The organism is Bacillus paranthracis (assembly GCF_024296885.1).
Lineage (GTDB): Bacteria > Bacillota > Bacilli > Bacillales > Bacillaceae_G > Bacillus_A > Bacillus_A paranthracis.
Window position 1 is genome coordinate 3257674 of record NZ_CP101135.1, and the last position, 57671, is coordinate 3315344.

Consider the following 57671-nt stretch of genomic DNA (forward strand, 5'->3'; position numbering starts at 1 on the left):
ACCGCTCCAGTTGCAACGTCAACTGTTTTTGTTGCTGTTACTTCACCAGGAGGAGGTAATGGTATTGTAACTACCGTTGTATTACTTGAGTTCGTTGTTGTTACAGGTGGCTGTAAAGGATTTAATAAGAAAGTGGCTGTAGCAGATGCTGTATTTAATACTGCTCCACGTGTAGACGGTGCAACTACCGTAACTTGGAACGTTACTGTCACTGATGTTCCAGCTGCAATATTAGGAAGCGGAAAACCAACATTTGGGTCAAATCCTGGTTGTTGCGTTCCATTTATCGTTACACTATTTGCTACAAATGTTGTTTCTGGAGCAATTGGATCAAGGAAAGAGACATTCGTTGCTGTTACTGTACCGTTATTTCGAATGACAACAGAATACGTGTAAATTTCTCCAAGTGCTGCTTGTTGTACAGAAGAAGATTTTTGTATATTTAACTGTGCTGTGTTTACTTGCGTCACTACAAAATTACTATTTGTAACAGTCGTTATTGGAGGGGTTGCTGGATTTATAAGAAAACTGGCAGTAACGTTCGATTGGTTTCTAACATTTCCACCGCTCGGAACACTCGTCACTGTAACTTGAAACGTAATCGTAGCCGTTTGCCCGACCGGAATATTTGGTACTGGGAAACCTGCCATAGGATTCGCGCCTTGCTGAACGACTCCATTTATCGTCACACTATTTGCTACAAACGCAGTACCGGACGGAATTGGATCTTGAAAAATAATATTCGTTGCAGGAACAGTTCCTGTATTTTGAATAAGAATCGTATACGTTAACGTATCCCCTACTCCTGCTTGTGGTGTATTTACACTCTTCATTATATTAAGTGATCCTACATTCACTCGCGTCACAACAATATTACTAATCGTTACAATTGTAATTGGTGGCTGGAGAGGACTTACTTGGAAATCAGCAGTTACATTCGCATTATTCGGAAGAACTCTATTTGGTGGTACACTCGTGATTGTTACTTGGAAAGTAACTGTTACCATCCCTCCTACTGGAATATTAGCAAGTGGAAATCCAGTTGTCGGGTTCAAACCTGGTTGAGGTGTCCCATTTATTGTTACACTATTCGCTACAAAAGTAGTTCCAACTGGAATCGGATCAAGGAATGATACATTTGTCGCTACTACTGTTCCACTATTTTGTATACGAACTGTATACGTTAACGTATCTCCTACACCGGCTTCAGTAGCACTTACACTTTTCATTACATTTAACCCTGAAGAATTCACGACTGTCATAACAGTATTACTTGGTTCTGTTACAGTAATCGGTGGCTCTGTTGGATTTACAAGGAAATCTCCAGTTACATTCGCATTATTTACAACATTGTTTCCTTGAGGAATTTCATCAATTAACACTTCAAATGAAACAATTACATTCGCGCCAGTAGGCAAATCATTTAACGGGAATCCAAGTTCTGGATCTGCACCTTCTTGTAAAATACCATTAACCAATACACTGTTTTCAATAAATAATGTCCCTTGTGGAATTGAATCTTGGAAAAATACATTCGTAGCTGGCACACTACCTGCATTTATGATTTCAATTGTATATACTAAAACATCCCCTACAGTTGCAACATCTGTATTCACTGATTTCACAACTTCAAAGTTACCTGATTGTACAGTTGTATTCACAATGTTACTCGGAACATTGATTGTTACGGGTGGTTCACTCGGATTCACTTGAAAACTTGCTGTTACATTTGCTTGATTTAAAATATCTTCATTTTCTGGATCCTGTACAATTACTACATCAAATGTAACTACGACTGTTTGAGCCGCAGGGATATTAGGAAGAGAAAATCCTGTATTCGGATTCAATCCACTTTGTGGTACTCCATTAATTGTTACAGAATTTGCAACAAATGAAACAGCAGAAGAAATAGCGTCTTGGAAAAATACATTTGTTAACGAAACGTTTCCTGTATTTTGGACGGCAATTGTGTATGTTAAAGTATCACCTACCGCCGCTTGCGTTGTATTTACTTCTTTTATTACATTTAAACCGCCTGTATTAACTTGTGTCACAACTGTATTCGTTTGTCTATTAATTGTTATCGGTGGCTGATTCGGAATAACGACGAAATTAGCAGATACATTTCCGCGATTCGCAATCGTACCTCCCGATGGTGTAGATGTAACTCGTACTTGAAATGTAACAGTCCTACTTCCGCCAGGAGATATATTAGCTACTGTAAACCCAGTCGCTGGATTTGCCCCAGGTTGTGAAATCCCATCCACAGTCACACTATTTGCGATAAATGTCGTTCCAATTGGGATTGGATCTTGAAAAATAACGTTCGTTGCAAGTACATTTCCTGTATTTTGAATTGTTACCGTGTACGTAAGAACGTCGTTAACCGTTGCAAAAGCTTTATCCACTGTTTTTCTCGTTGTTATATCAGCTATATTAATTGTCGTAACTACAGTATTACTTGTCGCTTGCCCTGAAACTGGTTGTTGACCAGGCACTGGAGTAAAGGTAAATGTTGCACTCGCACGGTTCGGAATTGGGTTGACAAGAGGATTAGATGTTACTCGAACTTGAAATCGCACTACAGTCGTTTGCGAGGCATTAATACTTCCTAGATTAATACTACTTGCTGGATTTGCTCCTGGACGTGCTACTCCATTTACCGTAACGCTGTTTGCGACAAATGTTGTTCCTGCAGGAATACTATCAACAAAAATTACATTGTTTGCAGCAACATTCCCATTATTTGTGACATTAACTGTGTATGTTAATACATCATTAAGTGTCGCAGTCTGTAAATCTACAGATTTTTGCATACTTATAGTTGCTTGGTTCACTGTCGTTTGTACTGTATTTGAAGAAGATGTACTTGTAATAGGAGAACTACCGACAAAAGGACGGAATTGATATGACACCATTGCCCGATTTGGAATAGGGTTTGGGTTCGGAAACGATGTTATTCGTACTTGAAATGTAACAACTCTTTGCGTGTTATTTGGGATTGTTCCTAAATTAATTCCATTAGCAGGGTTTGCATTCGGCTGCGTTACCCCCCCTATCGTTACACTACCTGCAACAAACGTCGTTCCGCTCGGAATACTATCACGTAATACAACGTTTTCTGCACTTCCTGTTCCTGTATTTGGGACCGTAATCGTATAAGTGAGAGTATCCCCTACCCCTGCGACTGTTCTATTGACCGATTTAACAGGATTAATAATTGGACCTGTTGCATCAATTTGAACACCAAAACCAGCTGCAGCGTATCCGTCTCCATTTGTAACAAATCGAACAGTTGCTGACGTTTGATTGTTTACTAAAGATGCGGAGGCATCTACATTCGTAATATCCCACCCCTGTCTTCGGACAGCCAAAGCTACCCCTAACGGCTGATTTAAATCTCCAAATGTACCGCTCGTATCTAAATTTCCGCTGTCATTACAAATTTGAGACTGGAAGAAATTATTTGCAGGGTTTCTCGGCCCGAATAATGCAACTGTAGCACTCGCATTCGGTCCAAAGCGAAGTTGATCTCCAGAAATGTTAGAATCACCTTCTTGAGCAGTTACAAGTACCCTTCCTGTTACAGCTCCTGTAGCTGGCGTAGCAAATCCGGAAATAGTAGCATCAACTGGTGGTGATGAAGCATCAATAATTTCTTGACCTGCATATACTGACAAATTTCGAAGTGGTAAACTTGCATTTTGATACACAACCTCAAGCGTCCAGCCAACTGAACGACTAATTGTTGAATCAGCTGATGTTCTTGCAGCTGGCACGGCACCTGTAGTATATGTGCCGGCCCCAGCCGCACTAACAAGGTTCGTTACATTAGCAGAGCGACTATAATAAAACTGCTTCCCTACTGAACCTTGCTGCGCAGTTGTTGGGTCTGGTGCAACAGAAAATGTTCCCACTGGTGTTGTAAAGGTGATATCATCATTTAAAAACGCAGTAACATCCTCAGTATCAGTCCGGTATGTGCCAGCCCACACAAGTTCTGCGTATAAGACGGTACTCCCTGCTGGAAGGTTTAAAATTGCACTCGAAGAATTTAATGGCCAATCATTCGTCGTTCCTGCTGGGAATCCAGGTACTTGAAGTGATGTATTCACCGTTGTGAATACATCAATCGTACCAAAATTATTACCTGGTGCAGGTGATGTCGGACTTAGTCCTAACGTGTTCCCAGTGAACGTGACGGCACCAGTTACTGTTGTAGTAAAGCGATTCATAAAAGGCACACAATCATCTCATTTCAATTATAGTAAAAAGTGCTCTATACTATAAAATGTAGACAAACTATACAATGTACGTTGTCCAACAAAATTCCGCACATATGAGAGGGGTTTATAAAACTATGCGCTACGTTATTATAACAGGAACTTCACAAGGTTTAGGTGAGGCTATTGCCACACAATTGTTAGAAAAAAATACAACTGTCATCTCTATTTCTAGAAGAGAAAATAAAGAGCTTACGAAACTCGCAGAACAATATAATAGCAATTGTGTTCTCCACTCCTTAGATCTTCAAGATGTACATAATTTAGAAACGAACTTTAACAAAATCATTTCATCTATTCAAGAAGACAGTGTATCTTCTATTCATTTAATTAATAATGCGGGTACGGTTGCTCCTATGAAGCCAATTGAAAAAGCAGAAAGTGAACAATTCATTACGAACGTTCACATTAATTTACTTGCACCTATGATTCTCACCTCCACTTTCATGAAACATACGAAAGAATGGAAAGTAGATAAACGTGTTATAAACATTTCATCTGGTGCAGGAAAAAATCCATACTTCGGATGGGGCGCTTATTGTACAACGAAAGCTGGCGTAAATATGTTTACACAGTGCGTAGCAACCGAAGAAGCAGCAAAAGAATTTCCAGTAAAAATCGTCGCTTTTGCACCTGGTGTTGTTGATACAAATATGCAAGCACAAATTCGGGAAACAAATAGAGAAGACTTCACAAATTTAGATCGATTCATCGCATTAAAAGAAGAAGGAAAGCTATTATCACCCGAATACGTTGCGAAAGCTATTCGTAACTTACTAGAAACTGAAGACTTCCCTCAAGGCGAGGTTATTAGAATTGATGAATAACAAAAAGGCGTGCTATTTTAGCACGCCTTTTTGTTCTACTTCTCTAAAAATATAAGCACAGACTCCGCAATTTGTTCATAACCAATTTCTTGATAAATTTTATTCGATGTTGGATTTGCCAGGTCCGTATATAATGTCGTTGTTTTGTAACCTTCATCTAACATACGTTGACTAAGTGCCGCTACACAATTAGATGCGTATCCCTTTTTCCTTTCTTCTTTCGGCGTATATACGAAATTAACTGTTATATTATTTTTAGTTGGACGTGTTTTTGCTGCTACAGAAACAAGTTTTCCATCTACTTCTAGACCAAATAAACGATGATTAGTAATTAATGTATGTGCCGTTTGTTTTGCTTCCTCTTTCGTAGTAGGAAGATTCACATCTTCGCAAAATTGGTATATCCACTGTTCTATTAATGTTAGCTCATCACTATTTACTTCTCGAAAGACTTCATCTCCGTTCCACTTTTTCTTCACTTGTTTTAATTCATATATACCTTGCTCCATCGCAACAGTAGTTTTCTTATTTGCTAACACTGCAATCTCTTCGGCTAATCTCTGTACAATTTTCTTATTACCGATTAATCCAGGAACATTTGGATATACTTCCGCTAATTTTTTTGCAAGTTCCACGATGTCCTCTTCCGCAATTTCAGACGTAGCAACAATAATTTGTTTCTTCTCTTCTGTTTGAAGAAATACAACCGCAATTTCTTCTCCTTGTTTCGCTATCCCCATAAATATCGGTTGGTGGACCATTTGTAATACGCCTAATATGAGATTATTTTCCTGCTCATTCTTTTCTAGAAATGGTGTAACCTCTTCTTTAAAATTAACAATCTCTTCATATACATGCAATTGAATCATCGACAATCTCTTCTCTCTATTTATAGTTTTATTAAGGTATTGGCGATTAATTCACTAAATCCCTCTTTTACGATTCAATAATATTCAAAGCTAACGTATTCAAATTATTTTCAGCTTGTAAAATTCTCTGTTTTTCCTTTTCAAATACCTCTTCTTCTTGCTGAAATAACTCTTTTCGATTGTTAATCATGCGCTCCATTTCTTTTTTACTCGGCCCACCGTATACATTTCTTTTTTGTATAAAAGCTTTTGGCGATATAATTTCTTTCCACTCTTTTTCTAATAAAGTTATATTAAATTTTTCTTGTAAGTACATATTCACATCTTTCAAATGTAATTCATGAAGCTCCTTTTTCTGCTCCAATAACATATTTGCAATAGCACTCGCTGCATGATGCGCATGCCGAAATGGAATGTCATAGTTTTTTGTTAAAGCATCTGCGAAATCAGTTATCGTAATTGCATGTTTATAGGAACGATTTTTCAACGTTTCTTCCTCAACCTTCATCGTTCGAATAACTGCATTCATAATAGAAAAAACACGAATAGTCTTTTCAATCCCTTTATATAAGTATGGCTGCAAGTCATCCTCTGTATCAACAATATCACCAAATGGTGTATTATGAATCATTTGAAATACTGTAAATGCTTCTCCTAAAGCACTACTCGTAATTGCACGGGCGTGTTCAATGGAAACTGGATTTCGCTTTTGCGGCATAATACTACTAATTTGCACATATGGCTTCGCCACAGTAATACCATCATATTCTTTCGTCGCTAATAGTAAGAAGTCATGGATCCATCTGCTCGTATTCGTCATCATTACCATAAGTAAAGAGCTAACTTCTAATAAATAATCCGCTCCAGCAACAGCATCATATGAGTTCTCAATTACATTTGTAAACCCAAGTAACTCGGCAACTCGCTCTCGTTTAATTGGGAAACTTGTTGTAGCTAGCGCAGCGGCTCCCATTGGAGACTGATTTAAAAGTTTGTACGTTTTTTTCATGCGTTCTAAATCTCTCTGCATCGTATCATAAATCGCTAACGTATAATGACCAAATGTCGTTGGCTGCGCTGGTTGTGTATGGGTATAAGCTGGCATAATCGTTTCCTTATGATCAGCAGCAAGTTGCAATATACTCTCTTGCAATAACAAATGATGTTCCATTAATCGTAATACATACCGTCTTAAACTCATGCGATACATCGTGACACCCATATCATTTCTACTTCTACCAATATGCATATTACTTACAAAATTGCTTTTTGCTTCTTGAGAAATTAAATGTTCCACTAAAAAAAAGAGATCTTCATGCTGCTCTGTATAGAGCAATTGCTCTTCTGGCATTCCCTCTACCTTTTTTAACGCGTGTAATATAACTTTAGCTTCTTCCTTTTTCATTAAATTTTCTTCCATCAGCATCGTAATATGCGCTTTATGCACTTGAAACATATCTTTCAATAAGTAATTTCGTTGAAAATTAAATACATGTTGTAATACACAATCCACATATGTTTTCCCAGGGAAATCAGCGCCTTCACTCTTTATAAACTCTTCTTTACTTTGTTTCATCACCTTTTCCCCTTTCACCTAAGTATTACTACCCATCATACCCAGAGATAGCAAAAAAGTGCTTGTACACAAAAATAAACTCGGTGCTCTCTGCACCGAGTTTATTTAATAAAAGTCGCATCATACTTATCACTTTGCAACACTTGGAAATGCAAGTTTGCTAAATGTTTCCGTATTTCTGCACTGTCGTCCTCATTTAAATTATTTGCTAAAAACACTATTTCTGTACAGTTCCCCCGTTTATCCATCGCATAAACTGCTTTTGTAACTGTCCATGGCGTATAGCCGTTTTTTTGCCCTGCATGTCTAAATGTTTTACGGTATTTCTTAGCGCTCATATCTGTTTCAACGATGTTAGCCCATACTTTTTCTTCTGCTTCTGTCAGTCCACCCTTATGATTTGCCTTTTGAAGCAGTACCATATAATCGTTTGCAGAAGCAGCTGGCAATCGATCTGACCAAATTTTATCGTAACGTTCCTCTAAATAAAGAGGAATTTCCTTCTGTAATAATGGTCCCTTCTTTTTTAAGCGCTCATGAATAATCATCGCATATTGACGATATTGCTCTTGAGACATTTCTTTTAACTTTTTCTCTATTTTATATTTCGGAACGTGTAGTTCTTTATGCAAATATCCTGGAATGTATAAAGATGAAACGATTGGAAATAGCGGCTGATGTGCTGGAAGCGATAAACTTTGTAAATTCCGATTAATATTATCTAACCCTAACACTTCCATTAAATATTCAGCATTCGCATTCGAACTAAACTTAACCATTCCTTTTGCCACTTCTTCTAAAGAAATCGCTCCTTCAGTTATCTTACCTGTCTTCTCCAAATACCTTTGCCATCTATCTTGCGCACCACCATCTGTATTCGGTACATAATAACGATTCACATCATTTATGGAAACAAAACTAGACGAATCAATTTTCCCTTCCGTAACTTGTTTCGTAAATTCAAGCGCCACAATTAATTTCATTGTACTAGCAACTGGCAATACAACATTCGGATTTACAGAATAAACGACTTTATCATTTCTTTTTACTAGAAGCGCGCTATTTTTTTCATCTTTATGTTCTTCAATAAAGGATGCGATATACTGCGCATCATCATTATTCGAACTCCAAACTTTTTTCACTAAAAAATTACCCGATATTAGCAAAACGAAAATACCCACAATCACTGCGCATACTATAGTTTTTTTCAAGTAAAATTCCTCTCCTATTGTGTAGCTCTTCTCTATCTATCTCTTACAAACAAAATAATGGAGATGATTATTTTAGTAATCATCTCCATTATTTTAACTTGTATTCTCCCATCATGTCTACGTCATAATTTTAACGAAATCTTCGAGGAATTTTTTATAGTGTAACGACCAACCAATTCGAACCCAATTCTTTAAAGCTTTTGCATCAGGTTGAGGACGAAAATCAGCAATACTCTCTCCTTTTGCAATCCCTACTGTATCTACATCGACACGGCGGTATACATAGTCCAAAATAGAGGGATTTGCCGCAACCATCATTGTAACGACGTCATGTACTGGACTCCCTGTTATTTTCGGATTTAATTTTCTATAAGCTTTATAATAATACGTAAAAATCGGTTCAATTAATTTATTAAAACTCGTTTTAGAATGTTTCGTAATGTACTTTACCATCTCTGGCGTAATTATAGCTTCAGATGTAACATTAAGCGGCACCAATGTCACATTCTTGGCATTTTGCATTACTAATTGTGATGCAATAGGATCACCATGAAAATTCGCTTCTGCGACTGGTGTCACATTGCCAGGCATTAAAAAAGCACCGCCCATTATATAATATTCCTTCACATACTTCATCAATGGTTTTTCTAAAATAAATGCTGTCGCAAGTGTCGTTGACCTACCAGCATCAACTATAATTAATTCTCCTTTATATTTTTCAAGTATGTCAAAAAACTCACAAAAAGGCTTTATATTTGGAGAAAGATTTTTTGGCGGTCGAATTGGTCCTAAACCTTCCGCCCCATGAATTTCTGGATAATACGTTGTAATATCTCCAGATAAAGGGATTTTCGCACCATTAATAACAGGTATGTCTTCCCGCCCTGCCAGTTGCAATAAATATGCCGCATTACTTGTCGCCTTTTCTTGCGTTACATTTCCATATCCAGTTACTACACCAACAATATCAATATCAGGATGTAACAATCCATACATAATTGCCAAAGAGTCATCAATTCCCGGGTCTCCTAAAAACAATACTTTTTTCATCACCCTCAACTCCATCCCCTCAATTGTTATTAATTTATGAATATTCACAGGATTACAGAATAAAAAGAACAAATTTATACGAAAAAACGCAGTCCTCTAAGGACTACGTTCTCCCACTAACCTATACTGTTTTCTTTACAGCACTCATACTTCCAACGATATAAGCGATAAACGCAAAACAAATTGGGAAGACAACTGTATGTATACCGAACGGATTTGGATAGAAAAGATGGATACACATATATGAGCTTACCCCAACTAAAATAGATGCAAGCGCTCCTGTTGCATTTCCTTTCCTCCAATATAACCCTAATACGATCGGCCAAATGAATGCTGCTTCTAATCCACCGAAAGAAAATAAATTCAACCATATTAAAAAATCAGGTGGTTTAATTGCTGCTGCATAAACGAGCAGTCCTACGATAGCAGTAATCCATAAACTCCCTTTTCTAATCGTACTATCTGCCGCATCTTTATTTATGTAATTTACGTATATATCTTTAATGATTGATGAACTTACAAGTAACAATAGCGAGTTTACTGTAGACATAATCGCTGCCATCGGTGCAGCTAAGAAAACTCCAGCTAACCAGGGAGGTAACACCTCCATCGCGAGTAGCGGCATTACTTTATCTGGTACCGTTATACCTGGAAGTACGACTCGTGCGAACACACCCGTTAAATGCATACCAATCATAATTGTACCCACAACAATCGTCCCAATTATTAACGCTTGATGCATCGCTTTTGAATTTTTATAAGACATGGCACGCACACTAATTTGCGGTAAACCGACAACGCCAATTCCAATTAAAATCCAAAATGATGTCACATATGTTTTCGTTAAACTACCATCCGCTCCGAATGGTGTAATTAAATTTGGATTGATTTGAACAAGTTCCTGCATAATCTTTTCAATTCCACCACCGGCAATGACAGTAGCAATTAAAATGATTGTCGTTCCAACTAACATAATGATACCTAATAATGTATCTGATAGAGCAACTGCACGAAATCCACCAATTAATACGTACACAAGTACAGAAAAAGTAAATAAAAATAGTGCTGTTGTATAAGAGAGACCCGTTAGCGACTCAATTAATCGGCCACCGCCGACCCACTGAGCTACTGTTGCTGAAAATAAAAAGATAATAATACATAACGCAGAAAGTATGACAACTGCTTTATTATTATATCTTCCCTTTAAATAATCAATAAGAGTAATGGCTTCCATCTTCCTAGCGATAATTGCAAACTTTTTACCGATAACCGTTAAAACGATATACCCTGTTACAACTTGAATCGCAGATAACAATACCCATCCAAGCCCCATATTGTATGCTATACCAGGGCCACCAATGAAGCTACTAGCACTACCGTACGTAGCAATCATTGTCATTGCTAATAATAAACCACCGAGCTCACGCCCACCTAAAAAATATTCTTGCAAAAATTTATTATGGGCAGTCGCTTGTACACGTCTTGAAGCATATACACCAATTAAAAATACAACGATAAACGAAATTATCATTGGAATGATTACATACCAATTCATCTATTATTCCTCACTTTTTTCTTCCTCATCGAGTGAAATATCTTGAAATACAAAACGAACAACTAAACTAAGTAAAATAACCATAACGATAAATCCAACGATACAGCTATAAAAAAACCATGCTGGAAAACCAAATACATATGTATATTCACTTGGATTTTTACTACCAAGCCCATAAGCAAATCCGTACCATATTATAAAATTGATAATAGCAAGTCCAAGACCAATTAACGCTTCTCTATGGGCGATTCGAAAGCGTGGATCATCATGATAATTCTTCATTTTTCTCCCTCCTCTCACGATGTATTATTGTACCATTGTTCTTCTAGTTTTTCCTACTAGAAAGCAAAAACAAGCAGGATTTTTTATAATCATATAGAAGATTCTCTTACATTACATATTTTTTACAATTGTAACACAAATGAAATTTGAATTTTCAGTATTTGTTAATTATGATTTTAATTAGAGGCTTTCCATCTAGTTCCTACATCCTTGATTTCGGAATAAACGCCGTCTCGTACTGCGTTTAATTATATTTTCAAGGGGGTTATACAATGAGTCAACTAGCTGTAAATCTTCATGAAAAGGTAGAGAAATTTCTTCAAGGTACAAAAAAGTTATATGTGAATGGATCATTCGTTGAAAGCGCTTCCGGAAAAACATTTAACACACCTAACCCAGCAACTGGCGAAACACTTGCCGTCGTTTCTGAAGCTGGTCGCGAAGATATTCATAAAGCTGTCGTTGCAGCTCGCATGGCTTTTGACGAAGGTCCTTGGTCTCGCATGAGCACTGCTGAGCGAAGCCGGCTTATGTACAAGTTAGCTGATTTAATGGAAGAACATAAAGAAGAGCTTGCACAGCTTGAAACGTTAGATAACGGAAAGCCAATCCGTGAAACAATGGCAGCAGACATACCACTCGCAATTGAACATATGCGCTATTATGCCGGCTGGGCGACGAAAATCGTTGGTCAAACAATTCCTGTTTCCGGTGATTACTTTAACTATACACGCCATGAAGCTGTTGGTGTCGTTGGTCAAATTATCCCTTGGAACTTCCCGCTTCTTATGGCAATGTGGAAAATGGGAGCAGCGCTTGCTACAGGATGTACAATCGTTTTAAAACCTGCAGAACAAACTCCACTATCCGCACTATACTTAGCTGAATTAATTGAAGAAGCTGGATTCCCGAAAGGTGTTATTAATATCGTTCCTGGATTCGGTGAATCAGCTGGACAAGCTCTTGTTAATCATCCACTCGTTGATAAAATTGCATTTACTGGTTCTACTCCAGTCGGTAAGCAAATTATGCGCCAAGCATCTGAAACATTAAAGCGCGTTACACTTGAGCTAGGCGGTAAATCACCAAATATCATCCTGCCAGATGCTGATTTATCTCGCGCGATTCCTGGTGCACTTTCTGGTGTTATGTTTAACCAAGGACAAGTATGCTCTGCTGGATCACGTTTATTTGTTCCGAAGAAAATGTATGATAATGTCATGGCTGACCTTGTCCTTTACTCTAAAAAATTAAATCAAGGTGCTGGCTTAAGTCCAGAAACTACAATCGGTCCTCTCGTTTCTGAAGAACAACAAAAACGTGTAATGGGCTACATTGAAAAAGGAATTGAAGAAGGTGCTGAAGTACTATGCGGAGGAAGTAATCCATTCGATCAAGGATACTTCGTTTCCCCTACTGTATTCGCTGACGTTAATGATGAAATGACGATTGCAAAAGAAGAAATTTTCGGTCCAGTTATTTCTGCAATACCATTTAACGATATTGATGAAGTAATTGAACGTGCAAATAAATCACAATTCGGCTTAGCAGCTGGTGTGTGGACAGAAAATGTTAAAACAGCACACTACGTTGCAAGTAAAGTACGTGCTGGTACAGTATGGGTAAACTGTTATAACGTCTTTGATGCAGCATCTCCATTTGGAGGATTTAAACAATCCGGTCTTGGTCGTGAAATGGGATCTTATGCATTAAATAACTATACAGAAGTGAAGAGCGTTTGGCTTAACTTAAATTAATGAGAAAGAACCTGACCTATCCGGTCAGGTTCTTTTCATTATGTATGTCTTTAAACTTGCAGTCCTCCGCTCACATTTAATACTTCTCCTGTAATATAGGATGCGTATTCTGATGCTAAAAAGGCTGCTGCGTTCGCAATATCTTCTGGGGTTCCAATTCTACCAACTGGAATCGCACCAACCATCTTTTCTTTCACTTTATCTGGTATCGTTTTTGTCATATCTGTATCCATAAACCCTGGACAAATCGCATTACACGTAATACCGAAACTTCCAACTTCTTTCGCTGCCGTTTTCGTTAAACCTACAACGCCTGCCTTCGTAGCCGCATAATTTGCTTGACCTATGTTTCCTTCCCTACTAATTGAAGATATATTAATAATGCGCCCATACCCTTGTTGTCTCATGTAAAGAAGCGCTGGTTGCATACAATAAAAAACACCGGTTAAGTTCACTTGTAATACTTGTTCCCAAGCAGACTTCTCCATTTTATGTAACATTGCATCTCTTGTAATCCCAGCGTTATTCACCAAAATATGTAATGTACCGAATTTTTGAACCGCATATTCAATTAACGATTTCGCTTCATTTTGATTACTCACATCACATCGATATGAGCACACTTCATATCCTTCGTCCGATAACTCACGTGTCGTTTTTTGTAGCTTCTCTTCATTTACATCGCTAATTAATACTTTCGCCCCTAGCTTTGCATACACCCTTGCAATCTCTTTTCCAATTCCCTGTGCAGCTCCTGTTACAACAGCTGTTTTCCCGTTTAAAAACTCCATTGCTATCCCCCATTTCTATTACTTATACTGTATATTTCGGCTTTTTACTTTCCAATTCCTCTTTGTATAAAAAAGTCTATTTGTGTCAAACTAACTTTGCAACGTCGCATAAAGTGAAACTTTAATCAGTGGGGGTTTTCTTCCCCCCACTGATTATCAGCCCTCACCAATCGGACTTTTATGGGTAGCCCGATCCCCACCTAACTTCTTTGCTTTCGCTGAATTTTGAGGTCGGGTCTTACTGCCCATTAAAGCGGGATAAAGTGCAAGGAGATTGTGTCGAATGAACAAAAAAAATTTCAAACAAAACAAAGCTACTGATGGCATTGATGTAGAGTTCTCTCGTGAACTTGCTGACCACAATGACTTAGAAGCAAATGCACGTGCAAATGCCGCTGATGCACGTCAAAAACGCCAGTCAACTGAAAAATAAGGAAAACACAACCTTATTCTTTTCAACAGGGACCTACTACCCAACAAAATAAACCGAGAGGTATCTCTCGGTTTATTTTCTATATTTTTTTATATAATGTGCCAAAGTAAGTAGTGGATATATATGGGCATAGCTATGGTAACGAATATAAAACCCACCTGGTAAACCTGTTCCAGTAGGATATTTTTCATTCACATAAGGATTCGCAAGCAAATATGAAATACCTTTTCGAATAATTGGCGTTTCTGTATCATAGTAAGAAATGAGAGCATCTAGCGCCCATGCCGTTTGGGATGGTGTACTAAATGGTAAAGTAACGAACCTTTTCTCCACACTACTGTGGCATGATTCTCCCCATCCACCGTCTTTATGCTGTATATGTTCAAGCCATAAAGCTGCACGTTTTAATGATGGATTGCTAGATGGAATTCCGAATGACCGTAAGCCTGTCATAACAGCCCACGTACCATATATATAACAAATCCCCCATTTCCCATACCATGATCCATTTTCCTCTTGTACATTCATTAACCAATTTATCGCACTTTGTTTTTGTTTCTCAGGTAATTCATTTTGCGCGTATGTCCCGAAAAACTCTAACACCCTCCCTGTAATATCTGGTGTAGAAGGATCTGTAATCATATCACTTGCATTTTCGATTGGTAATTTTGCTAATATATTGCTCGTCACACCTTTTTCAAAAGCTCCCCAGCCCCCATCATTATTTTGTAATCCTTTAACCCAATTAATCCCTTTCTGCCAAGCATGATCTACCTTTTCGTTTCCTCTACTCCTTGCCAACACTCTTAGTACAGCTGTTGTATCATCAACATCTGGAACTGTCGTATTTACATCCGAAAAACCCCAACCACCTGGAGTAAGCGCTGAAGCATGTACGCTCCAATCAGCTTTTTTTGTATGCTGTTTTTTTAATAAATATGCTGTTGCATTTTGAAGCATTTTATTATCTTTCGGAACGTGGGCCTCTTGTAACGCATAGCTGAGTAAAGCTGTATCCCATACAGTTGAAGGAGAGTTTTGCAAATGATTACCGCTTTCCATCTTCCATATATAAGATGTTATCCCGGTTATAGCATTTTGAATTATTGATGATTGAAGAGAATGCCCTAACGCAAGTAAAGCATAAATCATATAAAACGAGGCAGTTGCGTAACTATATAACGTTCCATTTTCATCAATACGCTCTTTCATAAATCGTTCGACTTCCTCATACCCTTTATGATGTAACGAGAGTGGATACGAGATAATTTGTTTTACATCACTTACTAACGTTTGAAACAACGGAGACCGCTCCTCCCGAAACCATTCTCCGCCCCCGCCTGCAATGTGATTTAAATTTGGCAATAACTTTTTCCCTACTCGAAACCTTTTATTTAAACAGAGCATCATCGGAATTAAATGGATACGTGCTGAGCTACTCAATTCAAATATACTGAGGGGAGAATCATTCTGTAGAAACATGATTGGTGTTGGCAAATGAAAGAGTGAAGGATATTCATATTCTCCATGAACCGCTAATAAAAACTTCGTCATAAAATGAGCACGCGCCACGCCTCCGCGTTCCTTAATGAAATTTTCCGCTCGCTTCATATTCGCATCTTCTTTTGTATATTTTCCTGATGCAAGTAAGGCGGCATAAGATTGAATGGTAGCAGATAAATTACCACCCACTTCATCTTCATACAATTTCCATGTTCCTTCATTTGTTTGAAGTGATGCTAATCTTTTTACAAACGGTTCTATCTCTTTATCTCTACCTAATAATTTTAATAAAAAAATCATATGGCAATCTGTTAACGGAGCTCCTTCAAAACAAAATCGCCACGTACCATCTTGCCATTGCATCGATTGAAGTGCAGTTGCTCTTCTCGCTATTTCTTCATGCGCTTTTTCATATAATAACAAGTTACTCACCCACCCTTTTGAAATCCGTATAACGATATTCAAGAAAGTAGCTGAATATGTATGAATACAAAGAAAAGCAGAACATATAAAATGTTCTGCTCATAAACAATATCCTACTCCGACAATAATCCCTAATAAAGCACCAACTACTACTTCATACGGCGTATGCCCGACAAGTTCATTTAACTTCTTATATTCTGTTTGTCTACCGTGAAAAAACTCATTCAATATTTTCGCTTGTTTACTTACCGCAAGCCTTACTCCTGAAGCATCATACATAACTATAATGGCAAAAATAGCAGCAATTGCAAATAAAGTACTTTCCACACCTTCCACAACGCCAACACCTGTCGCCAGTGCTGTAACAGTTGAAGCATGAGAACTTGGCATCCCACCTGAAGCGAAAAACTTTGCAAAATCAAATTCGCCCGTTTTAAATAATTTAAAGACTACTTTCGTTAATTGTGCTAAAAACCATGAAATTACAGCGGCCATAAGCGGATCGTTATGTAAAATCGTTTCCACGTTCTCAGCTCCCTACTAGCTATAATGGAAATCCTATAGTATCAGTATAAAGAAAAATGCGTAGAAAATACTACGCATTACGATACTTTTGCTGATTTATTTTTTATAAATTTCGGTTGTTTCTGCACCAAGAACTTTGTTTTCGCTACCGAGAATACAAATAATGCAACCCATATACAAAAGAATGCAATCATATGAGTAGATGTGAAATGTTCACCAAATACGAATACACCTAAAATCAAACTAATTGTTGGTGCAATATATTGTAAAAACCCTACCATATAAAGCGGAATAAGTTGGGCTCCTTTTGCAAAATAAAAAAGTGGCAATGCTGTAACAATGCCCGCCCCTATTAATAGTAATGTCGATAACATTGAAATCGAGCCAAATGAGCCGAAACCATGTACTCCTGTCATTACTAAATAAATAATCGCAAACGGCGTCACTAACATCGTTTCCATCGTAAGTCCAATTGTCGCATCATAGTTTAACAATTTTTTCGTTAATCCATATAATCCAAATGAAAGGGCAAGTGATAAAGAAACCCATGGAATAGCCCCGAAACGTACTGTTAAAATGATAACCCCTACTCCAGCTAAACCAACTGCAACGTATTGCCAAAAGTTTAACTTTTCCTTTAAAACGACTGTACCAAGTAAAATACTAATAAGCGGATTAATATAATAGCCAAGACTTGCTTCTATGACATGATTATGATTAACGGCCCATATGTAGACAAACCAGTTTCCGCTAATCAAGACTGAAGCTATTGTTAACGACATTAATAATTTAGGTCGTTTAAAAAGATTCACGAACTCTCCAATAAACTGACGAAATCTCTTCGTAACACCTAATACGATTAACATAAACACGAATGCCCAAACGATGCGGTGTGCTAATATTTCATCTGCTGGGACTTCCTCAACCCATTTCCAATAGATTGGTAGTATTCCCCACATCGTATACGCACCAGCCGCATATATAATCCCTTTTTTTTGCTCTGCTGATTGACTCCCCATCTTCCTTTTTCTCCTCTTCTCATTTTTTCTCCATTATACGTTCCCACGTGCTCACTTTACCAATAATCAATCTGCATTTCTTTCGACATTTCTCATACAACGAATAATAAACATACCGTTATTACAACAAGTAACGGTATGCCGAAAACAAATTTCTTTTTATGAGTTTTATGATGAAACATATACATACCAATCCAAGCTCCAACTGCTCCCCCAGCTGCTGCTGATAAAAACAACGTACTTTCTGGCGTTCTCCACTGTTTCTTCTTCGCTTTTCGTTTATCAAGCCCCATAAGGCTAAAAGCTATAACGTTAATCATAATAAAATAAATCCATTTCATCGCTTTCTCTCCCTATGAAAAATTCGCTTAATGGTAACATGAAAAAACGATGGAAACAACTGAAGAACACTTTTTATTAATTCGTTACCTTCATATTTACATAGCCAATCAAAAGACTAATTATAGCTATTAAATAGAAAGATGTTATGGGCAAGATCCTTATATTTCATTCCCTTCACCCACTACCATAGCATCGAAAAAACTTCTCTCAATCACTTTTTCATCAAAGTGAAGAACTACAATTAGCCCTACATATAAAGAAACGAAATTTAAAAACCATTCCCCATTATCATCCTTATTAGCTAAACATTTAAATATCTCTTGAAATTGCATACGCTCGTCTATAGCAACAACCGGTCGCACACCAAAATATTTCAATACGAAATGTAAATCAAGCTGCACGGATAAGGATAAAATATATTTTAATAACTCCGTATAATGAGCAACATTTTTTTTACTATATAACTTCACGAGCTTTTGATGTAAATGAGTAATCGATAATTCTTCATCAGTCATTTTTGTTGCTTCTATCGTTTCAATCATCTTCTTCATATTCATTACATTTACCCCTCCTGTTACAAAACAAAAGCCAAAGCGTATTTATTTTATAATCAGCAATAATTGAGTATTTCTCGTCTCTCTTTCTTCTTCACTAACTAAGTCATACTTTTTTAGAAGATGAAAGACATCATTTAATATTTCCTGTGAATGATTACCTTGCAAAAATCCCTTTACCTCTTTAAAAATCACTTCCGGTAAAAAACTCTTTTGGCTCTCGAGCTTATTCATTACATCTTCAATAGAATGATCGATATTACATGCCATAAAAAATTCCTCCTCTATCCTTTATAAATAATATCTTCTGCTAACGATGTAAACACTTCTCCAACAAGAGAATCTTCATCATATACAGATGAACCGCTATTTTCTTCACGTTTTGCAAAAGGTACTTGTGCGATTACTTCTGTTTGCAATTGTTCTGCTAACATTTCCCCGCCGCCTTTTCCGAACAGATAATTTTTCGATCCATCTTGTTCTTCATAATAAGCCATGTTTTCCACAATACCTAAAATCTCGTGTTTCGTATGTTTTGCCATTACGCCTACTCTAGATGCTACGAATGAAGCTACATTATGTGGTGTTGTAACAATAATTTCTTTCGCCTGCGGAATCATTGCTGCAACATCAATAGCAACATCTCCTGTACCAGGTGGTAAATCAAGAAGTAAATAATCTAATTCTCCCCAGTGCGTATTCGCAAGGAAATTTTGAATCCATTTATTTAACATCGGTCCGCGCCACATAACCGGATTATTTCCTTCTGTAAAAAATCCCATAGACATAATTTTAACACCGTGACTAATAACTGGAATTGCTGTTTGATCAATCATCGTTGGTTTTTGATTCGTTTCCATCATAGCTGGAATGCTAAAACCATATATATCTGCATCTAATATCCCCACTTTTTTGCCCATACGAGCTAAAGCTGTTGCAAGATTAATTGTTACAGTTGATTTTCCGACTCCACCTTTTCCGCTCGTTACAGTAAGAAATTGTACTCCTGAATCAGGACGAAGCATGCTTGGCATACCAGTTTCTGTTCTAGTATTTTTCTTTAACTTCTCTGTTAAGACTGCACGTTCTTCTTTTGTCATAGAACTAAATGTTACAGCCACTTTAGAGGCACCAATTGCGTGAAGCGATTCTTCAATATCTTGTTGAATTTTTGATTTTAACGGACACCCTTGAATCGTTAGCACTACTTCAAGTTTAACCTCTGTTCCATTCATTTGTATATTTCTAACCATGTTTAACTCCACAATACTTTTGTGTAATTCTGGATCCTCTACATGTTTTAACGCATTCATTATTTGTTCTTGAGTAAGCATAGAACTCATCCCTTCTCGTATTCGAATTTATATATAGCATCTTCTTATCGTTTCAAGAAACGCTTATTATCCACCACTAACAGGCGGGATGAATGCGACAATATCTCCAGCTCGTATCATCTCCTCATTCGTTACAAACTCTTCATTAACAGCCACCATCACTCTATCAAGCGATTGTAAACTATAGTTTGCTTTGAGCCATTCTTTTAATTGCTGCACTGTCATTTCTTGTTTTTCTGAAATTACGAATCGATCTAATCCGACTTCCTCACGCAAATTTGCAAACAGTAAAATTGTAATCATTTTCTCATTCTTCCTTCTTCGGTTTTCCTGCTGGATATGGTGTATTTTCAAGTTGATCGCCAATCCACATCGTCCCATCTTCCCAAAATTCTTTTTTCCATATTGGGACGATTCGCTTTATACGTTCAATTGCGTATTCATTCGCTTCATAAGCTACTTTACGATGCGGTGATGAAACTGCAATGACTACCGCAATATCCATTATTTCTAGCCGGCCTACTCGGTGAGTAATTGCTACTTTTGCATCCGGCCATCTTTCACTAATTTCTTCACCAATTCTCATAAGTTGTTTTACTGCCATCGTTTCATATGCTTCATACTCTAAATATAGCGTTCGTCTTCCTTTTGTTAATTCTCTCACTGTACCAATAAAAGTTGTAATCGCACCTGCCTCTCTTCTTGCAACTTTATTCGTTACTTCTTCAACTACAATCGGTATATCAACAATCTCAAATAGCACTTGTCCCATTAGAATCACCTCTCACTTTATAAAATGTCCAAGGCCATTCACTACCTTCGTTATCTTCCAACAAGAGAACATCTACGAACATATCTTTTTTATACCCTCTCGTACCACCTGGAAGTACAATAAATATATTTGTCTCTGCTAGAGAAGAAACTGAACTAGATTTATCAAACCCTGACGGATAAGCGATTAACTGCCCTTCGTTATATGTTAGTTTTCCTCGTACAAATCTTGTAAATGGATTTGGCTTTAAAAAGTCTTCTCCTAATAACGCTTTTTCTCTTTTTACATGTGCTTTTTCACTAAACATATACGTCCGAATACAAGGTCTTACAAATAATTCAAACCCTACGTAACAAGCAGATGGATTTCCTGATAAACCGAATAATAACTTGCCATTTAATTGCGCTACAGTCGTAACACTTCCTGGCCTCATTGCAACTTTATTGAAAAGAACTGATGCACCTAATTTTTCATATATAGCTGGCAAATAATCGTAATCCCCTACTGATACACCACCTGTTGTAATGAGCATATCTACTTGGCTTAATGCTTCTTTTACAGCCGTAAAACACGTATAAAAATCATCGCTAAACTTCCCAAAATATTTTACTCTTCCGCCTGCTCTTCGGATTTGAGACAATATCATATACGTATTACTATTTCGGATTTTCCCTGGCTGTAATGAATCGTTTACATCCAGTAATTCACTGCCAGTCGCTAATAGTCCAACTACAGGCTTTCTCGCAACTGGCACCTCGCTATACCCGAACGTAGCAAGAAGAGCTGAAATACCTGGATGAATGTATGTTCCTTTCTTTGCAAGAACCGTTCCTTTACGAGCATCTTCACCTTGAAAAGAAATATTATCGCCCGTTTTGAATGACCGTTTCAATTCCATATACTTACTGCCAGCCTCCTCATATTGACGAGTCAGCTCTAGCATAACAACTGCATCACATCCACTCGGAATCTGTGCTCCCGTCATAATTCGAACTGCTTGAAACGGACCTACTTTCTCATCGAATAGCGATCCTGCACCAATTTCACCCACTACTTCAAATACAATTGGCGTTTCATAACTTGCTAAATTCGTATCTTCTGCTCTAATAGCAAACCCGTCATACGGTGAACGATTAAATGACGGCACATCATGGTCAGCTACTAAATCCTCTGCTAATATACGTCCGTAAGCTAATTCAATAGGTAGTAGCTCCTTTAAGCCGTTATGAGCAAATCCCATCACTTTACGAACAGCCTCTTCAACTGTGATTGGTACTCTTCTTTCCATTGTTGACAACCCTTTCTATTAGCCGAATACGCAATAATATAGTTGTTTCGCTTTCGAAATATCATTTGTGCCATGAATAAAAACACGACCATCCCGAAAAACAACGATGCGGTACTCATCTAATTGGCAAGATAGTAAATACGGATTCCGATTTACTTCCCCCACTTTTTTTAATACTTTTTCTATATCATCAAAATTGTATTTTCTATTGTCTACTGGTCTAATTTGAACTGTATTTCTTCCGCATAAAGCAGCTACCTTCGTTTGATTTTCGTATAATAAATAAGGATAAATGCGATTCAAACCGCATGAAGAGCAATTGTCTGTCTTGATTTTCCCTAGTTTTATAAAATGGTTTTGATTACTCCATATATCAAATATGAAAAATGTTTTTCTAATTGCTGCAAAATCTTCTACTAAAATTTTGAGTGCTTCCGCCACTTGATATGCTGCGACGATTTGTACAGTCGGGCTAATAATTCCAGCTGTATCACACGTCACACCTGTAACTGGAACGTTCTTCAGCACACAATGTAAACAAGGTGTCTCTTGCGGAATAATTGTACAACTCATACCGTACGAGCCAACGCAAGAACCATATACCCACGGGATATTATGTTTTTGTGATAAGTCATTTATTATAAATCGGATATCGAAATTATCTGTTGCATCAATGATTACATCGACATTTTCTAATAGCCCTTCCAAGTTTTCTACACACGCATCCATTACGAAAGCATGTATTTGTACTTCCGAATTAAGTTTTTCTAGCCGATTTTTAGCAGCGATTGCTTTTGGCAATTTCTCTCTTGCATCTTGTTCAGAGTACAATTGTTGCCTTTGTAAATTACTCCATTCAACGTAATCACGATCTATGATCGTCAACTTGCCAATACCTGCACGTACGAAACTTTCGGCACTTGCACTTCCTAATGCGCCTACTCCTACAATTAACACATGTTTATTTCGAATTTTTTCTTGCCCTCTACTCCCAATTGATTTAAACAAATGTTGTCGTGAATACCGCTCAGCCATTACATACCCTTCCTCTCACGAACTCTATTTCATATTAGAATGTTGTTTTTGATAACAAGCAAAGTACGCAAATCCAACAAAACCAGCCCCGCCAATTACATTTCCGATAAAGACAGGAACAAAATTTTTAGCAAGATCCATCCATGTGAGATGACCTGCAAAAATAACTGCTGAGATGACAAACATATTTGCTACCACTTGCTGAAATCCAATCACTACAAATGCCATAATGGGAATCCAAATTCCGATTATTTTTCCGACAAAATCACTCGTCCCATAAGCAAGCCAAAGCGCCAAACAAACGAGCCAATTACACCCAATTGCTAAAATTAAAGTTCTTCCAAAAGATTCATGTAACTTGCCTTCTGCTATCGCTACCGTTTTATTTAAATAATCCCCCTCTGTTAATCCGCCAAGATGACCGAAACAATACGCTACGAAAATAGCTCCTACAAAATTCATGAAAGTAATCCAAATCCAGTTATTTAGCACACTAACCAATGTAATTTTCTTTGCATATAGCGCCATAGACAGTGACATCATATTTCCGGTAATTAATTCTCCTCCCGCTAATACAACGAGCATGAGTCCAACAGGAAAAACCGCTCCTCCTAAAACATTTACTAAACTCCCCCAGCGCTCAGGCAAATTACCTAAAACGCGAATGTTAAGTAAAAAACCTAGCGAAATAAACGCTCCTCCTAAAAAACCGAGAATAAGCATTGCTGGCAAGGTCTGACTTACTTTTTGAACACCGGCCTCAATGACAAGCTCAGCAATTTGTTCCGGTTTATGAAATGCCATTACTAATTCCTCCATTTTCTCCAAATAAAAAAGCAGCTTCAAAAAACCTCCTCAAAATAAAGGTTTTTGAATGCTGCTTAATTTCTCTGCACATCTTTTACAGAGAGATCAACCATCACTTTTACTATAAAATAGAAAATCTACAACCGTTGCACATCTTCCATTTTGTATATACTTCATCATATTGTCACTTATATATATCAACCACCAATATGTGACATTTCAATTTTAGGTGCTCTTTTTTTACTTGTATGACTTAAGCGTTCATCTGAATAACGATCTTCTCGTTTGTTCCATATATCGCGTACGACATCTGTTATTTCCTCGTCAGTGTATTCTGATCGAAGCAGTTCTCTCAAATCATTTCCTTTAGAAGCGAACAAACAAGTATATAATTTTCCTTCTGCAGAAATACGAGCTCTCGTACATGAGGAGCAGAAGGAGTCTGTTACTGATGAAATAATACCTATTTCTTCATCACTTCCAATATAACGATAGCGAGTCGCAACCTCTCCTGCATAATTCGCTTCTATTCGTTCTAATGGCATAACTTGATGAATCGTATCTACTATTTCTTGTTTAGAGACAACCTCTTTTAAATCCCAACCGTTATAATTTCCAACGTCCATATACTCAATAAAACGAAGAATATGTTTATTTTCCTTAAAGTATTGCGCCATCTGCAAGATATCCTGTTCGTTTTCCCCCTTTTGAACGACCATGTTTATTTTAATTTTCATACCGACTTCAGCTGCAGCTTGTATTCCTTCCAGAACCCTTTGTACTTTGCTTCTATTACCATTCAAATAGAAAAACCGCTCTTCTTCTAAGGAATCTAAACTAACTGTCACACGTGATAAACCCGCCTTATATAAATCAGGAGCAAACTTTTTAAGTAACGATCCATTAGTTGTTAAACCGATATCCTCCACACCATCTATTTTATTCAGGCGCTCGATAAGCTGCGGAAGACCTCTTCGAAGTAACGGTTCTCCGCCTGTAATCCGTAATTTTCTAACACCTAAAGAAACGAAAATACGCGTTATCCTTTCAATTTCATCAAAAGATAAAATTTTATCATTAGACAAAAACGAGTAATCAGGACCAAATATTTCTTCTGGCATACAATATCGACAGCGAAAATTACAGCGATCAGTAACTGAAATACGTAAATCCTTTAACGGACGTTGTAGTTTGTCTAATGTGACAGATTTCATATTTATTGCCTCGCTTTTACTTATTTTATATTTAAAACACGCTCCGGATGCGTATATACATTTAAGGATTCATTCCGAATAAATCCTATCGTAGTAATACCTAATTCTTCAGCTAGCTGTAAAGCCAACTCAGTTGGAGCTGATTTTGACAGTATAATTTCACAACCAATTTTTGCAACTTTCAATAATATTTCCGAAGAAATACGACCGCTAAAAACAATGATTTTATCTCTTATAGAAATATTATTTTTTAAACAATAACCGTAAATTTTATCTAACGCATTATGCCTTCCGATATCCATTCGACTTAAAATAATACCATTCACATTGCACAAAGATGCATTATGAACGCCCCCTGTATGACGAAATGTCTCCGCAGATTGCTGCATTTCTTTCATTAATCGAAAACAGTCTTCTGCAGTAACCTGTACATGGACGCCATTCATTTTCTTTGCGCTTAGTGCATCATTTGCAAAAACAAATCCTTGTCTACTCATACCACAGCATGAAGTAATATAACGTTTATTTTGCATTTGTTCGTAATACGGATTTACTTTTGCCGTCGTGACATGTACAAATCCTTCTTTCTCTTGTACCCATATGTCATCAATATCTTCATACTTCCGAATGATTCCTTCAGATGCTAAGAAGCCTATTACCATATCTTCTATATATTCTGGAGTACTAACCATTGTAACAAACTCCTGTCCGTTCATTTTAATCGTGACTGGAAACTCTGTTACAATGCTGTCCTCTATATGTTTAAACGCCTCTTGTTCATAACGAAAGATTTCTCTTTCTACCTGTATCGGTTTCACGATCAGTATCCTTCTCTCACGTTATATTTTTATCAAAAACAAATACCGAAACTGCAATATCTTCTTCTACTTTCATATCTGAAAACAAATTCACTAATTTCGCTCCAACAAGTTCCTCCAAATGTTCACGGGAATTTGCAGCATACACTTCTTGAATCATTTTCGTTCTAGCCATATGGACCATTTCCGCACCATCCATCGTACTTGAAATGAATTTTTCAGTAGGTGTTAAGTTCCCATAAAGAGTCGCAATCGCCATATTTTCTGCAAAAACAGTATGAATTCGTTCTGGTCCTTTTCCGAAAAGTTCCTTTCGAAGTTTTCGTATCATATCATTAAATTCATGTACTTTTTTTGACATACCATTATACCTCCCGCAAACCTCATTTTACTTTATTATATATTTTACCAAAATGAGCCTTCCGCCCAAACTATTTCGTACAAACATTTGGGCGAAAAGGTTCACTTCATGAAGTTTATTCTTCTTTTAATCCTTTTCCCATACCTTTTAAGAAATGAAGCCCAAACCCGATAGCACGGTTAATATCTGGGTCTTTCAAGACTTTCATAAGATCGAATACCCCTACTTTTTTATTACTCTCCAAATGTTCATTACCTTTTTCTAGCCCTACTAATAAGCTACCTATAAGCTTTTTCGTAAGCTCCGGATCAAGTTCTGTTAAAGCACCCGCAGCCCCCATCATATTATTAATTAAATTTGTAACAGGCTCACGAGTCACTTGACCAAGAACAATCTTTGCGATTGGTTCTTTCGCCTTTAGCATAGAATTTGCTGCTTCTAGCATGCCAATATCATTCAATTCCCCTACTATATTAAACATTTGATTTAGAGCATCTTCATTATTAGCTAGAAGCTCTTTTAAATCATCTAATTTTTGCTGTTTTACTTCTTCCTCAGTTAATTCTTGTTTTTGAATCATTTTTATAGGTGCAGCCATATTTTTTTCCTCCTACTTATCCGTTAAATGCACATACCCTGGACGTGCCCACTTACGATGTACCTCAATACCAGATTGAGGATGACGTTTTTTATTACGCGGGTTCGCTTTTGGCATCGGATTTTCGCCATCAACTTCTAGTACTTCCATACGTACTTTCGTCTGTTTATAAGCAGGTGTGTTCGTGCGCGTATCAACCGCAGGACCTGTTAAGAAATTAATTGCTGTTTCATTATCTGTAGAGTTCATCGGTAAATATAACTCATTCGCTTTTACACGGTCTGTTACAAGTGCCCGTAATTTTAACGCTCCAAAAGGAGAGACAAGACGAACTAATGAACCTGTTTTCACTCCACGTTCTTTTGCAAGTGCTGGAGAAATTTCAACGAAAACGCCAGGCACTTTCGTTTGAATACCTGTTGATTTATTTGTCATATTCCCCTCATGGAAATGCTCAAGCATACGACCGTTGTTAATATGAAGGTCGAACTCCGCTGGGAATTCAGCTGGGCGCACCCAGTCAGCAATCGCAAAACGAGCTTTTTTATCCGGGAAGTTAAATCCATCTTGGAAAAGAAGCGGTGTATTCGTTCCATCAAAACTTCCCCAATGGAAACTATTCCATCCTTCCAATACTTCATAGTTTGCTTGTGAAAATAGTGGTGATAAACTTGCCATTTCAGCAAAAATTTCACTTGGATGACTATAACTCCAGTTTGCACCTAATTTATTCGCAACTTCCTGCACAATCCACCAGTCTGGCTTCGCATCTCCAAGCGTAGGAAGAACTTGATATAGTCTTTGAACACGACGCTCTGTATTTGTAAAAGTACCTTCTTTTTCAAGAGATGGCGCTGCTGGTAATACAACATCTGCATATTGAGCCGTTTTAGATAAGAAAACATCTTGCACAACGAAGAAATCAAGGCTTGATAATACTTCATGTACATGATTCGCATTAGAGTCTACAAGAGCCATGTCTTCTCCGACAAGATACATAGCTTTCATTTTCCCTTCGTCAATCGCGTGAAGCATTTCAATATTATTCAGACCTGGTTCGCTATTAATTTTCACTCCATAAGCCATTTCAAATTTCGCACGTTCCATATCGTTCGTAACGTGTTGATATCCAGGAAGCCATCCTGGTAAAGTACCCATATCACAAGCACCTTGTACGTTATTATGACCTCGAAGCGGATATGCACCAGCGCCTGGACGACGATAATTACCTGTTGCAAGTAGTAAGTTTGAAATCGCAGCGGAAGTATCAGATCCACCTGTATTTTGCGTTACCCCCATTCCCCAAAGGATACATGTACCATCTGCATCACGAATCATTTCAGCCATTTGAATCAGTGTTTCTTTTGAAATACCAGTCATTTCTTCTGCATATTCAAGTGTATATGCTGTAAGGCTCTCTTTGAAATCTTCAAAGAAATTTACATTCTCATCAATAAATCGTTGATCGTGCCAGCCTTGATCAATCATATATTTCGTAACAGCCATTAGCCATACTTGATCTGTTCCTTGTTTTGGACTAATAAAGACATCTGAACGCTCTGCCATTTCTGTTTTACGAAGATCAGCCACAATTAATTTTTGTCCGTGTAATTTATGTGCACGTTTAATACGTGTAGCTAAAACAGGATGACCTTCTGTCGGATTACAACCTACAATAATAACAAGACCAGATTGTGCAATATCTTTAATCGTTCCAGCATCTCCGCCCATACCAATTGTACGGAATAATCCGTCTGTCGCTGGTGATTGACAATAACGTGAGCAGTTATCAATATTATTCGTTTCAAATACTTGTCGAGCTAATTTTTGAATCACATAATTATCTTCATTCGTAATTTTAGATGAAGAAATAAAACCGATAGCATCTTTACCGTACTCTTCTTTAATCGATCCTAATTTACTTGCAACTACATTCAATGCTTCTTCCCATGTAGATTCAACAAACGTTCCATTTTTACGAATTAAAGGTTTCGTAATTCGTTCTTTAGAATTTACGAAGTCCCAACCAAATTTTCCTTTTACACAAGTAGAAATTGCGTTAACTGGCGCATCAGAAGAAGGCTGTACTTTAAGAATTTTACGCCCTTTCGTCCACACTTCAAATGAACACCCTACACCACAAAATGTACATACTGTTTTCGTTTTCTTCGTCCGGGTATCACGCATGGCCGCTTCCACTTCTGATACCGCAAAAATACCGCTATATCCAGGCTCAACTTCTTTAATTAAATCTACCATCGGTTCAAGAATATCTGGTTTTAATCCCGTCATAAATCCAGCTTCACCGAGCATCGTTTTCTCCATTAAAGCGTTACAAGGGCAAATCGTTACACATTGACCACAACTAACGCATGAAGAATCATTAATATTTACTCCTTCATCCCAAATCACTCGTGGTCGCTCAGCTTCCCAGTCTATCGATAACGTTTCATTTACTTGTAAGTTTTGACACACCTCAACACATTGACCACATGCAATACATTGATTAGGATCATAGCGATAAAACGGATGCGTCATATCAACTTCACTTACATCTACTTTCGGTTCATAAGGATATTTTTGATGTTCAATTTCCATTAATTCTGCCGTATTATGCAGTTTACAGTTCCCATTGTTGTTGTCACATACTGTACAGTATAATAAATGATTTTCTAGTAACCGATCCATCGCTTCTGTTTGTGCTTCTTTCGCACGAGTAGAATTACGTTCAATATTCATACCTTCCGCCACTACTGTCGAACAAGAGCGCGTTAACTTTCCGTCAACTTCTACAATACAAGTGTCACATGTTTGAATAGGATCTACTTCTGGCACGTAACAAATTTGCGGATGTTCAATCCCGTTCTCATTTATAACACCCAATATCGTTGAACCGGGCTCCGCTGTATACTTTTTTCCGTCAATTGTAATATGAACCATGTTGTTATTCATGGTCTTTCCCCCTTTTTGAGAATAAAAAAACTCCACCACGAAAATATACGCACCACATTTCGGCACGTTATTATCATGGTGGAGTAGTTTATTAGCACATCTTGCTAAAATACCAATCCATTTATTCATAAATAAAACGATAGAGTCATAACAGGTCATATCACGATTCCATCTTTAACACTATAATTATAGCGTTAAAGTTAAAAATATACAATATAAAATTTAAACTACGCATATGTCCGTATGGAACTATCCATAATAACCCATATAAAGTGAAACTTTAATCAGCCCTCACCAATCGGGATAAAACATAACAAGGAGTAAGCAAACAAATGGGGTCTTTTAATAAATGGATTCGTGGTGAAAAATCTTTTTCTACCCAAGAGCAAGCTGATCACACATTAAATAAATCTATTTCTTCTTCCCTTTCCCTTAATTTAAAGCACTTGTCCAAACTGTTTAGCGGTATTCCAGAATTAATAACACGCAATTTTCCATTAAAAAACGGACAGGAAGCTGCACTTATATATATGGAAGGACTTGTAGACAAAACTGTTATTAACGTAAACATCCTTCGTCCTCTCTTATTTAAAGAGTGGAATGAAGACGATTTTTGGGAAGCCTCTGTTTCTATCGGAAATATTAAAAAGATTGATCAGTGGACAGACATTGAACAATCTCTTTTACACGGCAAAAGTATTTTATTTATAAACGGGCAATTATCCGCTTTAGAGCTTGATACGCAAGCGGCACCAAAAAGGAGCATTGAAGAGCCTACAACAGAGAGCTCCATAAAAAGCTCACACGAAGGATTTAATGAAGTAGCGAGCGACAGCCTTGCACTTATTCGTCGATATATTCCAAATCGCGAATTGAAAGTGAAGGAATTCACTGTTGGTGAACGAGCTACTTCAAAGGTTTTTTTGCTTTATCTAGCAGATGTTGCGGACGAAGATGTCGTAAAAGAAATGGCATCCCGTATCGAATCAGTAAAAGTGGATGCGATTCTTACTACTGGTGAATTAGAGGGGTTTGTTGAAGATAATTCCTTTACTCTCTTTCCGCAATTATCAATAACTGAACGCCCTGACACAACAGCACATCATATTCTAGATGGGCGAATTGCTGTTGTTGTAGATCGTTCACCAGGCGTATTAATTGGACCCATGACCTTTTCAGCTTTTTTTCAGACGATAGATGATTACAGCTTCCGGCCAATGATTCCATCTTTTATACGATTACTTCGTTTCACTGGATTATTTATTGCAATTTTTGCTCCTGCTCTTTATATTGCTATGATTTCCTTTCATTATGAAGTGATTCCACTTAAATTATTGTTAACAATTGGAGAATCTCGAGCTAAAATTCCTTTTCCTCCTATATTAGAAGCACTTTTGATGGAATTAGTACTTGAAATGCTCCGCGAAGCTGCAGTTCGGCTTCCTGGTCCCGTTGGACAAACCATTGGCGTCGTAGGAGGGATTGTCATTGGACAAGCTGCAGTTCAAGCAGGAATAGTAAGTAATGTTATGGTTATCGTCGTATCTATTACTGCAGTCGCTTCTTTCATCATCCCTAACCTAGAAATGTCTGCAGGAATTCGACTTCTTCGATTCCCAATGATGATCATTGCCTCTTTATTTGGTGTCATTGGAATTATAGTTGGAATGGCAATCATTATTATTCATATACTTTCTATGGAATCTCTCGGTGTTCCTTATGGTAGTCCTTTTTCTCCGTTATTTGCTTCGGATTTAAAAGATATTCTTGTACGTTTACCATGGAAAATAATGAAGAAACGCCCACTATCCCTTAACTTAAAACAAGAGAATCGACAACCTGATATAGAAGAAACGGAGGAAGATAAGTGACAAAACGTACAAAGAGGGAGATTAGTTTATTTCAATACATTTTAACGATTAGTGGTGTTCAAGTAGGATTCGGTGTACTTACACTTCCTCGTGAAGTTGCACAAGGGGCGAATACAGATGGATGGATTTCTATTATTATTGGATGCGCTATCACTACTTTAGTCAGTCTATGTATTGTGAAAATCATGGAAAAGCACCCTGGGTATACTTTACTCGATGTGCTAACTCGTTATCTTGGGAAGTGGCTAGGAAGAGCAGGAATGATTTTTTGGATTTTATATGCTGTCCTTGCAGCTATTTCCTTAATTTTTTCCCTCTTATACGTTATTCACATTTGGATTTTACCTAGAACTCCAATGTTTTTAATTATGATTTTACTATCTATTCCCATGCTTATGCTCGCATGTAAAGGCGTTCTTATTATAAGTCGTTACGCTGTTTTCACTGTGTTTTTCACACTGTGGATGCCTTTGCTATTGTTTATCCCTCTTAAAGATGGGCATTGGATATACCTTCTCCCTCTTCTTAAAGAGGGCTGGATACCAGTTTTAAACACCGTAAAATCAACTATTATTGCATTTCTTGGATTTGAGTTTGCATTTATCCTTTATCCTTATTTGAATAACAAATCCTCTGCCAAAAAAGGGATTGTTATCGCAAATTTAATTACACTATTTCTCTATCTTCAAGTCACGTTCGTTTCTTTCGTTTATTTTAGTCCAGATGGTATAATAAAGTTTTTATGGCCCACCCTTTCTCTTGTTACACCATTTCACTTTTCATTTCTGGAACGGTTTGAAATTATTTTTTTATCTTTTTATCTCTTCATTATTTTTGATTCTTGCATTCCTTACATATTTACCGCTTCAGATGGAATCAATCAATTACTTAACAAAAAAGGGAGTTCCTTACCTATTTGGTTTTTATTATTCGGGTGTATTGTTGTCTTATTCTTTTATATCCCTTCCTCTTACCAAATAAGTGCTTTGCGAGACTTTTGGGGAACTGCCAGTTATTTTATCGTTTTTCTGTTTCCAGTCGTATTTCTCTTATACATGACACTTTATCAGCATTGGAAAAGGAGAAAAATTTAAATGAGACGCTTTATTCATTTCACTATACTTTACTTTCTCATAACCTTTTTAACAGGCTGTGGAGATCGGCTAGACTTAGAAAAACAATCAATTTCATTAATTTACGGCTTTGACGCAAAAGCAAAAGGAAAATTAATTGTGTACCACGTAAACCCTATTTTTAATGAAGACGTAGAAAAAAAGTACGAAACACATGAAGCGAAAGTAAGTACACCTCGAGAAGCAAAAGCAACGTTTAATAGTTCAAGTGGCGGTTTAGTATCTACAGAAAAGTTACAGCTCATTTTATTTAGCACAAATTTTTTAAAACAAGAAGGGGCTATGCCTTACCTTGATGTTTGGTATCGTGATCCTAAAAATACCGGAAACATGCGTATGGTTGCAGTAGACGGTCCAATTTCTTCAGTTATATATAATAACTTTAAAGATAAGCCTGCCCTTCCCGAGTATTTAACAGATTTAATTAATACGAACAAACTGTACAATCGGACCGTTTTTACGACATTCCATGAATTTCATAGGCAAACTTTTAATAAGGGTATAACACCTGCTATTTCAGAAATAAAAAAAGGTAAAAAAGATGTTATCGTTACCGGTTCTGCGCTATTAACTTCTCGCGGAATTTATAAAATGTCATTAAATCGTTATGAAAGCGCCCTTCTTCTTTTGTTACAAAAGAAAGCGAATACACCGGTTTCGCTTACATTGAAAATCCCTTCTACTTCAGTCGAAAGTAATAGTGATTTAAAAGATACCGATGGCGGCGATTTCGTAACAATAAATGTTCTTAGCATGAATCGTGATATCCATACAGACTATAGCGATAACCACTTCAAATTTAATGTTAAAATGGATTTAAAAATTGCTGTATCTGAACTTACATTCAATATGGATATAGACAAAGATAGAAAGAAATTAACTTCTCTTATTACAAAACAACTAAACAAAGATTTGAACGATTTAATCCACAACATTCAAAAACAGCAGCTTGATCCATTCGGATTTGGTGATTATGCGAGAGCGTTTCAATATGAAGAATGGGAAAAAGTTGAAGACGATTGGCCGAGTGTCTTTTCAAAAGCTAACGTGAAAGTAGCACCTACGATTAAAATTTTAGAAAATGGGATTATTAAATAGCAAAAAACACGCTACTTGCTCTTATACGTTTAAAGAGTAAGTAGCGTGTTATCATTTTTATTTTGAAGCTTCTTATACAGTTACACTTCTGTTTCTTGTTCTTCACTTTCCGCTTGTTCCAATCTTTGCTGCTCCGCAATTTCAGCTGAAATCATCCCATAATAAATTTCTGGATACAATCCAAATATTTGATATATACTTCCTAAAAACGGCATCGGAATCCCTCTTTTCTAAAGTTGTATTGCCACTTTTAAGGATTCCCTATTCATTCATTATACATTCGTTTTTGGCGTTTCCTCTTCATCATGAACGCTTAATAAATTTTGCCACTTTTTATAAGGAGCACTATTTGGATCTACGTATCCTTTCGCGTATGAACGATCCCACAATTGTTTAATAAACATTTCTTTCTCTTTCTTGGCAACCATATCGGCACCTGTACCGTAATAGTTTTGGAAATATAACTCAATTTCATCAAGAAATAACCTTAATAATTCATCAGAAGTTTCTTCTAACGTTGGATCATATTTCGCTTCACGGTCATACATTAAAATCATATCTAAAATATTATGGACATGCTCTTTACGTAGCCATCTAATATCTTGAGCACCTAATACAAATGGATGTGTATATAAATGTCCACCTTGTATCATCGCCTTTTCTTGTTCTTCTTCAAATCTGGATAAGATGTTTTCATAAATGAACGGATTATGAAGTAACGCTCTATGCAATTTGTAACTTTCGCTTGAAATATTTTTCCCCATCGACTGAATTAAGAAACTACGTCCAACGCCGTTATATTGATACACGAATTGACCATCAACAGCAACTAAACTAATCCAGCGATATATATACGCGTATAGAAGAGCGCGATTACATTTATCGTAATCTAATTTCGTTTGCGTTGCATTTAAGTCTGGCATGAAGGCTGGTAAGTGCCAATACTTATCTAAATGCGGCGTTAAACTAGATTTTTTACTATTCAACTTGTTTACACGGCGATAGTAAGACTGAAAATAATCACCTTTATCATTCATAAATCCATTTGCAATATGTCCAGACGAAAGCTTAGGAAAGTCTTGCAATGATAAACCGTAATGCGCACGATAACAAATGACCTCAAATGGTGAAAAAGCTTCATTTACTGTATCTTTTTCTTTAAACATTTCTTGCATTAATTCTTCTTGCAGTTCTTTCTTTAAAGATGGATGTATACCCCAATATTGTAATTCCCTATGATGTGAAACTTTCGGTACGAATGGACTTGCTAAATGGAACAAGTCTTCAATTTTTTCACGAACATATTCATCACGATCACGCTTCTTATAATCCGCTTCTTTTCTTAATGCTTCAACGATGTTCAGCTCTAATTTATCTCGATAACGTATTTGTAATTCATCGTAACAATAACTTAGTATGTGTTCACGATAAAAGTCTTCTACCTTTTTCGATTGAATCTCTTCTGTTTTCGCATCCCGGCAATATTCCCCGTATAAGCTCATATAAATTTCTGCACATATATCTTTCGGTAATACACCTAAATTTAAATGTTGTTGCATATCTTGCCATATCTTTTCTTGTAACTTCTCTTCAGCTAATACGTATACATTCGTTGGGTTTGTTTTCCCTTCAAATTCCTTGCTTCGTTTTTGAATTTCAAACAATAAATTTTCACGTGTTTCATGTAAATTATCAAAAAATCTTTCCCAATATTGAATCATTTTATTAACCGCTTGATATAACGATTGATACACGAGTTCTAATAGCATTTCTTTACGGTATTCGTTTAATTTGTGTACATACTGCGTTACAATATCTTCAAATTCCTTTTTAAATAAACGCTGCTGGTTATTAATCATTTTTCCAAACCAACCTTGTTGTTGCGCAATTTCTACTCGGCGTACAGCTGTTACCGTTCCATCAATGTTACTCACATTAAATTTCTTATCGTAGTTTTGAATTAAATTACGCTTTTGTTCATTATTTTCATGTAAACGATTCATTTTCTCTACTAACTGCTTTCGAATTTCATACAACATAAAACGAGCTGCTACTGGATGAACAGAATCCGTTTTCTTTAAAAACCATGTATTTAGTTGATATGACTGTCCTTCAGAACCACTTGGTGAAAAACGGTCTGATTCAATCATGTCATATAAAAGCGTCGTTACATGTTCATGTACGCGGCTCGGAATCGCATACGCATATAAACGAACCGCATGATCCACCCTTGCTACTTCACCTTTCATTTGTTCCGTCATTTTCAGTTTCGCAGCCGAAATTTTACACTCATGCTGCAGACGATTTAATTCCTCGTCTTTTTGCACTGTACGCTGTACATAGCTTTCTACAGCTTCTAAAAACAGTTTAGATTTCGCAACACCGACCTTACCACCCTCTGCTCCTTCACGCGTTTCATTATACATTTGTCTATAGAAAATATGAGCCTGTTCTGGACGAGTAGCAAGATGTTCTAAGTCTTCTAAATAACTTTTCCCACGCTCTGGCTTTTCACGCTGCATACCACGTTTTACATCTTGATCGTATCTTTGTTTCTTTTCTTGAAACAATTGATCTAAATGAAGCCACGATTCGTCTAAGCCTTGCACGGCCCATTTTAAAGCACAATATTTTAACACATGCTCATATGGATAAATAATTTTTGCCGTTCCAGCCCCGCAATATCGCCCTTTCCCGCTTGATTCTGCCAATTGCTGAATTTGATTATCTTCCTGTGCAAAGTGATTTGCAGACATCGGACTAAATAATTGTAAATAAATCGTATTTGCCATTTGCTCCATATAATCTGATAAATTATGCAGATGGTGTCCATGTAAATTTTCGTAATCGTATAAAAAACAATAATTGTACGGTAAATGGTGTTGTTTAATCGTGTGATTTGTTCTCCCATCCTCATCTACTTGATCCGGTCGATACTCTAATTCAATCGTAACCCCACCGCGTTTGGATAGTTCTCCTGTAGAACCGAGCGTAATGGCATGCAATTCTTTTAACGAGGCATAGCCGTTTGCTTGCACCGTTTCAAACTCTTTCGCACTAACTGTTCTCGTCTTCACTAACACATCCGGCATTAGAAACGCACCACGTATTAAAATGTTGTGATGTTGCAGTTTTTTTCGAAGCATTTCACGTAAATATAATGCAATTTGTAGAAACATTCCTGAACCTGTTCCGCCCGCTAGTGATGTTACGATAATGACACGTACTCCATATTCCGTTTGATCGCTTGTAACTGGAAAAATCTTCTCGATTTCTTGCCAAAAGGACGTTAATTTATCTTCTTTCATCGCAGCACGTAACGCTAAACGGGAAATGACGCGTAACTGTCCTGCTCCTTCTGTTAATGGTTTATCAAGTATAGTTGGATCCATCGGAAACCACTCTGGAATCGTCGGATCTCCCGCAATATACTCCCTAGGTGTTTTACTAGAGCTCGTTTGCGTCTTAAACTTTCGAATATGATCAAATTTACTCAATGTATTCACATCTGTATCAAATACGTGCATTGCTACTTTTTTCCGGCGCTCCTCAGGTAGTCTTTCATATATTTGATGTGTCACAGTACTACCGATTCCACCTAAACCAATTAATATTGTTGGAACTTGTAACGTCATGTGAACCACCTTCCTATTCTTGCTTGTTTGAAAAAAGGAGGGAAAAATAATACTCTCCTCTTTTCCCCATCTACTATTCACACTCGTATTTGTAAATCTCCTTACCATATCCTCTATCAATTACTAAAAGTTCATTTGGATATAGTGTCTTATGTTCCATTCCAACCTCATCCTCTGTTATAAACATCCCATCAATAATCATTCCTACTACTTGTGACTCTTTCGCTACAAATATCGATTTCGATCCTTTCTTTGCTATAAACGTAACGGATTGCACAGTCTTTCTTTCTGCTCTATACGGAATACCAAAATAATGTTTCCACCATTTATTTTTGAGTAACTCTGGCTCAGATTGATATAACCAATCTTTCGCTACCTCTTGATCCCATTCGTAATACAATAATGCTTTACGGTGAAATCTTGGACGGACAATCCATCCTAAAACGATTATTCCTACTATTAACAGTAATAAAGTGATAGGAATAACAAACTTAAAAATAAGCGCATACTTTTCATAAAACGGTGCATCTTGAATGTGGAGTTTTATGTTTTTCTTTACTTCTTGTAACTTTGAATCCTGCACTACGATGGTAGCTTCTACGGTGCCGGTATCTGTAAAATTGAACGTGTCGGAGTAATGCGGTCGAGGATAAATGTAAATTTGATTACCATGCTGTTTTATTTCATAGTTGATTGATTGTTTAGATGTGACACCAGTAGATTTTAATAGTTTTTTTACAGCCTCTTCTGTCATCGGCTTATCATCTAACTGTGGTTGTATAATAAATGGTTTACTATTCTCTAAATTTGTTACTTTTTCTTCATAATCTTTCGTGACAGTTTGAAGTGATAATTTAGGCTTTTTCGTTGTTTCGATTTTAAATTCTTTCGTTTGTCTGTAAAACCCCTTTATGTTCATATGAACTTTCCCACGTACTAATCCTTTAGTAAGCTTCGTTTCGTAATAAAATACATGTCTTTTATCGTCCCACTTCATCGCATATTGCTTTCCATCTATTTCTACTTCTGCCTGGAAGTAAGAAGACTGAACGGGCAACTCAGTAGGCTTTGCTTCAATAACAGCTGTCACACCTTCATACATTTCCTCAACATTTTTTCTATCCTTATCTTCTTTGTCATAAGTAGAAACAGTATAATTAAGCGCCGGTTCGACTAGTACTTGTAACCCTTCTTTCTCAATATCTCGATCCACTTCTATCGTATACGTTCCTGGTTTAATAACTTCTTCATTTTCCGTACTGATATGAACTATATTTCCGAACAATTTCGCTTCACCTGGTGCATGTATGGAAAAAGAAGATTGTAATTGTAATGGTTTAGAAATTTGTGTGACCTGATAATCGGGCAGAGAAGGCGATTGTCGCACAAGCGTCATACGCTTTAACGGAAATGGTGTTGTAATCTCTACTTTCTTTCCTACCACTTTCGTTTTCACAATCGATTCCACAGAGGAGAACGGATCACGATTTGCCACTAATGCCGCCACTTGATTGACGCTTTTTACAATACCATCCTCTCCACTAGATGGCATCGTAACTCCATTTATCTCTTTTTTCCATATTTCTTTAAACGTATTTAGTTGTGCCTTTTCTTGCTGTCCTAAATCCTCTTCCATCGTAATTAAAATTGGATGTAACGATATCTTTTTTGCATCCATTTCTTTCTTAAACTGTGCTAACTTCTGTGTAATTTGTTCTTTTCCGCCAACCTTATCTTTCTCTAAATCATTAAATGCCCCGTCAGTTAAGACAATAAGCCAAAATTCACGTTTTCCATCTATATCTGCTTCCTTTTTTATAGATTGCATCGCCGTTTCTACTGCGCTAAACGGAGTATTTAAATACGTTTTCCATGCTCCAATTCCCTCAATTTCCGTTTGTCTCTTATCCTTCGTTAACGAAATGTTTAATGGATCATTCGGCTTGCTCATTGGAACGTAAGAAAATGTATCTTTTTCATCTAATAGCGCAACTAAACTTTGCAAAGCATAATTGGCATATTTCCAGCGATCGTTATTTCTCATGCTGCCCGAATCATCATATACAAGTGAAACGACCCTTTCCTTTGCCTCCTCTCCTTTTGCAAAAGTCCAAAAAGGATGTAACCATATAAATAGAAACAACATGAATGTGGCACAAATTCGAATTTTCATGATGAGGCTTCGCCACCTTTGTAGACAAATTCCTATGTTTAAATTTATGAGAGGATACAAGATATATGACTTGTATTTTAGGACAACGAACGCAGCATAACTTTATTATGTAAACAGTTATAAAAACGGAATATGATTCCTTCTAGCGTTTTCTATCCGGTAATGTAAGTAAAAAAGCCTGTTTAAGCTTTACACTTAAAACAGACTTTTCCTACTTTTTATTTTAAAAACACATAACAAAAAGTTTGATTTTTGACTTAACACATCACTTCTATTGTAAATCCACCAGGTGCTTCAACGTAAAACGTATACGCATGTGCACGTTTAGGAGCCTCAACCAAAAATCCATCTTCCTTCAATCTTTGATTTATCTTATCTACTTGTTCTTCACTTTCTTGTGGAAATCCTACATGAAATGTTTTTGGATAATGTACGTCTTTCCCTTTCATTAACGTTAATATAAACCCATCATTATCACGCATAACCGCAAAGCCATTTCCCCTTGTTCCGCTACAAGTTAAGCCAAAATACTTTTCTAAAAACTCTCTCGCAGCTACTACATCTGCAACTGTTAAATTAAGATGTTTAATTTTCAAACCATCACCATCTTTCTTAATTTTCTAACATTTTATCATAAAAAGTGAAACTTTAATAAGTGGGGGGTTCACCCCCCGCTTATTATTAGTTGAACCAATCGGGCTTTTACGGCCAATTGATCCCCTGCCTCCCTTCTTTGCTTCCGCTGAATTTTGAGATGGGGAATTTACTGTCCGTTAATGCGGGACAAATAAAAAACACGCCTTCACAGCGTGTTTCATTTCTTCACATACACTTCAACAATCGGATTATCTTTATGATCCGCATGCAAGCGTATATTCTCTTCACTTGTACGATAAATGCTAGCTAATAACATAATTGTTAACACGTTAGGAGTTTTTGCATCGCTCCCGTATTTCCTTTCCAGCGTTTCCTTATACTCAAAATCCAAGTCCCCCTGCACATATGTATACACCTCAAAACCATCTTCTAAATTGCAAACGACTGTATCAATAATATCTGCCCCTACTTGCTTCTTCATTTCCTCTCGCAACGCTTTAATAAATTCTTCCCACGGTACTTCGTATGTCTGAAACTGATCTGTAGATTTCATGCCTTTTCCTCCTTATATATCCTCTTCCTATATTTCCCCTTTCCTATAACAATTATGATAGTTAGGGCATTCGTACAAGCCGCACTTGTCCCCTTTACATATCGTATTACTGTAATGGGAAGGAGAAGAAACATGCATAGACAAAAATGTTATGATACATGCCGACGTTATTTCGGTAAAGTCGTTCGAATTGAAGATCGTGAGGGGCGCATCCATTTAGGCAAAATAATTGATGTGACAAAAGACTCTGTATGGATTGAACCAGTGCAACAGCACTCATCTTTTGATTCAGGATTCGGATACTATGATGCATATGCAAACGGTGGTTGCGACCTTTGTGGCGGCCTTAGCAGATGTGATAGTTGCGGATTTGGTTGTGGTGGTGGATTCAGCAGCTGTGGATGTGGTGGTCGTGGTTGTGGTAGTTGCGGCGGCTGGGGTGGCGGCGGTTGTGGCTGGGGTGTTGAACTCGGATTTGGTTTCATCTTCGGAATTACATTAGCTGCATTATTTTTCATTTAACATAAGTAAAGAGTTGACTATCTTTAGCCAACTCTTTTTCTTTATTTTTCACATATAAAAATACGATGACCTAAAATATGTTGGTACATAAGTCGTACATTTTCATGTTGCACCCATGCCTCATATAACTCATTCGGAATAAATTGTGATACATTCCATTCCGGCTCTTCTATATAGCCAGAAATCGTTTCTGCAATTGTACCACCGCCAGCAATTGTAACCCGCTTAAAGTTTGCTTTCTGAAATAATTGTACCCACTCGCTCTCTGTTAATAGTTCTTTCATCCCGTATAATTGAGCGATTTTTTCTTCCTCTCCCTTATCAATGTGCCTATCAATAATCATTTCAATGACAACAAGCTTACCGTCTTTCTGTAATACACGATAGCACTCTGAAATAACCTTTTCTTTTTCTGTAAAAGCGAGTATCGATTCTCCGAGTACGAACTCAAATAAATCATGTAAACAAGGTAATTGCTCTACATTTCCTTCAATTAATTGAATGTCTAGTCCTTCAAACAACCATCTATCTTTCGCCTTTTGAATCATAATTTCATTCTTTTCAACCGCCGTTACTTTATAACCACACTCTTTTGTCATATACGCTGCTGTTTTCCCCGTACCGCAGCCGAGTTCAAGGACATTTGCTCCATATCTAAAAGGCAATTGTGCTAACAGTTGTTTTGTTAACGTAAAACCACCAGGATGAGCACTCCCTATTCCATAATAAGCTAGGAAATCGATGTATGTGTTTCGTTTCATGGGATTCTCCTTTAAATTTTCTATAATACATATATTCATCCTGAAAAAAATAGTGCACAGAAAAAAAGCATTTTCAAGTGCCATACCGCAACTTGAAAATGCTTTTTTTACTATTTCTCTTCTACATACGCCCATTTGAAACTATATTCTGGACTAATATTATGTTTCACAATTCCCTTTACATTCGGTTTCATAACATATGATCTAGCATTTTGATATAAAGGTACAAGCGCTACATCATCTTCAAGTAATATTTTTTCAGCCTTTCCTAACTCTGCCCAACGTTTTTTTGCGTCAGCCATCCATTCCGTCTTACTTTTATTAATAATGTCATCATATTTTGAATTTGAGTAACTCATCTGGTTTTGCGAATTTTTTGTCTCAAACATATCAAGATATGTCATCGGATCCGCATAATCCGGATTCCAGCCACCATATGAAAAATCATAATCTTGGTCTGATTCTAATTTTAGTTTTTGCTTAAATGGTTGCAACTTAATATTTACTGTCACACCTTTTAAATTCTTTTCAACTTGATCTTTTACATACTCCCCAACTTTTTTCGCATTACCAGTATCATAATTTAATAACTCTATTGTCACTTGATCTTTTCCAAGTTCTTTTTTCGCTTCTTCCCAAGCTGCCGCTGCCTTTTTGGAGTCTTGTTTTAAACCATTCTTGAACGTTTCTGCGAAATCTTTACCGTCTGGTCCACTCGCCAAACCTTTTGCTACTAAATAATCCACTGGTTTTGAACCATCATTTAAAATAACATTCGTTAAAGCTTTCTTATCAATTGATAATGCAATTGCTTCACGTAGTTTTTTGCTCTTTAACGGTGTATCTTGCCCACCACGTTTTTGATTTAGACGTAAGTAAAACGTACTTGTTTCCGAATATGCGCCAAATTCTTCTTTATTATTTCTATACTTATCAACAAATTCACCTGATAAAAGCGCGAAATCAATCGCACCTGTATCATATAAGTTCACTCTAGTAGCTGGTTCTTTTACTACACTATAATTGATTTCTTCTAGCTTCACAGTCTTTTTGTCCCAATACTGCTCATTTTTCTTTAATTTCCAGCCTTGCTCATGCTTCCAATCAGTAAGCACAAATGGACCATTATAAAGTGTTGTATCAGACTCTAAACCAAATTTATTCCCTTTTTCTTTCACGAACTTTTCATTTAATGGATAGTATGACGCAAATGCCATTAAGTTCAAGAAATATGGTACTGGTCTTTCTAGTTCTACTTCAAGCGTATAATCATCTACCGCTTTTACACCTAATGTCGAAACTTCTCCTTTTCCTTGATTAATCGCTTCTGCATTTTTAAGATAGTAAGCAATAAATGCATACTCAGCAGCTGTTTTTGGATCTACTAGACGTTGCCATGCAAATACGAAATCTTTCGCTGTTACAGGATCACCATTTGACCATTTTGCATCTTTCCGTAATTTAAATGTATATTTTTTGCCATCCTCGCTTTTTGTGCTAGATTCCGCTACAGCTGGGATTGGCTTATTATCTTTATCCAAGCGATATAAACCTTCCATTGTATTTCCTAAAATTTGTGATCCAAGTGTATCTGTATTTTTGGAAGTATCCATCGTCGGAATTTCATTCGTTTCTGTACGATTTAGCACTTGCTTTGCCGCATATTTAATATCAGATTTCTTCTCTTCCCCACCATTATTAGACGTTGTAGTCGTTTTTTTCTCCCCACCAGAAGATCCAGAACATGCTGTTAAAGCCATACTCATCGCTAAAACTGGCGCTACAACCGACGTAAACTTTTTCATCTTTTTCTTCATTTTTGTACCCTCCCCAATTTATATGTACGAAACTAACTTTGAGAGATTTTTCTATGAACTTAGTTATTAATACCTTTTCACTAATTAACATCCTGTTAATTATCCTCATTTTTGAAGTTTCACTTATTTTATTTTTATAGTAACTAAGTATTTTACTATTACTACTATACGAATTCTCCCCCATCTACTATATGTCAGTACCACTTTTCTTATTCTTCTCTATTTAATTTAATAGAAAAAGAGCGTGTTAAAGGTAATTATCTTTTAACACGCTCCTTTTTATTATTTCCCTTCCGTTACATAAGCCCACTTAAAGCTATACTCTGGACTAATGTTATGTTTCACAATGCCTTTTACATTCGGTTTCATTACATATGCTCTACCTGTTTGATATAAAGGTACCATTCCTGCATCTTCTTCAAGTAATAATTTTTCTGCTTTCCCTAACGTTTCCCAACGCTTCTTCGCATCAGACATTAATTCATTCCCTGCTTTTTTCACCATTTCATCATATTTTGGATTCGAATAACTCATTTGGTTATATGGGCTCTTCGATTCGAACATATCAATAAATGTCATTGGATCCGCATAGTCCGGACTCCAACCAGCAAATGAAATTTCATAATCTTGTGCCGATTCTAATTTTAGTTTTTGTTTGAACGGCTGAATTTTCGTATTAACCGTTACACCTTTTAAGTTTTTCTCAATTTGATCTTTAAAGTAGTCAGCAATTTTTTTCGCTGTTCCATCATCATAGCTTAGTAATTCAATTGTAACTTGATCTTTACCAAGCTCTTTTTTCGCTTCTTCCCAAGCTGCTGCACCTTTTTTCGGGTTATATTTCAGACCATTTTTAAATGTATCTTGGTAATCTTTACCATCAGGTCCTGTCGCAAGCCCTTTTGGAACCAATTGATCTGTTGCTTTTGAACCGTTATTTAAAATAACGTTTGCTAAACCTTTTTTATCAATTGATAATGCGATTGCTTCCCGTAGTTTTTTACTCTTTAACGGTGTGTCTTGTCCATTACGTTTTTGATTTAAACGTAAGAAGAATGTACTTGCTTCTGAGTACTCACCATACTCTTCTTTGTTCGATTTATATTTATCAACAAATTCTCCTGATAATAGTGTGAAATCAATTGATCCTGTATCATATAAGTTTACTTTCGTCGCAACTTCTTTTACTACACTATAGTTAATTTCTTCTAATTTCACAGTCTTCTTATCCCAATACTTATCATTTTTCTTTAGCTGCCATCCTTGTTCATGTTTCCATGAAGCCATAACGAACGGTCCGTTATACAACGTTGTATCTGCTTCTAAACCGAATTTATCTCCTTTTTCTTTTACGAACTTTTCATTTAAAGGATAGTACGATGGGAATGCCATTAAATTCAAGAAATACGGCACCGGTTTTTCTAATTCTACTTCTAGCGTATAATCATCTACCGCTTTTGCCCCTAAATCTGTTAGTGGCTTTTCACCTTTATTAATTGCCTCTGCGTTTTTAATATAGTAAGCAATAAATGCGTATTCTGACGCTGTATTTTTATCCAGTAAGCGCTGCCATGCAAATACAAAATCTTTCGCTGTTACTGGATCACCATTTGACCATTTTGCATCTTTCCGTAATTTAAATGTATATTTTTTGCCATCCTCGCTCTTCGTACTAGATTCCGCTGCAGCTGGGATTGGCTTATTATCTTTATCAAGACGATATAATCCTTCCATTGTATTCCCTAAAATTTGTGACCCTAACGTATCAGTAGATTTAGACGTATCCATCGTCGGAATTTCTTGATTCTCTGTACGATTTAACACTTGTTTCGCTGCGTATTTAATTTCAGATTTTTTCTCTTCCCCACCACCACTAGACGTCGTAGTTGTTTTCTTCTCCCCACCAGATCCAGAACACGCTGTCAACGCCATACTCATCGCTAAAACTGGCGCTACAACTGCCGTGAACTTTTTCATCTTTTTCTTCATTTTTATACCCTCCCCAATTATATGTACGAAACTCATTTTGAGAGATTTTCTAATAACTAGTTATCAGAAAATTCTTATTAATTAATATTCTACTAATTTTTCTGGTTTTGTAAAGTTATTTTTAAAATATTCTAAAAATTATTTTTTTGTAATAGTAAAAGACATTTTTCACAGTTGTTACTATACAAATTATCTATATCTATCGGTTCATTTACATTTAATCTCATAATAAAAGAGCATTCCAAAAGTCAATAGTCTACTTTTGGAATGCTCTATCATTTTATCTTTCTATCGTGGACAACGAGATTCTTACTACAAAATAAGCTAAGAAACTTGTATGCATCCACTTCAAGATAGTATTATTCTTTAAAATTATTTCCCATCTTTTTCAGTCATATATGCCCACTTGAAGCTATACTCTGGGCTAATGTTATGGTGAACGATGCCTTTTGCATTTGGTTTTTGAACGTATGCATCACCACGTTGATATAAAGGTACAAGTGCTACATCTTGCTCAAGAAGTAATTTCTCAGCTTTTCCTAGCTCTTCCCAAGGTTTCTTCGCATCACCCATTAATTCTCCGCCAGCTTTTTTGATCATATCATCATATTTCGGATCAGCGAAGCTCATTTGGTTATGAGAATGATTAGACTGGAACATATCTAAGAATGTCATTGGGTCAGCGTAGTCAGGTCCCCAACCAGCATATGATAAATCATAATCTTGCTCTGTTTCTAATTTCAGTTTTTGTTTGAATGGTTGAAGTTTAATATTAACAGTTACACCTTTTAAGTTTTTCTCAATTTGATCTTTTACATATTCCCCAACTTTTTTCGCATTACCAGTGTCATAGTTTAATAACTCAATTGTAACTTGGTCTTTTCCAAGCTCTTTTTTCGCTTCTTCCCATGCAGCTGCTGCTTTTTTCGCATCTGGTTTAATACCATTTTTAAATGTTTCTTGGAAGTCTTTACCGTCTGGTCCAGTCGCTAATCCTTTTGGTACTAAGAAGTCCGCAGGCTTAGATCCATCATTTAAAATAACATTTGATAAATTCTTTTTATCAATTGATAATGCAATTGCTTCACGTAATTTTTGGCTCTTTAACGGTGTATCTTGCCCGCCACGTTTTTGGTTCATACGTAAGAAGTAAGTACTTACTTGTGAGTATGTGCCAAACTCTTCTTTATTGTTTCTATACTTATCAACGAATTCACCCGATAATAGCGCGAAGTCAATTGCATTTGTATCATATAAGTTTACTCTTGTCGCTACTTCTTTTACTACACTATAGTTAATTTCGTCTAGTTTTACAGTCTTTTTATCCCAATATTGATCGTTTTTCTTTAGTTTCCAGCCTTGCTCATGCTTCCAATCAGTAAGAACGAACGGTCCGTTATATACTGTCGTATCAGACTCTAAACCGAATTTATCCCCTTTTTCTGTTACAAATTTCTCATTTAACGGATAGTACGATGGGAATGCTACTAAGTTTAAGAAGTATGGCACTGCTTGTTCTAATTCAACTTCTAAAGTAAGATCGTCTACTGCCTTTACTCCTAGTTCCGTTACAGGTTTTTCGCCTTTATTAACCGCTTCTGCATTTTTAATTGGGAATGCGATAAATGCATACTCAGCAGCTGTTTTTGGATCTAGTAAACGTTGCCATGCATATACGAAATCTTTCGCTGTTACAGGATCACCATTTGACCATTTTGCATCTTTACGTAATTTGAATGTATATTTTTTACCATCCTCACTCTTCGTGCTTGATTCTGCCGCAGCTGGGATTGGTTTGTTATCTTTATCTAATCGATATAAACCTTCCATCGTGTTCCCTAAAATTTGAGAACCTAATGTATCTGTATTTTTAGAAGTATCCATTGTTGGAATCTCATTTGTTTCAGTACGATTTAGTACTTGTTTCGCTGCTAATTTTTCTTCTGATTTGCTATCTCCGCCTGAGCTAGAATTTGTGCTTGTCTTCTTATCTCCACCTGATGTAGAACATGCTGTTAATGCCATACTCATTGCTAAAACTGGTGCTACAACTGCTGTTAGTTTTTTCATTTTTTTCTTTTTCACTTTCTGTACCCTCCCTAATTCTAAACGCTCTCATTTAAGAATTTTCTGATAATTCTGTTTTTCTTTATATATTTATCAGAAGATTCTTATTAACTATTATTCTACTAATTTTTTGAGTTTTGTAAAGTGTTATTATTGAAAATTTTTAAAAAATTATTTTATTACAGTAATATTCATAAAAATTCCATAATCTTTCGAAACACTATACCTCATTGAATTATATGTACTGATTTAATAACCTTTATATCCTTCCACTATAATACACCTGTAAATTATTGTTAATAAATAATGTATATCGTAACAAACCTCTTTTCTACAAAAATAAAAAAGTCAGCAAAGCTGACTTTTTATCCGACCATTTTCTCTTTTTTCATTTCCTCTATTACTCTCGTATACTTCTCTTCATCAAATTCATTTTCACTTTTTGCAACAACTACAGTCGCAATACCGTTACCAATTAAATTGACGATAGCACGTGCTTCTGACATGAAACGATCTACACCAAGTAATAGCGCTAACCCTTCTAATGGAATAACATTCATCGCAGATAAAGTAGACGCTAGTACAATAAAGCCTCCACCTGTTACTGCGGCTGCTCCTTTAGATGTAACTAACAAAATAGCTATTATCGTTAATTGTTGACCTAGTGAAAGATCGACGTGAAAGACTTGTGCTAAAAATATAGTAGCCATCGATAAATAAATTGTCGTTCCATCTAAATTAAAAGAGTATCCCGTCGGAATGACTAAACCTACTACCGGCTTCGAACATCCGAAGTCTTCCATCTTTGTCATCATTCGCGGTAATACTGATTCTGATGATGATGTCCCAAGAACAATGAGTAATTCTTCTTTAATGTGAGCTAAATATTTCCACAAACTAAATTTGTACAGTTTACAAATAAAATTTAAAACAATAAAAACAAATAATGCCATTGTCGCATATACACAAATCATTAATTTACCAAGTGGAATAAGTGTACTTAAACCATATTTGCCAATTGTAAACGCCATCCCGCCGAATGCTCCAATCGGTGCTAATTTCATTACAATTGATAAAATGTTAAAAAATACTTTCGATAACCTTTCAAAAAAATCGATTACCGGTTGTCCATTTTTCCCTAACATCGTTAACCCAGCACCGAATAAAATGGAGAAGAACAGCACTTGTAAAATATCACCTTTTGCAAATGCTTCAAACATGTTAGACGGTACAATATGTAAAAAGAAATCCACCCACTTCATTTCTTGCCCGCTTTGTACATATTGCGAAACATCTCCGCCCTTTAGCTTTGAGGGATCTAATCCATCTCCGGGACGTACAACATTCGCTATGATGATACCAATAATTAAAGCCGCAGTTGTAACAATTTCAAAATATAATAATGCCTTACCACCAACACGACCTACCTTTTTCATACTTCCCATGCTTGCAATACCAAGCACAATTGTTAAAAAGATAATCGGTGCAATAACCATTTTAATCATATTGATGAACGTTTCACCAATTGGCTTCATCTCTTGTCCAACACTCGGCCAAATAGCTCCTACTGCAATACCACAAATAATGGCCACAATAACTTGAAATGTTAAATTCTTTACGATTCTCATTTTTGATACTCCCCTGCTTCTTTCATTTCTCCCATACTTTTTCAATAATTGCTAATGATATATTCTATGTAATAGCCCCCCTGTTATGTAACTTAAACTACAATTTTATGTTACACTATTATCTTAAATTTGAAAATAGTATATAACATTAACGAATAAAGTACATACTATTAAACGTAATAAAAAAGCAGACATTACATCTGCTTTAATTTTCCTCAATCTGTTTTTCACTTAATCCTAAATGTGTTCTAAGCGTATTACTCAAACTCTGCAAATCTTTTTTATTAGGATTATAATAATATACACGTTGCCCATTTGGACCATTAGGTAAGTATAAATCATCACCTGCTAATTGAATTTTTTCAATCGAACAATTTAAACCGTATTTATAAAAAGATAAAATATCATCCATTGCTAAATTTGTTTTAAAATCACCATCAACCGCCTCGACTATTTTTTCTAGCTTCGTAATTGATCCTACACTTTTTAATTTACTTAAAATCGCCTCAATAACAAGTTGTTGGCGCTGTCCTCTCATTGCATCACTATCAATATGGCGAGTTCTTGCTAAGGCAAGTGCTTCTTCCCCTGTTAATTTTTGTAGTCCTTTTTTCAAATGGATCGCGTCAGGTTCATCTTTACTATTTTGCTCCGTAAATTCAACTGGGACATCTACTTCAATCCCATCTAATCCATCAACAATTTTAGTAAATGAATTAAAATTAAACTTTACAAAATAATCAACAGGCACTTGTAATAACTTTTCTACCGCTTCCACTGAAGCTTGCGGCCCTCCATCTTTACCATTTTTAACGAAACCACTTCCATATGCATGCGTTATTTTATCTTTTTTCTTTTCAACCGGAACATATGTGTATGTATCACGTGGTATACTCGTTAATTTCACAGTCTTATCATCTTTATTAAAAGTAGCTAACAGTAGTGCATCTGTATGAAATGCACCATTATACTCCTTTTGTCGTTCTTGATTTTCATCAATTCCCATAATTAAAAGTGAAACATTATTCGTAATCGGTTTTACAGTTTCCTCACGTAAATTTGATTTTTCACCACGTGCTAAATTAACATTTGATTTTTGTACGAGATTAGAAGTTTTCATATATACGTAAGTACCATATCCAAATCCGCAAAATAGTAATATTGCTAACAATACACTTATTATCGTTGTCTTTTTATATTTTCGTTTATTTTTCTGTTCTCTTGAAGAAGAGGTATTCTCCATATCATTTCCTCCGTTTTCTATTCATCTAATATATTTTTCAATTTTTCATACTTAGAGCTATCCTTTTGAAATGCATTCTCTTTCAACCCTTTGTTTATTTGTATCCATTCAGTCGTAATCGAATATTGAATCATACCTTCGTGGAAACTAAGGAACTTTAGCATAATCCCCGTATTTTTCTCTACAACCATTTCAAATTTCCCTCTTAAATCTTCAGATGTACTTACAGGTGTTTCTATATGTATTGTCCCTTCTATTTTGTAGCAATCCAGTCCAAGATACTTCGTTTCTTTATAATTCCAATCTTTATATCGAATTAATAGATCAGCAAATTCGGATTGAATACTATACTTCGCGAATCCTATATATTCATCATCATACCTTTTTTTCTCACCTGATTTTCTCAATAACCTTTCCGTAGGATTTAATTTTAATAGTTCATAGTTTCTTTCTTTCGGGCTCCATTTTGTTTCTTTGTACGTATACTTCTCGTCATCAAACTCTTTTTTCTTGCCCTCGTTATATATAATGGTTCGTTTTTTCACTAGTTTATCTTCTTTCGAAGAGATACCTCTTTGTTGCTCCGTATCAATCGCATATTTGTATGTTGTAGCAATTCTTGACGAACTAGAATATTCCTCAAATTGTCCTGAAATATTATTAAAATGATCAATGGAATCTAGCATCTTTTCATGAATCTTTTCTTTATCCGGATAATTTGCATTCGCCTTTATTTCCTCTTCATTTTCGTAATCAGAAAATGCCTTTTTCTTTACATATTCAAACACTCCGCCGTTTTGAGCAAAAATTTGATCAGAAAACTCCGACATAGACACAATTGAAAGTGCTAGAACCGCAGCACTTATAGCCATCATATAAACTCTGTAACCTTTCTTTTTTACCGGGAGATTATGTAGTGTACAATTGATCTTTTCATTTAACTCTGGTGGCACTATAACACTCTCTTCTTTTATTCTCTTTTTTAATTTCTCATCAAATATTTTTTCATTATCCATCCTTTGCACCCCCTATTCCATCTTTAATCGTTTCTGTAGTTGTTCCCTCGCACGTGCCAATCTCGATTTCACTGTTCCTTTTGGTACTTCTAAAAGCTTCGCTATACTCTCTTGATTCATATCTTCATAATAATAAAGCACCGTAACAGCTCTTAACTCTTCATGTAACGATTGAATCGCATTACACAAATCTATATCTTCATACTGATCGCACGCACTCATATTGTAATCATTCTCTTCTGTCACAATTATCTTTTTATACGTTCTAATAATGTTATTACATTCATTCATTAAAATTCGAATCAACCAAGTTTGAAAAAACTCTTCTTTCTTTAATTTTTTTATATTTTCATAGGCTTTTAAAATTGTTGTTTGTATCGCATCCTCTATATTTGTCTCATCACGTAACATAGCCTTTGCAATACGATACATCTTTACTTTTTCTGTATGTATAAGCCTCATAAATGCTTCATGATCACCTTTTTTCGCTAAAGAAACATCGGTTTCTTCTTTTACAATCATTTTATATAAAGGGATTACTTTCACAATTGCTCCTCCTGTTTCATCCTCACTTCAAATTTAACTTTACATGTATTAGACGGATGAGCCTAGAAAAAGGTTCATTTTTTTGAATATTTTCATAAAAAAAGGTAAACATTTTTCATGTTTACCTTTACTTAGATGTAATTCTAAGGAAATACCCATCTGGATCCACAATTTTAAATCCTCTCATCTCCCATGGATAAGTTTGAATTTCTTCTTGTATTGTGCACCGATTCTCTTTACAACGTTCATATACTTCTTCAATCCGATTGACAACAATAATTAGTTCAAAGCCATTCCCCTTCATCTCTTTTCGATTGTAAAAATAGTGATTTTCATTCAATCTTGAATCACTAACTAGTAATAAAGAAAACTGGTCGAAATTAAAACGTGCTGCATGCATATTTCGTTTATACAACTTTAAACCAATTACTTCTTCATAGAACAATAATGACTTTTCTACATCATTTACATATAGCTGCAACTCATTCGTTTCCTCCTCATCAAAAAAAGTCCACTCATATAGTGGACTTTCTACTCTACAACGGTAAATCCCTCTTCTTAAACAATACAATCGCTACTATAAAAATACAAAGCGCTCCCGCAGCTAAACCTATACTTACTGGCCATATATTATACGTTCCTTCCGCAATTTCTTTTGGACGAAACAGTGTAAATAACGATAGACTTTTCATCCACTCTAACTTATCACTTAATTTACCTACCATATTTAGTACAAAAAATAAAATAGTTAAACTTGCTGAGTAGCTAAGTGCTTTTCTTTCATCATTACATATACAAGAAAAGAAAAATGAATAAGCACTAACGACTAAAAATGTGAGCCCTCCGACTATATTTATCTTCAGGAATAATTCTTTATTTAAATTATTATCTTGTAAAAACCATTCCGCACCTACTATGCCCGCTACATACGTAACAACTACAATAATTAGTAGTCCTAATATGAGAACAGAGGCTTGCGTGACTGCAATTTTCACTCTAGATACAGGTGTCGCTAATAAATATGCCATCGCCCCTTTATCTACATGCCGGACAATTAAATGTGTTGCAACTGTAACGCAAAAAATTGTTAATATGATAATAAACAATAGACTATAGTACTCACCAGCTAAAAAATCCATTACGTTTTGAATCGGACTTTCCATGCCAACAATTTTTTTCACACTATCAGGCATAGCGCTTATTAATTCATTTAAACCTTTCGCTGATACCATTGAAGGGAATATCCAAATTAACAACCATAAATATAGAGCTGCACCAGTTGCGTAACTCAAAATACTTTTTTGCGTCTCTTTCAAACTAGCTAAAAACAATTGCTTATTCATGCTTTACCCCTTCTTTCTTATCGTAATAATGCATAAATAAATGTTCTAAATCCATCGCTCTCGTTTGAAGCGCTGTTACATTATAGTTTGAAAGTATTTGTAAAACAATTTGATAGTTTCCTTGTACAATAATCGATGCCTCTCTACCTTTTACCGCTTCAAATTGTAAATTACATTGCGTAAGAGATTTAATCTCTTCCTCTGATGATACGGTTACATCTATCACTTGTCGTCTCATACTTTGTAAATCATGAATATTTTCAACCGTTACAAGGCGCCCATCTTTAATAATCGCTACTCGGTCACATGTACGCTCAATCTCAGTGAAAATATGTGAAGACATAAGAATTGTTTTTCCTCTTTGCTTTTCCTCTACTATTAAATCTATAAACACTTGCTGCATAAGTGGATCAAGTCCTGATGTCGGTTCATCTAAAATTAACACCTCTGGATCATGCATAAATGCAGCGACAATCCCTACTTTTTGCTTCATTCCTTTAGACATTTTTCGAATTGGTGTTTTCACATCAAATTGAAGACGTTCTATTAATTCATCTCGTCTTTTCGTATCCTTTAGCCCACGCATTCCTTGCATTAACTTCAAAAACTCTAATCCGTTCATTCCTTCAATAAAAGAGATTTCTCCTGGTAGATAGCCAACTTCTCTTTGAATTTTCGCTGCTTCATTCCAACAATCCAATCCAAAAATTGTCGCTTTACCATCTGTCGGTTTTATAAACCCCATTAAATTACGAATTGTTGTGGATTTCCCGGCACCATTTGGTCCTAAGTAACCGAATACTTCCCCTTCTTTCACTTCAAATGTAATATGAAACAAACCTTTTCCATTTGAAAATTTTTTTGTGACATTTTGAACTGAAATCATAATTCCACCTCATTTTTTGAAATATTTAATATATGATATTTCAAAATTATTGTACTCCTCATCTTTCATATTCGCAACAACTTTTTGAAATATTTATATGTCTATATTTCAAATATTATTGTTTTTCATTATTTTTTCTTGTATATTTTAATTGAGGTGATTGCATTGAACGGCTTTGAAAAAGTGAAAGAAAAGAAAAAACGTGCTATTAAAGAGGCAGCCTTCTTATTATTTTCAGAACGCGGATTTAATGAAGTGAAAATAGAACATATTGCAAAAGAAGCAAACGTTTCTCAAGTAACCATTTATAATCATTTCGGAAGTAAAGATGCGTTATTTCGAGAGCTTATACAAGAATTTATTATATCTGAATTTCAATATTATAAAGATCTTGCAGCGGAAAAATTACCTTTTCATGATATGATGCAAAAAATGATTGTAAGAAAAATGAATACTGGTGGGTTATTTCAGCCGGATATGTTACTACAAATGATGCAAAGAGATGAAGAGCTCCGAAAGTTTATTTATAGTTATCAAAACGAAAAAATCTTGCCTTGGTATTTAGAAATATTAGAACAAGCACAGCAAAAAAATGAAATTAATCCCCACCTTACTAAAGAAATGATGTTGCTATACATTCAAATGTTTACTAAATTAGGCGATGATTTTGGAGCCAAGCTTCTTGAAGGAGATCGCGAAAAACATATTCAAGATATTGTCACTATGTTTTTCTATGGTCTTTCTGTTCCACAAAAATAAAAAGACACGAAATTCGTGTCTTTTTATTTTACAGTGATAACTCTACCTGTTTCACTACTTTCAACCGCTAATTGAATCAGCTTAATAACTTCTAAACCTTCTTGTGCTGTTACAGGTAATTTCTCACCACTTATAATACTATCTCTTACACCTTTATAGTACATGTCATAACAGCCGACTTCTGTTGGAATACATACTGACTCTTCTTCTGTTTCTAGAGTAGCAAAATTCTGTTCAATGTCTACCCCATAACCGTTATCGCCTGGCTTCATTCCATTTTTTAATTGTTCTTCCTGTGAATCCATACCGTATTTCACGATAGAACCTTTATCTCCATGCAGTGTAAAGTGTGGACCTGCCTTTTTCACATAACTGCTACTACGTAAAATGACACGTTTAACTCCGTAATGAAGTACTATGTGGAAATAATCATCAATTTCTGCACCTGGTCGTTGTTTGATTACATCTGCACTGATTGCATTTGGTTTCCCAAATAATGATAATGCTTGGTCAATTAAATGCGAGCCTAAGTCATATAATATACCTGATCCTGGTAAGTTCTTTTCTCTCCATCGATCACGTACATGTGGACGGAAGCGATCGAAATGCGCCTCATATGCGTATACATTCCCTATTCTATCCTCTTCTAATAATTTCTTTATCGTTAAGAAATCATTATCAAAACGGCGGTTATGATATACACTTAATACGACATTATGCTGCTCTGCTAATGAAATAAGCTCTTCTCCTTCTTCAATTGAAACAACAAATGGTTTCTCTACAACAACATGCTTACCGTTTAATATTGCTTCTTTTACATATGGAAAATGAGTTGTATTTGGTGAAGTAATAACAACTAAGTCAATATCAGCTCGCTTCACCAATTCATCAATTGCACTCACGACGTTAGCATTCGGTAATGTTTCTTTTACTACCTCTTCTTTTGAAGATAACACGGCACGAATATCGTATTCTTCTATCGTTTGTAATAATGGGATGTGAAATGTTGTACTAGAAAATCCAAACCCTACAATCCCTACACCTATTTTTTTCATGTTGCTGCCCCTCCATTTATCCCGCTATTTGTGGGTAGTAAGTCCACTTCATGAGAACGATTTCATTCAGTTATTATAACAAGATTATTATAATTTACATAATAAATTGCCTAGAAAAAAGCATCTTGCCATTATTCATGACAAGATGCTTTTTTTATTCCGGTCGTTTTTTCGTCCACGTTTCAATAACTTCACCAGTATCATTAACATCTAGCACTAAACTACCGTTACTATACCGGTCTTTATTTCGATACGCTTTCGGGTCAATTTCTTCTACGATATGTTTCTCTGTCTTCATGTAAACTAGTTCATCGTCTCTAACAATTTCTATACCGACAATGCGGTATGGATTACGTTTTAATTCTTTGAAAATAACAAGTCCCCGCTTCGCCCTCGTTGATTTCTCAATTTCTGATGCTTTTAGGCGTTTTACAGCACCGCGCTGCGTTACGAGAATAAGTTGATCTTTGTCAGCATTTAATGGTTTACCAGAAGCGACATAGTCATCTTCTTTTAAATTAATTGCTTTCACACCAGCGGCTCTTACACCGACTGGACTTACTTCATCTTCATGGAAAATAAGTGCATATGCACCGTGTGTAGCAAGAACGATATCACTCGTTCCATCTGTCGCAAATATATCAACAACTTCATCATCTTTTTTCAAGTTTACAGCAACGAATGCTCTTGAGTAACGCTGTACTTTATATTGGTTTAATTCTGTCTTCTTAATCATACCGTTCTTCGTTACAAATACGATAAATCGCTTTTCTTCCTCAAAGTTCGGTACGACAGTTGCC

At 36.2% G+C, this 57671-nt stretch carries 51 protein-coding genes (2 of these 51 only partly in view); 8 read left to right on the forward strand and 43 right to left on the reverse strand.

Annotation, left to right across the window (positions count from 1 at the left end; genetic code table 11):
* Positions 1 to 4244 carry the 5' portion of a CLIPPER-2 domain-containing protein gene (locus NLJ82_RS16740; RefSeq protein ID WP_001116422.1) on the reverse strand. 3229 nt of this gene lie to the left of the window's left edge, so the window shows 4244 of its 7473 coding nt (coding positions 1-4244); it begins with the start codon at positions 4242 to 4244; its stop codon lies off the left edge, out of view.
* A gap of 116 nt (positions 4245 to 4360) precedes the next feature.
* Here NLJ82_RS16740 and NLJ82_RS16745 point away from each other — a divergent pair, with 116 nt between their 5' ends.
* Positions 4361 to 5110, forward strand: a complete 750-nt coding sequence (locus NLJ82_RS16745; protein ID WP_001271066.1) for a (S)-benzoin forming benzil reductase — start codon at positions 4361 to 4363, stop codon at positions 5108 to 5110.
* Positions 5111 to 5145: 35 nt separating this feature from the next.
* Here the strand turns inward: NLJ82_RS16745 and NLJ82_RS16750 are convergent, their stop codons facing one another.
* The 6 genes from NLJ82_RS16750 to NLJ82_RS16775 all read right to left on the reverse strand — a co-directional run bounded on the left by NLJ82_RS16750 (position 5146) and on the right by NLJ82_RS16775 (position 11653).
* On the reverse strand, positions 5146 to 5979 hold the full coding sequence (locus NLJ82_RS16750) for a GNAT family N-acetyltransferase (RefSeq protein WP_000615394.1): 834 nt from the start codon (positions 5977 to 5979) through the stop codon (positions 5146 to 5148).
* A gap of 67 nt (positions 5980 to 6046) precedes the next feature.
* Positions 6047 to 7555 (reverse strand): argininosuccinate lyase, encoded by a 1509-nt coding sequence (gene argH / locus NLJ82_RS16755; RefSeq protein WP_000813995.1) that lies wholly within the window; start codon positions 7553 to 7555, stop codon positions 6047 to 6049.
* A 101-nt stretch (positions 7556 to 7656) separates the two neighbouring features.
* Entirely contained in the window at positions 7657 to 8766 is a 1110-nt protein-coding gene (locus NLJ82_RS16760) for a serine hydrolase (RefSeq protein ID WP_000751358.1), read from the reverse strand.
* 117 nt (positions 8767 to 8883) lie between these two features.
* A complete protein-coding gene (locus tag NLJ82_RS16765; RefSeq protein WP_155005152.1) occupies positions 8884 to 9831 on the reverse strand; it encodes a nucleoside hydrolase in 948 nt (315 codons plus the stop codon).
* Between the two features lie 106 nt (positions 9832 to 9937).
* Complete coding sequence (panF, locus tag NLJ82_RS16770) at positions 9938 to 11371, reverse strand: sodium/pantothenate symporter (protein ID WP_001104828.1); 1434 nt, start codon at positions 11369 to 11371, stop codon at positions 9938 to 9940.
* Positions 11372 to 11374: 3 nt separating this feature from the next.
* Positions 11375 to 11653 (reverse strand): YhdT family protein, encoded by a 279-nt coding sequence (locus NLJ82_RS16775; RefSeq protein ID WP_000800722.1) that lies wholly within the window; start codon positions 11651 to 11653, stop codon positions 11375 to 11377.
* 272 nt (positions 11654 to 11925) lie between these two features.
* Between NLJ82_RS16775 and dhaS the strand changes: the two genes are divergently transcribed.
* Positions 11926 to 13410, forward strand: coding sequence for an aldehyde dehydrogenase DhaS (gene dhaS, locus NLJ82_RS16780; RefSeq protein ID WP_000080304.1), 1485 nt, complete (start codon positions 11926 to 11928; stop codon positions 13408 to 13410).
* A gap of 50 nt (positions 13411 to 13460) precedes the next feature.
* Here the strand turns inward: dhaS and fabG are convergent, their stop codons facing one another.
* On the reverse strand, positions 13461 to 14201 hold the full coding sequence (gene fabG / locus NLJ82_RS16785) for a 3-oxoacyl-ACP reductase FabG (RefSeq protein ID WP_000395029.1): 741 nt from the start codon (positions 14199 to 14201) through the stop codon (positions 13461 to 13463).
* A 283-nt stretch (positions 14202 to 14484) separates the two neighbouring features.
* Between fabG and NLJ82_RS16795 the strand changes: the two genes are divergently transcribed.
* Positions 14485 to 14634: a YfhD family protein gene (locus tag NLJ82_RS16795; protein ID WP_001035808.1), complete on the forward strand. Its 150-nt coding sequence runs from the start codon at positions 14485 to 14487 to the stop codon at positions 14632 to 14634.
* Between the two features lie 72 nt (positions 14635 to 14706).
* Here NLJ82_RS16795 and NLJ82_RS16800 read toward each other — a convergent pair whose 3' ends face one another.
* From NLJ82_RS16800 to fdhF, 17 genes are all read right to left on the reverse strand, one after another.
* A complete protein-coding gene (locus tag NLJ82_RS16800; RefSeq protein ID WP_000928116.1) occupies positions 14707 to 16560 on the reverse strand; it encodes a terpene cyclase/mutase family protein in 1854 nt (617 codons plus the stop codon).
* A 99-nt stretch (positions 16561 to 16659) separates the two neighbouring features.
* Positions 16660 to 17085, reverse strand: coding sequence for a divergent PAP2 family protein (locus NLJ82_RS16805; protein WP_000447815.1), 426 nt, complete (start codon positions 17083 to 17085; stop codon positions 16660 to 16662).
* A 77-nt stretch (positions 17086 to 17162) separates the two neighbouring features.
* Positions 17163 to 18104 carry an EamA family transporter RarD gene (gene rarD / locus NLJ82_RS16810; protein ID WP_000535531.1) on the reverse strand — a complete coding sequence of 314 codons (942 nt, stop codon included), beginning with the start codon at positions 18102 to 18104 and terminating at the stop codon, positions 17163 to 17165.
* A 92-nt stretch (positions 18105 to 18196) separates the two neighbouring features.
* Positions 18197 to 18445, reverse strand: a complete 249-nt coding sequence (locus NLJ82_RS16815) for a DUF1294 domain-containing protein (protein ID WP_000871342.1) — start codon at positions 18443 to 18445, stop codon at positions 18197 to 18199.
* A 159-nt stretch (positions 18446 to 18604) separates the two neighbouring features.
* Positions 18605 to 19003 (reverse strand): hypothetical protein, encoded by a 399-nt coding sequence (locus tag NLJ82_RS16820; RefSeq protein WP_001056291.1) that lies wholly within the window; start codon positions 19001 to 19003, stop codon positions 18605 to 18607.
* A 42-nt stretch (positions 19004 to 19045) separates the two neighbouring features.
* Positions 19046 to 19270, reverse strand: a complete 225-nt coding sequence (locus tag NLJ82_RS16825; RefSeq protein WP_000752381.1) for a hypothetical protein — start codon at positions 19268 to 19270, stop codon at positions 19046 to 19048.
* Between the two features lie 14 nt (positions 19271 to 19284).
* Complete coding sequence (locus tag NLJ82_RS16830; RefSeq protein WP_000957502.1) at positions 19285 to 20334, reverse strand: P-loop NTPase; 1050 nt, start codon at positions 20332 to 20334, stop codon at positions 19285 to 19287.
* A gap of 66 nt (positions 20335 to 20400) precedes the next feature.
* Positions 20401 to 20637 carry a molybdopterin converting factor subunit 1 gene (moaD, locus tag NLJ82_RS16835; protein WP_000628477.1) on the reverse strand — a complete coding sequence of 79 codons (237 nt, stop codon included), beginning with the start codon at positions 20635 to 20637 and terminating at the stop codon, positions 20401 to 20403.
* 4 nt (positions 20638 to 20641) lie between these two features.
* Positions 20642 to 21106, reverse strand: coding sequence for a molybdopterin synthase catalytic subunit MoaE (gene moaE / locus NLJ82_RS16840; RefSeq protein WP_000531880.1), 465 nt, complete (start codon positions 21104 to 21106; stop codon positions 20642 to 20644).
* Positions 21087 to 22394, reverse strand: a complete 1308-nt coding sequence (gene moeA, locus NLJ82_RS16845) for a molybdopterin molybdotransferase MoeA (RefSeq protein WP_000442208.1) — start codon at positions 22392 to 22394, stop codon at positions 21087 to 21089. Before moeA ends, moaE begins: the two co-directional genes overlap by 20 nt.
* An 18-nt stretch (positions 22395 to 22412) precedes the next feature.
* A complete protein-coding gene (locus tag NLJ82_RS16850; protein ID WP_000840946.1) occupies positions 22413 to 23429 on the reverse strand; it encodes a molybdopterin-synthase adenylyltransferase MoeB in 1017 nt (338 codons plus the stop codon).
* A 24-nt stretch (positions 23430 to 23453) separates the two neighbouring features.
* A complete protein-coding gene (locus tag NLJ82_RS16855; RefSeq protein WP_000864003.1) occupies positions 23454 to 24233 on the reverse strand; it encodes a formate channel in 780 nt (259 codons plus the stop codon).
* 200 nt (positions 24234 to 24433) lie between these two features.
* The gene (gene moaA / locus NLJ82_RS16860) at positions 24434 to 25450 is read right to left on the reverse strand and encodes a GTP 3',8-cyclase MoaA (RefSeq protein WP_000844133.1); all 1017 of its coding nucleotides are present in this window, start codon (positions 25448 to 25450) and stop codon (positions 24434 to 24436) included.
* 20 nt (positions 25451 to 25470) lie between these two features.
* Positions 25471 to 26268 carry a formate dehydrogenase accessory sulfurtransferase FdhD gene (gene fdhD, locus NLJ82_RS16865; protein WP_000802661.1) on the reverse strand — a complete coding sequence of 266 codons (798 nt, stop codon included), beginning with the start codon at positions 26266 to 26268 and terminating at the stop codon, positions 25471 to 25473.
* Positions 26269 to 26284: 16 nt separating this feature from the next.
* Positions 26285 to 26629 (reverse strand): Na-translocating system protein MpsC family protein, encoded by a 345-nt coding sequence (locus tag NLJ82_RS16870; protein WP_000039582.1) that lies wholly within the window; start codon positions 26627 to 26629, stop codon positions 26285 to 26287.
* Between the two features lie 115 nt (positions 26630 to 26744).
* Positions 26745 to 27227, reverse strand: a complete 483-nt coding sequence (locus NLJ82_RS16875) for a helical membrane plugin domain-containing protein (RefSeq protein ID WP_000729904.1) — start codon at positions 27225 to 27227, stop codon at positions 26745 to 26747.
* A 12-nt stretch (positions 27228 to 27239) separates the two neighbouring features.
* Positions 27240 to 30179 carry a formate dehydrogenase subunit alpha gene (fdhF, locus tag NLJ82_RS16880; RefSeq protein WP_088296469.1) on the reverse strand — a complete coding sequence of 980 codons (2940 nt, stop codon included), beginning with the start codon at positions 30177 to 30179 and terminating at the stop codon, positions 27240 to 27242.
* 332 nt (positions 30180 to 30511) lie between these two features.
* Here fdhF and gerSA point away from each other — a divergent pair, with 332 nt between their 5' ends.
* From gerSA to gerSC, 3 genes are read left to right on the forward strand one after another with little or no spacing between them, the layout of a single operon-like run.
* Positions 30512 to 32050 carry a spore germination protein GerSA gene (gerSA, locus tag NLJ82_RS16885; protein WP_000534511.1) on the forward strand — a complete coding sequence of 513 codons (1539 nt, stop codon included), beginning with the start codon at positions 30512 to 30514 and terminating at the stop codon, positions 32048 to 32050.
* Positions 32047 to 33144: an endospore germination permease gene (locus tag NLJ82_RS16890; protein WP_000167004.1), complete on the forward strand. Its 1098-nt coding sequence runs from the start codon at positions 32047 to 32049 to the stop codon at positions 33142 to 33144. Before gerSA ends, NLJ82_RS16890 begins: the two co-directional genes overlap by 4 nt.
* Entirely contained in the window at positions 33145 to 34281 is a 1137-nt protein-coding gene (gene gerSC / locus NLJ82_RS16895) for a spore germination protein GerSC (protein WP_001252226.1), read from the forward strand.
* A gap of 80 nt (positions 34282 to 34361) precedes the next feature.
* Here gerSC and NLJ82_RS16900 read toward each other — a convergent pair whose 3' ends face one another.
* From NLJ82_RS16900 to NLJ82_RS16920, 5 genes are all read right to left on the reverse strand, one after another.
* Complete coding sequence (locus NLJ82_RS16900) at positions 34362 to 34496, reverse strand: hypothetical protein (protein ID WP_001116168.1); 135 nt, start codon at positions 34494 to 34496, stop codon at positions 34362 to 34364.
* A 57-nt stretch (positions 34497 to 34553) separates the two neighbouring features.
* Positions 34554 to 37916: a tubulin-like doman-containing protein gene (locus tag NLJ82_RS16905; protein ID WP_000175150.1), complete on the reverse strand. Its 3363-nt coding sequence runs from the start codon at positions 37914 to 37916 to the stop codon at positions 34554 to 34556.
* Positions 37917 to 37989: 73 nt separating this feature from the next.
* Complete coding sequence (locus tag NLJ82_RS16910) at positions 37990 to 40089, reverse strand: vWA domain-containing protein (RefSeq protein ID WP_000702102.1); 2100 nt, start codon at positions 40087 to 40089, stop codon at positions 37990 to 37992.
* 257 nt (positions 40090 to 40346) lie between these two features.
* Positions 40347 to 40685: a VOC family protein gene (locus tag NLJ82_RS16915; protein WP_000693973.1), complete on the reverse strand. Its 339-nt coding sequence runs from the start codon at positions 40683 to 40685 to the stop codon at positions 40347 to 40349.
* A gap of 218 nt (positions 40686 to 40903) precedes the next feature.
* Positions 40904 to 41239, reverse strand: coding sequence for a hypothetical protein (locus NLJ82_RS16920; protein WP_000842911.1), 336 nt, complete (start codon positions 41237 to 41239; stop codon positions 40904 to 40906).
* A 132-nt stretch (positions 41240 to 41371) separates the two neighbouring features.
* Between NLJ82_RS16920 and NLJ82_RS16925 the strand changes: the two genes are divergently transcribed.
* On the forward strand, positions 41372 to 41761 hold the full coding sequence (locus tag NLJ82_RS16925) for a hypothetical protein (RefSeq protein ID WP_000555003.1): 390 nt from the start codon (positions 41372 to 41374) through the stop codon (positions 41759 to 41761).
* Between the two features lie 41 nt (positions 41762 to 41802).
* Here NLJ82_RS16925 and NLJ82_RS16930 read toward each other — a convergent pair whose 3' ends face one another.
* The 11 genes from NLJ82_RS16930 to NLJ82_RS16980 all read right to left on the reverse strand — a co-directional run bounded on the left by NLJ82_RS16930 (position 41803) and on the right by NLJ82_RS16980 (position 55057).
* Complete coding sequence (locus tag NLJ82_RS16930) at positions 41803 to 42522, reverse strand: class I SAM-dependent methyltransferase (RefSeq protein ID WP_000828277.1); 720 nt, start codon at positions 42520 to 42522, stop codon at positions 41803 to 41805.
* Between the two features lie 110 nt (positions 42523 to 42632).
* Entirely contained in the window at positions 42633 to 44339 is a 1707-nt protein-coding gene (locus NLJ82_RS16935) for a peptide ABC transporter substrate-binding protein (RefSeq protein WP_000728489.1), read from the reverse strand.
* 282 nt (positions 44340 to 44621) lie between these two features.
* Complete coding sequence (locus NLJ82_RS16940) at positions 44622 to 46328, reverse strand: peptide ABC transporter substrate-binding protein (RefSeq protein ID WP_000728459.1); 1707 nt, start codon at positions 46326 to 46328, stop codon at positions 44622 to 44624.
* Positions 46329 to 46700: 372 nt separating this feature from the next.
* Positions 46701 to 48413, reverse strand: coding sequence for a peptide ABC transporter substrate-binding protein (locus tag NLJ82_RS16945; protein WP_254754524.1), 1713 nt, complete (start codon positions 48411 to 48413; stop codon positions 46701 to 46703).
* 347 nt (positions 48414 to 48760) lie between these two features.
* Entirely contained in the window at positions 48761 to 50023 is a 1263-nt protein-coding gene (locus NLJ82_RS16950; protein WP_001223614.1) for a dicarboxylate/amino acid:cation symporter, read from the reverse strand.
* A gap of 205 nt (positions 50024 to 50228) precedes the next feature.
* A complete protein-coding gene (locus NLJ82_RS16955) occupies positions 50229 to 51266 on the reverse strand; it encodes an LCP family protein (protein ID WP_000432319.1) in 1038 nt (345 codons plus the stop codon).
* 17 nt (positions 51267 to 51283) lie between these two features.
* A complete protein-coding gene (locus NLJ82_RS16960; protein WP_000368231.1) occupies positions 51284 to 52282 on the reverse strand; it encodes a hypothetical protein in 999 nt (332 codons plus the stop codon).
* 12 nt (positions 52283 to 52294) lie between these two features.
* Positions 52295 to 52828: a sigma-70 family RNA polymerase sigma factor gene (locus NLJ82_RS16965; protein ID WP_000864742.1), complete on the reverse strand. Its 534-nt coding sequence runs from the start codon at positions 52826 to 52828 to the stop codon at positions 52295 to 52297.
* A 127-nt stretch (positions 52829 to 52955) separates the two neighbouring features.
* Positions 52956 to 53309, reverse strand: a complete 354-nt coding sequence (locus tag NLJ82_RS16970) for a VOC family protein (protein ID WP_001177812.1) — start codon at positions 53307 to 53309, stop codon at positions 52956 to 52958.
* A gap of 55 nt (positions 53310 to 53364) precedes the next feature.
* Positions 53365 to 54171 carry a DUF2705 family protein gene (locus tag NLJ82_RS16975; RefSeq protein ID WP_001041456.1) on the reverse strand — a complete coding sequence of 269 codons (807 nt, stop codon included), beginning with the start codon at positions 54169 to 54171 and terminating at the stop codon, positions 53365 to 53367.
* Positions 54164 to 55057: an ABC transporter ATP-binding protein gene (locus tag NLJ82_RS16980; protein ID WP_000626590.1), complete on the reverse strand. Its 894-nt coding sequence runs from the start codon at positions 55055 to 55057 to the stop codon at positions 54164 to 54166. Before NLJ82_RS16980 ends, NLJ82_RS16975 begins: the two co-directional genes overlap by 8 nt.
* Before the next feature lie 156 nt (positions 55058 to 55213).
* On the opposite strand from NLJ82_RS16980, the gene NLJ82_RS16985 reads away from it, so the two are divergent.
* Entirely contained in the window at positions 55214 to 55816 is a 603-nt protein-coding gene (locus tag NLJ82_RS16985; RefSeq protein ID WP_002028150.1) for a TetR/AcrR family transcriptional regulator, read from the forward strand.
* Positions 55817 to 55839: 23 nt separating this feature from the next.
* Here the strand turns inward: NLJ82_RS16985 and NLJ82_RS16990 are convergent, their stop codons facing one another.
* Both NLJ82_RS16990 and parC read right to left on the reverse strand, forming a co-directional pair.
* Positions 55840 to 56871 (reverse strand): oxidoreductase, encoded by a 1032-nt coding sequence (locus tag NLJ82_RS16990; RefSeq protein WP_000719753.1) that lies wholly within the window; start codon positions 56869 to 56871, stop codon positions 55840 to 55842.
* A 154-nt stretch (positions 56872 to 57025) separates the two neighbouring features.
* On the reverse strand, positions 57026 to 57671 hold the final stretch of the coding sequence (gene parC, locus NLJ82_RS16995) for a DNA topoisomerase IV subunit A (protein WP_001147458.1). 1778 nt of this gene lie beyond the right edge of the window; the window shows 646 of its 2424 coding nt (coding positions 1779-2424); the start codon falls outside the window, past its right edge — the gene reads right to left on this strand; it ends in the stop codon at positions 57026 to 57028.

What these genes read in the sequence shown, in the direction of transcription:
- NLJ82_RS16745 (WP_001271066.1), top strand. Translation starts at nt 4,361, where the DNA reads ATGCGCTACGTTATTATAACAGGAACTTCACAAGGTTTAGGTGAGGCT.
- NLJ82_RS16750 (WP_000615394.1), bottom strand. Translation starts at nt 5,979, where the DNA reads ATGATTCAATTGCATGTATATGAAGAGATTGTTAATTTTAAAGAAGAG.
- argH (WP_000813995.1), bottom strand. Translation starts at nt 7,555, where the DNA reads ATGAAACAAAGTAAAGAAGAGTTTATAAAGAGTGAAGGCGCTGATTTC.
- NLJ82_RS16765 (WP_155005152.1), bottom strand. Translation starts at nt 9,831, where the DNA reads ATGGAGTTGAGGGTGATGAAAAAAGTATTGTTTTTAGGAGACCCGGGA.
- panF (WP_001104828.1), bottom strand. Translation starts at nt 11,371, where the DNA reads ATGAATTGGTATGTAATCATTCCAATGATAATTTCGTTTATCGTTGTA.
- NLJ82_RS16775 (WP_000800722.1), bottom strand. Translation starts at nt 11,653, where the DNA reads ATGAAGAATTATCATGATGATCCACGCTTTCGAATCGCCCATAGAGAA.
- dhaS (WP_000080304.1), top strand. Translation starts at nt 11,926, where the DNA reads ATGAGTCAACTAGCTGTAAATCTTCATGAAAAGGTAGAGAAATTTCTT.
- fabG (WP_000395029.1), bottom strand. Translation starts at nt 14,201, where the DNA reads ATGGAGTTTTTAAACGGGAAAACAGCTGTTGTAACAGGAGCTGCACAG.
- NLJ82_RS16795 (WP_001035808.1), top strand. Translation starts at nt 14,485, where the DNA reads ATGAACAAAAAAAATTTCAAACAAAACAAAGCTACTGATGGCATTGAT.
- rarD (WP_000535531.1), bottom strand. Translation starts at nt 18,104, where the DNA reads ATGGGGAGTCAATCAGCAGAGCAAAAAAAAGGGATTATATATGCGGCT.
- NLJ82_RS16815 (WP_000871342.1), bottom strand. Translation starts at nt 18,445, where the DNA reads ATGAAATGGATTTATTTTATTATGATTAACGTTATAGCTTTTAGCCTT.
- NLJ82_RS16820 (WP_001056291.1), bottom strand. Translation starts at nt 19,003, where the DNA reads ATGAATATGAAGAAGATGATTGAAACGATAGAAGCAACAAAAATGACT.
- NLJ82_RS16825 (WP_000752381.1), bottom strand. Translation starts at nt 19,270, where the DNA reads ATGGCATGTAATATCGATCATTCTATTGAAGATGTAATGAATAAGCTC.
- NLJ82_RS16830 (WP_000957502.1), bottom strand. Translation starts at nt 20,334, where the DNA reads ATGCTTACTCAAGAACAAATAATGAATGCGTTAAAACATGTAGAGGAT.
- moaD (WP_000628477.1), bottom strand. Translation starts at nt 20,637, where the DNA reads ATGATTACAATTTTACTGTTTGCAAATTTGCGTGAGGAAGTCGGATTA.
- moaE (WP_000531880.1), bottom strand. Translation starts at nt 21,106, where the DNA reads ATGGGACAAGTGCTATTTGAGATTGTTGATATACCGATTGTAGTTGAA.
- moeA (WP_000442208.1), bottom strand. Translation starts at nt 22,394, where the DNA reads ATGGAAAGAAGAGTACCAATCACAGTTGAAGAGGCTGTTCGTAAAGTG.
- NLJ82_RS16850 (WP_000840946.1), bottom strand. Translation starts at nt 23,429, where the DNA reads ATGGCTGAGCGGTATTCACGACAACATTTGTTTAAATCAATTGGGAGT.
- NLJ82_RS16855 (WP_000864003.1), bottom strand. Translation starts at nt 24,233, where the DNA reads ATGGCATTTCATAAACCGGAACAAATTGCTGAGCTTGTCATTGAGGCC.
- moaA (WP_000844133.1), bottom strand. Translation starts at nt 25,450, where the DNA reads ATGAAATCTGTCACATTAGACAAACTACAACGTCCGTTAAAGGATTTA.
- NLJ82_RS16870 (WP_000039582.1), bottom strand. Translation starts at nt 26,629, where the DNA reads ATGTCAAAAAAAGTACATGAATTTAATGATATGATACGAAAACTTCGA.
- NLJ82_RS16875 (WP_000729904.1), bottom strand. Translation starts at nt 27,227, where the DNA reads ATGGCTGCACCTATAAAAATGATTCAAAAACAAGAATTAACTGAGGAA.
- fdhF (WP_088296469.1), bottom strand. Translation starts at nt 30,179, where the DNA reads ATGAATAACAACATGGTTCATATTACAATTGACGGAAAAAAGTATACA.
- gerSA (WP_000534511.1), top strand. Translation starts at nt 30,512, where the DNA reads ATGGGGTCTTTTAATAAATGGATTCGTGGTGAAAAATCTTTTTCTACC.
- gerSC (WP_001252226.1), top strand. Translation starts at nt 33,145, where the DNA reads ATGAGACGCTTTATTCATTTCACTATACTTTACTTTCTCATAACCTTT.
- NLJ82_RS16900 (WP_001116168.1), bottom strand. Translation starts at nt 34,496, where the DNA reads ATGCCGTTTTTAGGAAGTATATATCAAATATTTGGATTGTATCCAGAA.
- NLJ82_RS16905 (WP_000175150.1), bottom strand. Translation starts at nt 37,916, where the DNA reads ATGACGTTACAAGTTCCAACAATATTAATTGGTTTAGGTGGAATCGGT.
- NLJ82_RS16910 (WP_000702102.1), bottom strand. Translation starts at nt 40,089, where the DNA reads ATGAAAATTCGAATTTGTGCCACATTCATGTTGTTTCTATTTATATGG.
- NLJ82_RS16920 (WP_000842911.1), bottom strand. Translation starts at nt 41,239, where the DNA reads ATGAAATCTACAGATCAGTTTCAGACATACGAAGTACCGTGGGAAGAA.
- NLJ82_RS16925 (WP_000555003.1), top strand. Translation starts at nt 41,372, where the DNA reads ATGCATAGACAAAAATGTTATGATACATGCCGACGTTATTTCGGTAAA.
- NLJ82_RS16930 (WP_000828277.1), bottom strand. Translation starts at nt 42,522, where the DNA reads ATGAAACGAAACACATACATCGATTTCCTAGCTTATTATGGAATAGGG.
- NLJ82_RS16935 (WP_000728489.1), bottom strand. Translation starts at nt 44,339, where the DNA reads ATGAAGAAAAAGATGAAAAAGTTTACGTCGGTTGTAGCGCCAGTTTTA.
- NLJ82_RS16940 (WP_000728459.1), bottom strand. Translation starts at nt 46,328, where the DNA reads ATGAAGAAAAAGATGAAAAAGTTCACGGCAGTTGTAGCGCCAGTTTTA.
- NLJ82_RS16950 (WP_001223614.1), bottom strand. Translation starts at nt 50,023, where the DNA reads ATGAGAATCGTAAAGAATTTAACATTTCAAGTTATTGTGGCCATTATT.
- NLJ82_RS16955 (WP_000432319.1), bottom strand. Translation starts at nt 51,266, where the DNA reads ATGGAGAATACCTCTTCTTCAAGAGAACAGAAAAATAAACGAAAATAT.
- NLJ82_RS16960 (WP_000368231.1), bottom strand. Translation starts at nt 52,282, where the DNA reads ATGGATAATGAAAAAATATTTGATGAGAAATTAAAAAAGAGAATAAAA.
- NLJ82_RS16975 (WP_001041456.1), bottom strand. Translation starts at nt 54,171, where the DNA reads ATGAATAAGCAATTGTTTTTAGCTAGTTTGAAAGAGACGCAAAAAAGT.
- NLJ82_RS16980 (WP_000626590.1), bottom strand. Translation starts at nt 55,057, where the DNA reads ATGATTTCAGTTCAAAATGTCACAAAAAAATTTTCAAATGGAAAAGGT.
- NLJ82_RS16990 (WP_000719753.1), bottom strand. Translation starts at nt 56,871, where the DNA reads ATGAAAAAAATAGGTGTAGGGATTGTAGGGTTTGGATTTTCTAGTACA.